The following is a 57671-nucleotide window of genomic DNA, read 5'->3' as shown; positions in this document are numbered from 1 at the left end:
CTTTAGTGCGGCGCTTAGCTTTATATGGTAGGTATAAATCTTCAAGTTCTGTTTTACTTTGTGCATTAGTTATATCGGCACTTAGCTCTGGCGTTAGTTTATTTTGCGATTCGATTGTCGATAAAATAAAACTACGGCGCTCTTCTAGTTCACGTAAATACGATAAACGCTGCTCTAAAAGGCGTAATTGGGTGTCGTCTAGGCCGCCTGTAACTTCTTTTCTGTAGCGGGCAATAAAAGGAACAGTTGCGCCTTCATCAAGTAACTTTGTTGCAGCAACAACCTGTTGCTGCTGTGCGTTTAACTCACCGGCTAAACGTGCAGAGATATCGCTCATGCAAAAACCTTTTTATACAATAAAATAAGACCAGAAGCGTGTTACTGGCGCTGTTAATTGCTTGAATAATATCACAGGAGGTAGTAATGAAAAGCTCTTAAAGCAAGCTATTTTACTTGCTTTAAGATGGTTGGGTCGGGAGCAAATCAATTCAACTAAAAGAGCGCCCTAGTGAGGGTGCTCAATGTTTTCTAATACCTCACTGAAAGAGTGAGCAATAGGTGAGATATGTACAGGAATATGTAATGTTTTAGCTATTTGGCGAGCTGAAATTAAACCACAAATTTCGTTACTCGCTGTTGTAACTAATAAAAACATTGTGCCCTGATGCTCCATCGTTTGCAGCGCATCACCAATGCATGCGTAGCTTAAGCTTTGCATACTTACACCTGTAAGGCGGCTAACTGGTGTCATAATGTCACGTAAGCTTACTTCGCTTCGTTGCATATTTAAGCGCTCTGCAATAATAGTAATTTTAGAGCTTTGTAAATCGGCGCTAGAAACTAGGCCAATTAATTTTTGGTGTTCGTCTGTTACTAAAACAAAGTCAGATTGTTGTGCACTTACTTGTTTAAGCGCATCTGTAATCGTTGTTCCATGCTCTGCACGAATAGGTGTTTTTTGAGTAAAGTTATTCACCATTTTTAGCGCTGGAGAAGATAAATCGATTAATGGTTGATCATCTGCAAATGTGCTAGCAATAACGCCATGAGAAATATTTTGGGTACGTAATTCTTTAAAGTTAGACATAGTAGTCACCTTAGTAGTTATAAAATTTAATTAAGTTGTAAAATTAATGAATTAAATTAAATAGCTAGGTGGTCCGCGTTGGTATGCAGTGCTAAAAGGTCTGTTTAGATTAGTGCTCTTATAAAAAGAATCTACGACATTAGGAAGTGGTTGAGGCGACCTATAGGTAATAGTGTTAACGTGAGAGTCCACGTCAAAATCGAGGTTTGCTTGGTCAGGAATATCACAAGTAATAAAGTGATTAGATAGTTTAGCGTTATCAAGGTTTACGTCAGTGTTGCTGGCATGCAGGGTCAAACTTACACTCATTAAAAGTGCAAACAATACGGCATTACTAAATATGCGCTGTACTATGTTTGACATAATCACGACCTTAATTAACTGCTTTCAAATTAAACAAATCAACTTGAATAATTCAGTTATAGCTTATTGCTTTAATTTACACAATCAAAAGTTAACATGATCTGAATCAAAACTTTTTATTTCTTTTTTTGGTAATAGATACTGTTTACATACCACTGCTTTTTTCCCTGAGGAGTGGTCACTTCAAATTCGTCGTCCACTTGTTTTTTAATCAACGCACGCGCCATAGGTGAGTCTATTGATATGTAATCTTTACGGTCGTAAATTTCATCAGGACCTACAATTCTGAACTTTTTAACTTCACCTTCTTCGTTTTCAATTTCAACCCATGCACCAAAAAATACTTTTCCATCTTGCACGGGAGAGTAGTCAATAATTTTTAAATCAGGTATGCGCTTGCGTAAGTAGCGTACCCGGCGGTCAATTTGGCGCAGTAAACGCTTATTATACTGATATTATAACCCCACCCAAATATATACTAAAATCACTACTTTAATACTTGTTAGATGATAGAAAAGAGTTAGTATTAAGGAAAAGTAAATATACTATATAATAAAAAGTATGGCATACATCCAAAAAATAAACGTAAAGTATCATGATAAAGAGGCTGGTAGTATTTGTGAGTTACCAGCTCTTTATACAGAGAAAGGTGTCGTGATATCACATATAAGATATCTTGCTTGGTACAGCTCTAAAAGTGAGTCATGGAAAGAGCGCTCTATATTTTCTTTAAAGCTCCTACTCACATATATTGATGTCGTACCAAACTTTGAAAACTCAACTTTATTATTAAAAGGTTTTACTAAAGCACTATTAGTAGGAACAATCGATTACGATAAAATGGATGACGAACTTGGATTGTATTGGAAGGCAAGAAAGCCTAGAGATGCAAATAATATATTATTTCATATAACGCATTACTCTGATTTTTTAGCTTTACAGGAAGGGTTTGACTCATCAAGGATAAACCCCTTCAGAAAAGCAACCAGTTATGAAGAGAGATTAAATTGGTGTGCATATTATCATAAGCACGCAAATGTGTTCCTAAATCATTTATCTAATCAAAATGACGCTGCCTTTAATGCGAAGAGAGTAAGATTCATTGATCGGTTATTAGAGCCTAAAATAAATAATGAAAAAGCGATGAAATTCCCCGATGAGCACTTTGAAAAGCTTCTTTATATTGGAATGGTAAAAGGCTCAACACCAGACTATAAATCTCAAGCTATGACCATGTTATTAAATTATGGTGGATTACGTAAAAGTGAGCTATTTCACCTTTATGTTTCAGATATAACTTTACACCCAATATATCGAGATGAAGCATTAGTTAGGGTCTATCATCCAGAAATAGGCCGCTCACCTGACAGTAGTTTTGCAAATAGGCGAGAATACTTACTCGAAAGCACTTTCTATAAACCAAGAAATACATACCGATTATCAGAAAGACTATATGCGGGTTGGAAGTCACCTTTACTCACAAATAAAGACGGCTATTTTGAAGTGATATTTAACCCGCCTGAAAAAGCAAAAGAATTTTTAATATCTTGGGTTAACTATCTTAAATATCAACGGGTAGAGCCGGCAAAAACAGACACTCACCCATTTGCATTTACCAACTCCACAGGAGCGCCTGAAACGATAAAAAACTTTCAGCGAATTCATAAAAGAGCAGTAAAAAAAATTGGGTTGGAAGTTCAAAAAGAGCTTGGAACTACAGAGCATGGACACAGGCATGCATATGGTTATCGCGCACGACAACTTGGTTTAAGCCAAGTTGAAATTCAAAAAGCAATGCATCATAAGAGCTCTCTATCCTGCTTGGTATATATACAACCAACCTCAGAAGATATTCGTAGTAAGATGAGAGAGATTAAATGAGCAAACTTAAAGGTGACTCGAGCCTTCCATTAAATATACCTGTATCAATAAAAACATTGGGTGAATACAAAGCAATATGCAAAAAAAACGGTATTACTAACTCAAGATTACATTTAGAAAATTACAAAAGCATACCAGGCCTAATTGCACATCCAGAGAGGGTTTTTAAGGATGAGTGGGTGAGCTATAAAGATACATTTGATGTCCCTGATTTTTATTCCTATAAAAAGTTAAAGAGTATTATTAAGCCATTAGCTCTCAAATCACAAAAGGAATACAGGGCATTTGTTAAAAAGCAAGATGACCCTCAAATACCAAATGACCCACAGGGGGTATGGGAAAGTGAATGGGAAAATTGGTTTAAATTTTTAGGTAAAAAAGAGCCTTACAATTTAAAATTTATTGCAAAACCATATATAGCTTGGGCTGTAAAAATAGAAGAATTTATGACCCAAGCATTAGGCGGAGGTTCTAAAAACTCTTTGCTTTGTCGATTCGTTCGAATTTATATAGAAAAACACGATAAAAGCTTAACTCCAGAAGCATTTCTTACAAAGCAAAAGGTTAATATTAGACCCTTAAAGCAAGAATTAGAAAAGTTGAATACCGATAATATGCGGCGTAACTTGATAATTGCAGTGAATGAATTTTTAGACTTTGTAATTACCAACGATCTAACTAGTGAAGATGAGGAGACTGGAGAGATCATTCGTGTAATGGATGCTAGAAATCCTTTATCGCTGCTATCAAATTCAGCAAGTGTGATGTCTCCGCAACGCGCTGAGTCAACTAAACCTTGCTTGCAGTATTACTTTGTTAAAAAGGCCCAAGAGTGGATAATTCCAGCTAATGCAAAAACTTTTAAAGACCTAAAGCATTTGCAAAAATTTGATGCTGATTGGCTGAAAGTATCATCGAAGGAAGTAGATCGAAGTGACCCTGATTGCGTGATAAAAAAGATTGGAGATCAGCTTTATATGTGGTCTCCAATAAATTGGTTGCATACGTTCACTTTAACAAAAGTTCCATTGCGGGGTCGTCAGATTGCATATAATGATTCAGGTGAAGCAGATGATGTAATAGCTAATGTTGATCAAAATGGAAAAATAATTTGGGAAAAAAATAAATCTATTTTTTCGGGGTTAACAAAAAACCAAGCGTTTATTAAAAGAATGCCTGACGAAAACGCAGGGATGTTTATCACTACAAACAAAACAAGTAATAATGGTCAAGGTTATTCAATACCTTGGATACCTGAAGACCTTATTTATTGGTTAGTAAAACTTCGTAAGTGGCAGCAAAAATATAATCCTATAGATAACCCTACGAACTGGTCTAGTTGTAAAAGAACAAATTTAAATGAGTTGCAACTTAAGGCTAAAGGAATAAATTGTTTTTTATTTAGGGCGTATCAGGATATTGAGCCACAAAGTGTTGGTAATTCCCTAACACCAAGGTTAGCTGCCGCACTTTATAATGTTCAACCATCAAATTTAGAGCTTGCAACGCTATCAGGGAAGGAAGCAACGTTAAATCAGTATAAGTCTAAGTATACCCCTCACTCAATGCGTGTGAGCCTTATAACGGCTTATATAATGGAAATGGGGATGCCTATTGAAATAGTTATGAAAGTTGTGGGGCACTCATCAATTGTAATGTCTATTTATTACTGCAAAATTACGCAAGGCGATATTAGAAAGCGATTAGAGCAGGGCGAGAAAGAAGCATTAAAAACGAGGGTTGACGCTACTCAGAGTTTAATTGAACAAAATAAAATAGAGAAAGTAAAAAATGAATTGGTATCAAATAATGAAGAGTTACTAAATTCATTAACAAACTCTATTCCAGCAGGGAACTTCATTTTCAGGGATTATGGTATCTGCCCATATGCCGCAACTCGCTGTGAAGATGGCGGAGAACTTAATGGTAGTGGTACATCATTACGTGTACCGGCTCCATCTGGTTATCTAGGGACGCAAAATTGTCTTCGCTGTCGTCATTTTATTACAGGCCCCGCATTTATTGGTGGGTTGCTATCCATCACTAACGAAATATTATTTCACTCTAACACCCAGTCATCTCAATGCACAAAGTTACAAAGTAAAATTACTATGCTTGAGAAAAGTTTAGACGAATTAGATCGCCGAGAATACGTAGCTAATTTAAAAAATGAAAAAATTGACTTATCAGAGCGTAAAATTCTTGAGTTAAAAATAAGAAAAACTGAGTCAGAATATGAAAGTGCAGCAAAAAAAATGGATATGCTCTTATGTGACTTACAGTCGTCCTACAAGCTAATTAAAATGACACAATCAATAGCTAATCAAAAAGACAGCTTGTCCCTCGTTAAAATGAGTGATTCAGAAATAGAAATATCTTTAGAAGAGACATCTTCATTTGAGCAACTTCAAGAGGTTTGTGAGAATGCAACGATTTATGAGTCGGCCAATGCATCGCATGCCATAATTCCAAGATCTCAACAGTTGGATAAAATGGCTGTATTCAATGAAATATCTCCCGGCTTATTCTTACTCACAGAAGAGCAACAATTGCACGCTGGAAATCAATTAGCGCGCCTTTTAAAGTCTCGTTTAAAAACATGGTCAAAAGTTAGTCGTGTAATTAATTGTGATATTAAGCTCTCCGACCTTCTTGGTGATGAACAGATTTCAAAGTCTGAAATCGAATTTATTAATAAAAATAATACGTTAATTAATAGTGAGTTATGAGTATGTCACCTGAAGATCTACTAACTGAATTACAAAAAGGTTGCTCTACTAAGATTAGTGAAACCCTCGAAGCAATCTATAGGGTTTGTATGGAGCAAAGAAAAAGAGGTGTTGATGACTATTCTATTTCTACAATATCAAAGTTAGGCACTCAACGAGGGGTTCCAAAAGCACAAAGTATTCGTAATAAATCGGGTGAAAAGTATAGAGCACTTATTGCATCATTTGCAGAGAACAGCCCAGTAAAAGATCTTGGTAAGCAAAAGCATCAAGGGTTAGACTGGATAGATGAAATAAACAATCCAAAGCATCGATTACTAGCAAAAATTCAAGCTTCCGAGCTAATTGCGACTCGAAAAAAGCTACAAGAAATTATTCCACCAAACCTTCAAATTGATATTTATGACTACAAGTCTACTGGGCTTGGTTCTGAGCATAAACTATCGAATCAAGAGCGCAGAGCATTAGAATATTTATTATCAAATAGCTTTCAAAGCAAATGGAAATTAACGCCAACGGATTATGGGGAGCTTATTGATGAAAATAAGCATGCTGTTTTTAAAGCGGCTACCCTTGACGCTATAAAAAAAGCTTTAGATTTTTTATAGCCGTAATATCTATAACACACGCTAAAATTTAATTTGCTGTCTGGTTATTATAATCTTTGTAGTTTCAATAAAGGAAAGCTTCATTTGGATAGAAAAATTAAAAGACCCTATAGTTAGGCTTCAAGATAACATTTTCTACTCTCAAGCATTAGCAGCTGAAAAACTAGCAAAGGAGATATAGTACCGATTGGTCCAGTCATAGAATTTTATGAAGGTGGGTAGTCTTCGTCACCAAACTCAAAATAGACTGACTTAGAAGTAGAAGATCTTGAATACCTCATATCTAAAGAGTTTATGCGCCGAGCAGGTTTGGAAGTGGGGCCAAACGGTAGTATATTATCAAGTAATGATAAAGATAACTTTCTCCCGGTTGCAACTTTAGATGCTGTTAAAAAAGCATTGCAGTATTTGTAATATTGGGATGGGGCAAACTAATTGTATACCAATCTAATAACGCGTGAAGGATTAGACAAGCTAAATAAAGAGCTTAATTACCTTTGGCGCGACTACAGACCTGAAATAACAAAAAAAGTAGCTTGGGCTGCTAGCCTTGGCGATCGTTCAGATAATGCCGATTATAAAGAAAATAAAAGATTACTTAGACAGATAGATTCTCGAATTAGGTTCCTTAGAAAGCGCATCGAAGCAGTCAAAGTTATTGACTACTCTCCTCAACAAGTCGGCAAGGTTTTCTTTGGGGCATGGGTAGAGGTTGAAAATGATAATGGTGAAACAAAAGCTTTTCGCATAGTTGGCCCTGATGAGATCTATGGTCGTAACGATTACATTTCTATTGACTCTCCTATGGCCAGAGCGATGCTAAAAAAGGAAGTTGATGATGATTTTCAAGTTAAAACGCCAGTAGGGATAAAAGAGTGGTTTATTAACAAAATTGAGTATAAGTAAAGAGCTAGTACAGCTTATGCAACAACTAACTTGAAAAACTCCGAAAGAGAGTATTTATATTTCAGCCTTCTGAGCTTTAGTCATCAAAATCTCTTTTGGTATAAAGACGGTTAGTCTGCTTAGAGCGAGAAGCAGACGGTTGAACAAACTCATTTTTGGACAAAAATGTTTTTAAGTCGTCGCCTATACCAGGTGAATTTCGCATAAAAATTATACACCATCAACGCCTCAAACAGCGACTTGGTACCCACTTACTAATTTATTTACTTGATATAAAGCTAAGGTACTTTTTAAATAAGTGATTTCGGTGTCTTCAAGTCCCTTTATTATGAATTTATTTAGTCACCCCTTAGTAGCCAAATGATATTAGCCCATGAGGGTGACTATTATAGCTGGTTGGATTGAATTTATTTATAACTCAAAGTTCTTTTGTAATGAACTGAGCTTGGCCTTTACCAAATGACCAGTCACTATCTCCATTTTCAATAATTGATACAATCAGATCTTCCGAGTTTAAGTTACAGTCATTTTTTAAGTTTTTAGCTAATAATTCGTAAAATTTCACTTTCTGTATTTGTGTTCTTTGACGTGATACCACAGTGAGTAAAACAACATCTTTAGTTCTATTGTAATTTAACCCAGTATCTTCAAGTATTAGCTCTTCTTCAGAGTGTTGTGTAACGCTTTGATATCTGTCAGTGGTTGGGACATTAAAAGCTTCAGCCATAGCTCTATGCGCAGAGTCAAGTAAAGTTTTAACTTCATCTTTTGTTCTTCCTTTAATCAAATCAAATTTCAATAATGGCATTTTTTTCCTTAATTATAAGAGGTTGGTTTTTTACTTTGTTTGCACAACATTGCAGCAAACAAAAGAGAAAATGTAGCAACATAGAGAGATATTGATAAACTATGATTCACATTGTAGAGGTAATTCGCAATAATAGGCCCTATGATTTGGCCAACACCATGAGCAAATGTCATATGTACAACCAGATTTTTCTTTATACGATTCCCTGTATGGTAAGCTGCTGACATAGCAATTGTTACAGTACCCATGAAGCTTCCACCTACTATAAAAGCACTAAGAATATAAATAGGTATATTTTGAGAGAATACAGGTAGAAGTACGCCTATTGCTTGAACAAACAAGTTTAATGTTAGCGATAAATTATGCCCAAATCGGTCTTGTATTAGGTGCCAAAAATAACAAGAGGGTACAGCCCCCAAACCAAAAACAGCCCATAACTGAACAGTGTTAAAATTAGGAAAGTTGAATTTTAAAATAGCTGGTAAATAGGTTGCTGTGATGATGTACCCGAACCCTGAAAGTCCATAAATTAAAATTAATGAGTTAACTTTAAATACATCAACATTATTATGGCTCTGTGTATGATCAATATTTGTAGGTAAGCTTGACTTTATTGAAGTCCTTTTCAAACCAAGGACACAGAAAGCGCCAATGAGAAAAGTGACACATCCAAGTGAAAACCACATGCTTTGGCTATCGAAGTCATAGTTAATAATTAGAGCTAATATCTCAGATGAGAAAAAAATTCCAATACCAACGCCGGAGTATAAAACAGGTACCTTTCTAGAGTGAGATAACACACTAAATAACCACAATGCAGAGTACACCATCGAAAGAGCGCTGAATACCCCAGCAAAAAACCTAATGTTATATATCAGATAAACATTTTCTACGGCTGACAATAAAAACAAACAAGCAGTCGTTCCAAGTATGGAAATAACACATATTTGTTGTGATTTTTTTTTGCTTAGAACACCACACAACAAAGCTCCGAGTAAATAACCAGTGTAATTTATTGAAGCTGCTATGCTGCCCTGTTTGACGGTTAATATTCCATCAATAAGCATATAGGGGTATATTGCTGTATAGGCAAATCTTCCGATTCCCATTCCTATAAAAAGCACACTTCCAGCGATAATGGCGGAAAATAGCTCTTCATAACTAGAGTTATTTTTAAAGATAAAATATGGCATATTATCGTTTGGTTAGTAATTTAAGAAAGTTCTTGAAAGCTGGCACATCAAATTCTTTCCGCCAAATTATCAAGGTTTTAGATTCTTTAATTCTTAAGTATGATATTGATGCTGGTAAATCCATTAAATCAAGCACACTTTTAGGTAATACAGTGACAGACATTCCGGAAGCAACGTAAGCAGCCATCGCATGATATGAAGACATTTCGTGAATCTTCCAATCAATTGAGGAGTTAACATTTAAAATGTTTTCAGCTATTTCACGATAAGTACAACCTTTATGGAATGAAACAAGGTTCCTAACTTTAATATCTTTAAAGTTACTCGTTTTCTTCTCGGAAATTGGTACTAACAGCAATAGTTCTTCTGACCAAACTTCTTGTGTATTTATACCAAGCTCAACTAAAGCTTTATCATTATCAAATACATCAGGTAAAGCTAAAAATGCACAATCCAATTCACCATTCGAGACTTTCTCAAGTAACTGCATAGATGTTCCTGTAGTTAGAGAAATATTTGTGGTGGGATAGGCGATATTATATTCAGAGAGTACGCTTGGCAGCCTGCTCGCTGCTGTACTTTCCATGCTCCCTATAATTAATTGCCCTCCTATACTTTCACCCATAATGGCTTGCCTTGCCTCATTTTCCAAAGCTAATAGTTGCTGGGCATATTCGTAAAATTTACGTCCTGATGACGCAAGTTTCATTTTTTTTCCAGTCCTTATAAAAAGCTCGACACCTAAATCTGATTCAAGCTGCTTTATTTTTGTTGTTACATTGGAAGGTGCCCTCCTTAACTGGATTGCAGCTTGGGTTACACTTTCATAATCGGCTACGGTACAAAAAATGCGAAGAGATCCACTATTCATTTAATTCTCATTTTGATAGTATTTAGTTGATTACATTCTCGAAATGAGAATATAATATATTCTTCACTTTGTAAATAGAGGTTCTAACATGCCATGTAAATCTTTACTTTCCTTGTTAGGTGTTAAATTACCTATAATTCAAGCTCCAATGGCTGGTGTATCAACACCATCATTGGCTGCTAAAGTCACTAACGCTGGAGGAGTTGGCTCTATTGGGATTGGTGCAATGTCTAATGAAGATGCTGAAAAAGCAATTTCTGATACAATGAAACTAACAGACAAGCCTTTTAATGTTAATGTGTTTTGTCATCAAACCCCCAGAAAAAATATTGAATTAGAAAGAAAGTGGATAAATCAATTTTTGCCAACTTTCAACTCATTTAAAACTCTACCTCCGAAAGAGTTAAAGGAGATTTATCAATCTTTTAATGACTCAAAGCAAATAGACATATTAATAAAACTTAAACCTAAAATTGTAAGCTTTCATTTTGGGCTGCCTTGCCCTGAATACTTAGAAGTTCTCAAAAATTTAGGGATTACAACCTTAGCGACTGCAACTAGTCTAGAAGAAGCACATTTAATTGAACAAGCAGGTATTGATATAGTTGTAGCGCAAGGAATTGAAGCCGGCGGTCATAGAGGTGTATTTGAGCTCACGAGGACAGATGAAAAACTTAGTACTATACATTTATTGAAGAAAATTATTTTACAGACTTCACTTCCAGTAGTTGCTGCTGGCGGCATCATGAACGGAAATGATATTTTTAATGCTTTAAATAATGGTGCGATGGCTGTGCAAATGGGCACTGCTTTTTTACTATGCCCTGAAGCAAATGTAGGAAAATATTACCACTCAAAGATCAAACAGTGCGAGAAAGGTATGACGACGATAACAAGTTGTATTTCAGGCCGTCCCGCTCGTGGTATTATTAACCAGATCATTAAAACAGGAAATGAATTCCCACTATCATCTATTCCTGATTATCCATATGCTTATGACTTAGCAAAACAACTCAACAATGCTGCTGTTAAGTCTAGTTCAAATGATTATAGCGCATTATGGGCTGGCACCGGAGTTACAAAAGCAAGAGAGATGACTGTGGAAAACTTAATTAAAACTCTAGAAAGAGAAATAAATGAGGCTAAGCAAACGTGAATTGCTGTTCATTATGGCAAGATCGTTTGGTAATGTTTAATTTTTAATAATCTAAATTTTTTGATAACCGTACTAAATCTATAAAGCCACGATAAACGAGGATTTATAGATCTATTAAGCTAGTTGGCTGGGTCCAATTACTTTGGTAATTCAGAGTTTAAGTAAGATACAGTTTCGTGCACATTATCCGTTAATGCGAATACTTTATAACCCCAACAAATGATAGAGGATTATTTTAAAATCAAAAGTTTGAACGGTCGCCATTCTTAAAGTAGGCTTTTAGAGTAATTTTTCCAACTCGTTTTGGGGCAGAAACGAGCTACGATTGAAGGTCCGCTGGCACAGAGCCGAACTTCGTCAAAGAGCGATTTGTTGTCATTGTTTTAGATTAAAATATGATGACTAAATTAGACGCTTAAGCAACTATTTTCTTATATATTCATTTAAATGATCAATGTGTTCATATTGTTCGCCCCAGCTTTTCTTGTAGGAGATAGAAAACTTAGTGATAGTAATGTCTTAGGTAATTTGCTAAAACTGTACAAAGTAGATAAGTGAGCGTGAGACAGGTAGAAATATGCGCGCTCGCGCATAGTTAGATTATTAAATGCTAGGAGGTTTAGTGCGCATGGAAGAGATATATCCAGCCGAAGAGTTACAAGACAAGTTTGAAGCCGAAGTCACCCTCGAATACTACTTCATGGAAGACGTAGACACTATTGCCAAACTTGAACCGAATTGCTTATGTGAAATCGGTGGTAACTCTTGGATGCATTATATTGAGTCAGGGGCTAAAGTTAACCCACGCAAGTTAAGCAAACACTTTGATAGCGGGAATCCATTTCTTTTCAAAGAAGTTGAGAAGGTTATGAAAAGAAAAGTTCTTCAAGACATAATGCTAGTGCATGCCAAGGTACAAGATCCTGAACTAGAAAATAACATTTGTGGTCAATTGCTTCTTGCTAGAGTTTATCCAAATAACTTACATATATCGGATGTTGAATTTAGCAACCCATATGAACCAGTACCAGAGAATGAGAAAAAGCATCATTTTCATGAATATCGTAGCCTTGGTCTGTTTGCCAAATTACTAGTAAATATTATTGCTTACGGTAAGAAAAATCGTATTTCGAACGTTACGCTTTCGGCCGCCTCAGATCACCAAATTAAATATTTTAAATCACACGGTTTTAGTATTGAGAACAACAATTTTGCAAAAGATGCTCTTGAACATGGTGTGAGTATACCAATGGTGCGTATATGCATATAACAAGCAAAAGCAGCAGGGCGGCTTCGCCACCGTTGGCACTTAGTCGAACTTCAACTATTCAGGGTCGCCGTTAGCCTAGTAATAATAAGAGGAAATATTTACCTTTTCCATATGTTAAAAAAGCTACGGCAAGTATAATATTTTTAGCTGGCAATAACTTACACTATTTGCTATCAGTATAAGTTCATAAAATAAGGACGTTTTCGCGTGAAAATAGGGAGAGTGTACTCTGATAAAGCTGTTAAACGATTCAAGAAATAAGGTGCATATGGATATATTCAGGCCAAGAATAACTGATCATCATGGAATACATAAATCACAACATGATTTAGACTTTGCTATTCAATTATTTGATGAAGACATTCCCCTATATGTGGACCCATTTCTCTTATGGAAGTCTCCATCTATGCAAGATCAGTCTTTGCATACAGCTATAACAAACTCTTTTAACCACCTAAATTTTCTAATAAAAAAAGGCAGGGAAACTGAGGCCATAGAAACTCTTATTAACTTGTCTGAATGTCCAGAAGTTGGGTTGGGTGTAGCAAAGAAACGCAGGGGGCAAAGGATAGGTAAAAAGCAAGCTATTGAGGTTCTTAATTTATTTAAAGATATACCTGAATATAGTCAATTTGGCTTCACCCATTTTGAGCTAATCCAACTATATGTTGGTGGTATATCAAAAGACAGAATTAGTGATATTGCTTGTAATTATATAAAATCTTTCCTCATTGATTATACGATTGAACAATGTGCTATTAATGGAATCCCAACAGAGGGTGTCATTCTTGATTCTGTATATAATTACCAAAAAAATTCTTTTGAGTTAAATCAAAAGGCATATCTTCCAGTTAACCCTAATACTAAAGAGCCTTTGATTTTTACACCAAAGCGTTGGCTTAGATTTAATCCCTGTATTAATTTCGAGGACTATTTTAAATCTCATTGTCCTAGAGATGAAATTTTTAACCCTAATGAGCCAGAAGAGCGAGTTAAAATATTAAACTTCAATAGAGATAATTATGGTGTCATCGAAGAATATATAAGATACAAGGAAAGAACTTCTCAAGATTGCCAAAACGACCCATTGTTTAGTCAGATTCCTGTCTTATCTGCGAAAAGAAAATTAAGCGACCTTTTAAAGCTTAACTCAGGAAAAGAAAACGGTGCAGATATAAAATATGAGGAATTATCAGCGGACTTATTAGCGACTCTATTCTATCCGCATTTGGACTTCGCACAAACACAGAGCCGAACAGAATCAGGCCGTCATATTCGTGATTTGATATTTTACAATAATCGAGATATTGATTTTCTCGATGAAATATTTACTGAATATGAGAATCGTCAACTTGTAATAGAGATGAAAAATGTAAAGAAAATTGAAAGGGACCACGTAAATCAGCTTAACCGCTATCTTCAACCAAATATTGGTAGGTTTGGGATATTTCTTACAAGAAATCCATTACCCAAAGCAATGTTTAGCAACACTATTGATTTATGGGCCTCACAAAGAAAGTGCATAATTGCAATTACTGATGATGATTTGAAGTTAATGGTCGATGTTTACGAAAGTAAACAGCGTGCGCCAATTGAAGTTTTAAAGAAAAAGTACATTGAATTTAGACGCTCTTGTCCCTCTTAAAGGAACTGTAATGAACAGAAATAACGTGGATACATTTGAAAAGCTATCAGGGCAATTATCGAGTACCTATGAAGAAATTTCCTTGCTGTCTAAGAAAAATCCAAATGACGCGGTTAACAAGTTCAAACTCAAGTTTGTTAATAAGCTGATATCACAAAGTAATGACTATTTGGCGGAAAAATACAAGCCATTCGATGACTTCGACAACTTCGATGAGGATGATATCCCACAAAATAGTGATGTTGTATTTATACTTTCGCAGTATTTACAGTGTTTTGAAAAGCAAAGAGCAGACAATGTTGTAATCAACCGTGGCGCTTGGTACTGGCGCGTTCAAGGAAATGATGAAGATAAACTAGATGAAGAGGGTATGGTGTTAATTCGTACCATTAAACCTAAGAAATTAAAGGACTGAAAAAGTGAGTATAGATAAATTATATACGTCTAATGACAAGGCAAAAACCCATGATAATATGATGCCTCTGCTAAATGCTATGTATTTAGAGTTTAAAGAATTATCTAAGAAAAAACCTGACTCTGCGGTTAGTAAGAGCAAGATTAAAATAGCCAATCGTTTATTAGATAAAGTTAGAACAGTTCTCAAAGATGAAGACTCTATCGACTTTTTAGACCTTCTTGAGGAAGACGACATCCCTCAGGTAAGTGATGTTACGTTGATACTATCTCAATATGTCGCTTCAATGAATGCTTTCCACAATAAGCATTATGGTTGGGATGGTTCGAAACAGACTTGGTACGTAAAGTAGTAAAATCGCTTAACAAATGACTATGTGCTGAATGCCCGCTTTTGGCACAAATGCGACTATCAGAGAAAATTGAGTCATTAATAAGCTCAAATCAACGTTTTAATCTCTAAAGTGATAGCTTCTTGTTAAGTTAAGAAAAGGATAGAACTTGGTTTCATGTTGGCAGTCTGTTGATCGTGCGCTTTACGTCCTAAGACACTTTACTCTTAGGCGTTATAGCCATATTTGAGCCTGTTTACGGTATTTTTAATTAATTCACGGCCAGCTATTGTATCTATAAATGTTAAAGGTTTTTTAGAGTCGAATTGGAGTGACGAGGTATTTAACCAAATATTAAAACGTTCTATATTTTCAAAGTAATCAAGACAAAAAGAGCAGACTTTTGCAATTTCAAATGCATTTTCACTTAAAGTGGTATTTAAGGGCTTTAATTCTTTTTTATAGCGTACATATGAGCTCTTGCTAGTTCTAATAGCTGAAGAAAATGCTCGTATATCCCAGCCTAACTCTATCCTTAGACGCTCAGCATTTTTGATATATACACCTTGATGTATAAAGTTAATTTGCTCTAGGTGACTTGAACTTTCACTGATCTTTCTATTGGTTAAAATCTCTATAAAGTCTATTTTTTTATGAATTTCAGAGAAGCTATACATAGCAACACCTTAAATTAAGTTATATTTCCTCGTGTAACTGAAATTGATGTTACCTGTAGAGGTCTACTTGAGGTAAATTCTAGCGTATTTACCGCAATTCACTTAACCCTAAAGCGATCGCTTCTTGTTGAAAACGGCCTGATATATTAATAATTCGCTCATAGGCACCGGTTAAAAAATGTTCCTCTGTCGCTTCAGGTCTATTGCTCATAACTGGCTGATCAAAAAAGTCAGCAAAGTTATCAAAATCAAACTGAGCTTTGGAGGTTTTTTTATTTTTCTTATTAAAGGTCATTTCACTTAAACCTTCATCTTCAGTAGGTTCTTCAGCAGTAGCTTTCATCTTTTCAAACTTAACTACATCAGCTTCAAATGGAACATCTTGATTAACTCTATACGCGTACTCTAAAAGCTTAGGTTCGGCAGGCATGTACATAATAGCTTCTTGGTTTTTAGAGTTTGTTACCCTCAGTATACGGCCCAATATTTGGCGATAATGCATTTCTGTTTTTATGTTTGTAAGGTGGCAGCAAACCTGCAAACGAGGGATATTTGTACCTTCGCTAATCATACCAACAGAAATAATCCACTTAGTTTGTGCATACCTAAACTGCTGAATAATACTTGTAGGTTCATTTTCTCGGTAGGTTACAACAGTGCTATCCTCGTCAAAGTGAGTTCGCATTAACATAGAGATTTGATGGGCATGCTCAACAGACGATGCAACAATCAACCCCGCTGCATCGGGGTTTTTCAATCTAAATGAGATAAGCTTTTTTTGAGCGGAAGAAATTATGTATTTTATTACCGCTTCATTTTCAATAATTTCTTGATAAGAAACGCCAGAGTAGTTTAATAACGCTTTAAAGCAGTTAAATGTTTTGGTTTCAACGTCATCTACAACTGTAATATGGCTATTATCAACAGCTACTATTTGTGGAACCCGACAAACATTATCTCCAATAGCCTCAGAAAGCCCGTAAACGTAGTCACACGCTATTTTATTGTTAGGTTGCTGATACGATGAAAGAACAATAGGAGCAGCGTCAGAACGCCAAGGGGTGCCTGTTAAGGCTAATGTATACTGTGCTTTATTTTGAATGTTAAGTATTATCTGCTCACCCCATGCATTTGCATTGGCAATATTAGAGCCAGCACAATGATGAATTTCATCAAATATTACAAAAACACGATATCGTTCAAATAACTGCCAAAAGTGCACATCTAAATACTGTAAGCTTTGATAGGTTAAAGCTCTACCTTTAGCGCCAATAAGCCCATCAAATCGTTCATTCGTTTTTAGCTGTAAGCTTTCCTTAAAGTCTTGAGAAACAATAGACGACGGTGAAAAACAAATAATCACATCGACCATATTATTTTTTAATAACTGGTTAGCTAATTCCGAAGCCATTAAGGTTTTACCCGCCCCAGGAGTTGCCAAGGCTAAAAAGTGGCTATTGCCGCTCTGGTATTGTGTAAGCGCTAAATTAATACACTCGGCTTGCCATAGTCTTAGTTTCATATTTTCTCTAATGCTTCGTTTTGCTTCATTAAGCCTTCAATCGCTCTAATCTTGCCAAGTATTCTTGTATTGTTGTCTCTCGCTTTGTTGTATTGTGGCTGAAGTTCATCTACTAATTCGGGTGACTCCAAATAAAGCTCTTTGTATGCCTCAGATTCCCCCATATTCAATAATAGCTCGGCTTTATAATGATTTAACTTACTAAGTAATAGCGCGTGCTTATCATCTGCCTTTTCTGTAGTTCCAATAGGTATTGCACTAGCTAGCTGAGTAATTACCTCAACGTTAAAGCTTTCTGTTTTATTGAATCGCGTAAATCCTTTTTTATTTGATACCATTTTTTTCAGCCAGCCTTTTTTAACAAGCTTGATCAATTCGGCATATATACTTCGCCTAACTGCTGTAGGTACCAAAGAAGAATCACTTTTTAATGCTAAGTACGCCGAGCGTACATCGCTTGTTGTAAAGTTATCAAAATTTGGTGCAACAATAATTTGAGCTACGAGAGGGTCAAATTTCAAAGTAAATCCTAATAAACTTCTTATAATAATGGGTATTATAGGGCGTGGTAGTTAAGCCCTCAACATGAAAATCTAATCATTTTGCCTTGAGGAAAACCAGGTGAGTGATTTAGTTAAACATTTTGGTGAAAAGCTACGAGAAAAACGCAAAGAAGCAGGCTACTCGCAAGAAGGTTTTGCCGCCTATGTCGGTATAGAGCGCGGTAATTACGGAAAAATGGAAAGAGGTAATGTTAATATTAAACTCGAAACCTTATATAAATTAGTAAACGCATTAAATTGCGAGTTCGAAGAGATACTACCGGCAAGGCAAAAGTATAAAATTGACCTAGATTAACCAAAAACTACTTGGTACTAATATATTATTAATTTTTTAATTAATTAGGGTATATTAATCACTATTACCTCAGGAATATAAATAAGCGAGTGAGTTGCTTTAAGCAAAAAAATCATCTCAAACTCACTGGCTAACAAGGACTTAATTTACATGTTTGAACAAACATTTAAAAATATCGACGACATTTTCCATAAAGACGCAGGCTGCTCTAGTGAGCTAGACTACACCGAGCAATCGTCGTGGATGCTATTTTTAAAATACCTTGATGACTTAGAGTTTACAAAGTCTCAAGAAGCCGAATTGATGGCAGAAGAATACCAATACATTATTGAAGAGAAGTACCGCTGGAGTTCGTGGGCTGCGCCTAAAACCGCTAATGATGAGTTTGATCACGATAACGCCTTAACCGGCAGCGACTTAATGGATTTTGTTGATGGCGAGCTTTTCCCCTATCTTAAAGGCTTTAAACTACGTGCCAAAGGCCCTGACACCATTGAATATAAAATTGGTGAAATCTTTAGCGAGATCAAAAATAAAATTCAAAGTGGCTACTCACTGCGTGATGCGCTCGAAAAAGTAGACGAATTACGCTTTCGCTCACAAGAAGAAAAGCATGAGCTTTCACACCTGTACGAAGTAAAAATTAAAAACATGGGCAACGCTGGCCGCAACGGGGGAGAATACTACACACCACGCCCATTAATTCGTGCGATGATCGATATATTACAGCCACAAATTGGCGAAACCATATACGACGGTGCAGCAGGTTCGGCAGGCTTCTTATGTGAAGCCTACGATTACCTTCGCCAAGGTGGTGTCAGCAAAAAGCAGCTTTCAACCAGCGATTTAAAAACCCTGCAACAAAGCACCTTTTACGCCAAAGAGAAAAAGTCTTTGGCTTACGTTATCGCCATTATGAACATGATTCTACATGGCATCGAAGCACCTAACGTTATTCATACCAATACCCTAGGCGAAAATCTACAAGACATTACCCCAAGCAACCAGCACGATATTGTATTAGCTAACCCGCCGTTTGGTGGTAAAGAGCGCAAAGAAGTTCAGCAAAACTTCCCAATCAAAACCGGTGAAACCGCCTTCTTGTTTTTGCAGCACTTTATCAAAATGCTCAAGCCTGGTGGCCGCGCTGCCATTGTGATTAAAAACACCTTTTTATCGAATACCGATAACGCCGCCATTGCCTTGCGTAAAGAGCTATTAGAAAACTGCAACTTACACACCGTACTCGATTGCCCAGCAAAAACCTTCTTAGGCGCTGGGGTTAAAACCGTGGTGTTGTTTTTCACTAAAGGCGAACCAACACAAAAAACATGGTTCTACCAGCTAGACCCTGGCCGCAGCTTGGGTAAAACCAATCCGCTAAACGACACCGACTTAAAAGAGTTTATCGAGTTACAAAAAGGCTTTGAAGACAGTGCTAAATCTTGGTCATTGGCTACAACTGAACTTGATGATGCAACATGGGATTTATCGGCTAAAAACCCGAATCAAGCGGAAGAAGTGCCACTGCGTGAGCCGCAAGCCATTATTGAAGAAATCATCGCGCTGGATAAAGAGAGTGAAGCGATTCTGGGTAAGATTCAGGAGTTGTTGTGATGGGGTGGTCCATATCTAAAATGAGTGAAGTCACTAATATTATAAGTGGTGGCACACCTAAAAGCGGTATTTCCGACTATTGGTTTGGTGATGTTAAGTGGATTACGCCGAAAGATATGGGGAAAATCACTGGTATTTATGTCTCTGAAACAGGTAGAAACATCACTCAACTAGGGCTAGATAAATCTTCAGCTAAGCTAATTCCTGAAAACTCGGTAATTCTCTCAACCCGAGCACCTATTGGCTACCTAGCTATTAATACAGTTCCTATGGCAACGAACCAAGGTTGTCGGGGTTTGGTACCTAAAAATACTTTAGACACTAAGTTTTTGTATTATTTTTTATTGAAGAGTGTCTCATTATTAAATGATTTAGGAAGTGGAACTACTTTTAAAGAGCTATCTAAAACTGCTTTAGAGAGAGTAGAAATACCGCACCCTGAGATTACCGAACAAAAACACATCGTGGCTATTCTCGAGCAAGCCTTTGCCGATATAGAACAAGCCCGCGCCAAGACCGAGCAAAACCTCAAAAATGCCCGTGAGCTGTTTGAAAGCTACTTGCAGCAAGTATTTAGCGAGCGTGGTGAAGGGTGGAGAGCATCAAAATTAAAAGAGATAACGTCAAAAATAGGTAGTGGATCTACACCACGCGGAGGGAGGGCTTCTTATAAAAGCGAAGGTATTTCTTTGATTCGTAGTATGAATGTCCATGACCGACGCTTTAAAAATAAAGACCTTGCGTTTATTGATGACCAACAAGCAGACAAGCTTAGTAATGTTGTTGTAGAAAATAATGATGTTTTGCTAAACATTACTGGAGCTTCCGTCGCAAGGTGTTGTTTAGCTCCAGAAGAATATTTGCCTGCGCGTGTTAATCAGCATGTATCTATTATACGTGCCGATAGAACGGTTATTAGCCCGGCTTTTTTAAATTTTGTGTTAACTTCAAAATATTATAAAGACCAACTTCTAGGTATTGGTGAAGCAGGCTCAACTCGTCAAGCTATAACTAAAACCCAGATAGAAGAATTTGAGGTAAGTTATCCTGAAAACCTTGAAGATCAGCAAAATCTGCTGAGTAGCCTTTATTCTCTTGAAGAGAAAACAAATGATATTCAGAGAATATACAGAAAAAAACTATTGGATTTAGACGAACTCAAAAAATCTATCCTACAAAAAGCCTTTTCAGGTGAGTTAACGAAAACGCTTGAGGTTGATACAAACAAAGGAGCAATGGCCTAATGTCACAAGCAAGGACGCGTAACGAAGCCGACACTAGAGCGGATTTAATTGATCCTAAGTTAGTTGCTGCGGGTTGGGGTGAGGTTGATAACAGCTTTATTCGCCGCGAGCTTATTTGCCCAGGCCAAATTATGGCGGGTGGCAAACGCGCTAACAAAGTGCCGTGCGATTATGTGTTGGTATATAGAGGCCGTAAGCTTGCCGCAGTAGAAGCAAAAAAAGAAAGCCTTACTTATAGCGAAGGTGTGCGCCAAGCGAAAGACTATGCACAACGCCTGCAATGCCGTATTGCTTATGCCACTAACGGCCATGATATTTACCAGATTGATATGCTTACAGGCATTGAGACGCTGGTAGATGAATACCTGTCTCCGCAAGCGCTATGGGATTTAACCTTTGAGCAAAAAGGCGATACGCCAGAAGCGGATTATACGACAGCTTGGCGTGATGCGTTCTCTACTATTCCCTTTGAGGCCAAAGGCGATTGGGCACCCCGTTATTATCAAGAGAATGCCATTCATAATGCTCTTGAAGCCATTGCCCAAGGTAAAAATCGCATACTGCTTACATTGGCTACCGGTACAGGTAAAACGTGTATTGGTTTTCAAACAGCTTGGAAGTTATTTCAAACCCGCTGGAGTTTAACCGCGCAAAAAGATATTAGCCTTGCTAAAAAACGCCCCCGTATTTTATTTTTGGCCGACCGTAATATTTTAGCCAATCAAGCGTTTAATGATTTTGGCTCATTTGGTGAAGACGCCATTGTGCGCATTACCCCTGACGATATTCGTAAAAGAGGCGGCGTTCCTAAAAACGCTAGTGTGTTTTTTACAATTTTTCATACTCTTATGTGTGGGCCTAAAACCGAATTAAAAGAAACTACAACAGAAGAAGATGATAATACGCCAATAAAAAAGGCAGAAAATCCGTATTACGAGCAATACCCAGCTGACTTTTTTGATTTAATTATTATTGATGAATGTCACCGTGGTGGCGCAAATGATGAAAGTGCTTGGCGTGATATTCTTAATTACTTTGCCCCTGCTGTGCAACTGGGTTTAACCGCAACACCCAAACGCACCGATAATGCCGACACCTATGGTTACTTTGGCGAGCCTGTTTACAGCTATACTCTAAAAGAAGGCATTAACGATGGCTTTTTAACGCCATTTAAAGTGTTACCAATCGTTGGCACTATGGATGAGTACAAGTATATAGAGGGGGATGGTGTTGTTGTAAAAGGCGATCCTGAGCCCGGTAAACTGTATAAAGAAGGTGACTTTAACCGCATTATTACCATACCTCAGCGCGAAGAGCGCCGTGTACACTATTGGATGGATCGCTTTAATCCTAAAGAAAAAACCATCGTGTTTTGTGCAACACAAGTTCATGCCGGTATGGTGCGCGATTTTATTAATCAGTATGCAGTTAAAAAGGGCTGGACTACCAACACTAACTATTGTGTTCGTGTTACCGCTAACGATGGCGTAGCGGGTGAAAACGACTTAAAAACCTTTTGTGATAACGAAAAAACCATTCCGACAATTTTAACCACATCACGCAAACTCTCTACCGGCGTTGATGCGCGTAACGTACGTAACATTGTGCTCATGCGCCTTTGTAACAATATGATTGAGTTTAAACAGATTATAGGCCGAGGAACCCGCACATACGATGGCAAAGACTATTTTACCATTTACGACTTTGTAAAAGCGCACCATAACTTTGCTGATCCTGCTTGGGATGGTGAGCCAATACCCAGCGAAGTATGCCCTGAGTGCGGCACAACGCCGTGCCAATGTGAAGACACTGGCGGCGATGGAGCCGGTGAGAAGAAACCGTGTAAAGTGTGTGAACAAAAGCCATGTGTTTGTGAAAAGCCAGAGCCTGAAGGCTGTGAAAAATGCGGTGAAAGACCATGTGTATGCGAAAAGCTCGAAATAAAGCTCTCAGACGGCCGTACACGGCAAATTAAGCATATTTCCTCAGCAATGTACTGGAGCGCTGAAGGGAGGCCCATTACAGCTAAAGAGTTTGTTGAACGTATGTTTGACGACTTACCACGCTTTTTTGAAAATGAAGACCAACTACGCGAAATCTGGAGTGATCCAACCACTCGCGAAAAGCTATTAGAAGATTTAACCGAAGCGGGCTACGATAGCGAAAAACTCGATAGTATGAAAGCCGTAATTGATGCACAAGACAGCGATGTATACGATGTTTTATCCTACGTAGCGTATGCCTCAGAGGCACAAACACGCACTGAACGAGCTCAACAAGCAAAACCTAAAATAAACTCTGCTTTTAGCGATTATAAACAACAAGAGTTTATAAACTTTATATTAAGTAAATACATTGAAGATGGCGTGCAAGAACTCGCACCTAAAAAAATGCGCAGTTTAGTAGAGCTTAAATACAACACCATTAACGACGCCGCCATTGAGTTTGGATCACCGACAGCGATACGCGATACGTTTATTGGTTTTCAGAAGTATTTGTATGCAAGGTAGTTAAATTATATAACTATCTGTAAGCGGAGGAACAACGAATTAACTTTCTCAAGTTGATGTCTCTGAGCTACTACATATAACAGGTTCAAATAAATACTGCTTTAATAGCGTTTACTCATACATTGATACTCAGAATATTATACTGTAGCCAACGCGTTTGAGCATAAGTTTCAAATTTTCCTCAGGAATTTTTTAAATTCATTTAGCTATGCACTTACGTTATTTTGTTTATCGAATTTCTAATGACTAATTAAACATTTTCGTTTAAATCCAGACACATCATGATACCCATATCATTCTCTACTTAATTTGCTGTAATAGGGAATACTGTTGCACCCAGCCATAGCATAAAAGCAAGTTATAGATGTAATAGTTCAGTCTTAGTTTATAAAAATGAAAGTAAAAATGTATATTGTTAACTTTGTTTGAATTTAGGTGTTTTACATTTAGAATAGTAATAAATTACTAATAAACTAATTGAAGCCAATTCTTTAGGCTTTCTTTGTCTGGAAAAAAATGAAAAATTACGCTTATATTTGTTATGAACAAGCGGTTAGTGAAGCTGAAGTTGAACTAATAAATCAATTTTGGGAATTAGAGAAAGGTGAGAATATTAAATTTGCAAATAATGCTCAAAATGTATTTAAAGAATTTAAAAGCAAACTAGATAAGCCTTTGTCAATAATAAAAAGTAAAAGTAGCTGTACCAATGTTCATTCAGCATTTAACTGCGATAGCTGCAATAAAAAAAAACTATTTTCTACTCGTAAAGAGTGCATTGAGCAGTTTGAGTCTGAGCGATATGTGTGTAAAAGTTGCCTTGTTGAGTGCTATTTAAAAGATGGAAAATTAACAATAGAAAAGTTAGGTGAGTATATTGAGCAGAGGCTAAAGTCTGAAAGTGCAATTTCTTGTTTAACATATATCGAAAAACTATATTTATTTCTTCTACTTACACGGTTTAATGATGGCAATAAGGCGCCGATTAAGCATCATTACGATGCTCATTCAGAAACTCTCGGTTGCGAAGAAGCAGAAAAAAGAATGATGAAAAGCTTAATTTCCAAAGGTTTTTTAGTCCGCATCACTGAGCATGACTTTAGGGAGGCTCAAGCTCAAGGTCGTGAATCTATAAGATCTTTTCTAGGCGCTTGTTTGCATCTATTTATTCGCAAAGATAATATTTTATCTGAATTGCCAACTTATTCGACTTCATTCATCAACTCCTTTGGATTGTACTTACGCTACTCTGAGGAATATAGCTCAGTTAGCGAATTAACTAAGAGGTTATATGATGATATTTGCGCTCGCAAAGTTAGTAAGAATGATGTAGAGGAGATTCAAGAATTATTGGAAAAAAATAGGATATACAACATCCTGTTGATTATAGAAGACGCTTGTTGTGACTTTAAAGTTACAGTGCAAAAATCACTCCGTTTTGGGAATCTTTTACAGTACCTTGCCAAAAATTATTCATTACCGATTATTAGCTATGTTGTATACAAAGAAGCAAGAAATTTAAGTGCATATTTATATAACAGAAATATCCCCAGTTACATATCTGATAAACTTTTAACAAAGAGAATAGAAGAGTATTTAGACTTAATAAAAAGAAAGAATTACTCTGCTGTTTACACTCGTAGATTGCCTGAAAATATTAGAGTATCAGAAATGGAGGCTTTTTTTTGTAGGGAATTTAATGAAGATTGCTTTAACTGGTTTCATTTAACAAATGAGGAGGTTTTGGACTCCTGGATATCAGGTGCAACAATTGAGTTTAATGTTCCATCTTTACTAAGTTGAAGAGTACATTAAAATAGTACTTGTACTATTTATAAGTTGTTGTTTTTAATGTGAACTTTGTATTCATAGTATGTTTTATGGGGTTATAAAAAGTTGTCTGCGTTCTCAGAGCGATCTCCGAGGCTGGCTGCCCAGCTAACTATTTTTGTTACTTCTGGGCGTTTTACGTTCCATAGTTGATCGTGTTCTTGTTGTAATTGCAAGTAACCTTCGCGGGTAACTAAATTTGTTTTCATGGCCAATTCTTTATTAACTCTAATGGTGTGCACGTTATTAAATTTGCCAAAATTTGTCGAGCGTAAAATTTAATAAAGTACGAGTAAGGAAGCTTTGAAATGTTCAGTAACAATCTAAGCAAGTAATTAGTTTTTGATTATTAAGTTTTTCATTTATATTAACTAGTAATTGGATATAAAAATAAGAAAGAGATTATGGGACACGAGACCACAAAAGTATTAGTTGTTGATGACGATATGCGCTTACGCAGTTTGCTTGAACGTTACTTAGTAGAGCAAGGCTTTATTGTTAGAACCGCAGGAAACTCGGAGCAAATGGATAGACTCCTAGAGCGTGAAAACTTTCACTTAATGGTTCTCGATTTAATGCTTCCAGGCGAGGATGGTTTATCTATTTGCCGCCGACTACGCCAAAAAGAAAATGAAATTCCTATTGTTATGCTTACTGCAAAGGGCGACGAAGTCGACCGTATTATTGGCCTTGAACTTGGCGCTGACGATTACATTCCAAAACCATTTAATCCACGTGAGCTACTTGCTCGCATAAAAGCAATTTTACGCCGCCGCGCAAAAGAAGTGCCAGGTGCTCCAGCTGCTGAAGAAAACTTAATCGCTTTTGGTAAATTTACGCTTAATTTAGCAACGCGCGAAATGAGTGAAGGGGATAAAACAATATCGCTTACCAGTGGTGAGTTTGCAGTGCTTAAAGCGCTTGTTTCGCATCCGCGTGAGCCACTTAGCCGCGATAAGCTAATGAACTTGGCGCGTGGACGTGATTACAGTGCGCTTGAGCGAAGTATTGATGTGCAAGTATCGCGACTTCGCCGCATGATTGAAGTAGATGCTGCTAATCCTCGATATATTCAAACCGTTTGGGGTTTGGGGTATGTGTTTGTTCCCGACGGTGAAAAGTAATATTTATGGGCATGTTTCCGCGCAGTGCTTTTGGGCAAACTGTTTTTTTAGTGGCGGCTTTGCTGCTAATAAATCAAATAGTGTCTTATGTTACGGTTAGTTTTTATGTTGTAAAACCAACCATTGAGCAAGTTAACTTGATGCTTGCTAAGCAAATTAAAACGGTATTTATAGACTGGGAAGATGGCGTTGAAATAAACGACGAAGTATCTGCGAAGTTTTTTGAAATTACCGGCATTGAAGTGATGACGCAGCGCGAAGCAATGCGTCAAGGACTTGGGCAAAGCCGCGAATATTCTATGCTATCGCGTAGCATGACTGAGCAACTTGGTGGTTATTCTCGTGTACGTATTAGCCAAACTGATCCATTGATTTATTGGGTTGAAGCACCGCAAGCGCCAGGTTATTGGGTAAAAGTACCGCTTAAAGGCTTTAAAGAGAATAACTTAGAGTTTTTAACTTTTTACTTATCAAGTATTGGCTTTTTAAGTGTGCTGGGTGGGTGGTTGTTTGCAAGGCACCTTAATAGGCCATTAAAAGCACTGCAACAAGCTGCAGTGAAAGTAGGTAAAGGCGATTTTTCTACCAAATTAGAAGAAGAAGGCTCAACAGAAGTAATAGAAGTAACGCGTGCGTTTAATCAAATGTCGCGCGGAATTGCCGCACTTGAAAACGACCGCCGTTTACTAATGGCTGGTGTATCGCATGATTTACGTACGCCGCTTACGCGTATCCGTTTAGCCACCGAAATGATGGTTGATGAAGACGACTATCTTCGTGAAGGTATTATTTACGATATAGAAGATATGAACGGGATTATCGATCAGTTTATTGAGTATTTACGCCACCATAAAACAGATGAGCTAAGCTGCGAAGATATAAATGCTTTAGTTGCCGAGGTTGTAAATTCTGAGCTTCAGCATCAACGTACTATTACGTTTAAAAGTAATCCAAATATAGGCAATATACCCTTAAGCTCTGTGGCTATTAAACGTGTAATTACCAATATGATTGGTAATGCGCTGCGTTATTCTGAGGGCGATATTGAAGTACTTAGCTATTTTAATTCAAACAAAAAATACGTGGTTATTGCTGTAAACGACAGTGGCCCCGGCATTCCTGAAAACGAACTAGAGTCTGTGTTTGAGCCCTTTAAACAAGGCGATGCAGCGCGTGGCAGTGAAGGTAGTGGCTTAGGCCTTGCCATTATTAAACGCATTGTTGATATGCACGACGGTAAAGTAAAACTAGAAAACCGCCCAGAAGGCGGTTTAAGTGCACAAGTATATTTGCCAATCAAGGTATTAACCCCTGCACAATAAATACAGGGGTTTTATTGTATTAAAGTGCTTTAAAACGAATAGCTGTACCGCCACTAGTGGCTAATTTAAGCGTTAGTTTATCGCTTGCAGTTACAACACGTTTTTCGATAGCTAGATCGTACGGATTGTTTTTCCACTCTGCGCTTTTACCATCTTTATAAATTTGTGCTTCAAATTTTTTGCCTTGCTCTAAAAAGTCGAGTTTTACCTCAACAGATCTGGCTTTTTCGTCAGTAACAGCACCTAAGTACCAATCATTTCCTGAGTATTTAGTGCTTTTACGTTCTTTACGAGCGAATACAATAAAGTCGCCTACTTCACCATCAATAGCAATACTTTGCTGCCAATCTGTTGGTACGTCTTGAATAAATTGAAATGCGTCGGGCTTAGCCAAATAGTTTTTAGGTAAGTCGGCAGCCATTTGAATTGGGCTATACAAAACAACATAAAGTGCGAGTTGTTTGGCAAGTGTGGTTTGTGGGCGGTTTGTATCGCCTCCTAAACTATTAAAGCTCATATCAAAAATACCTGGCGTAAAGTCCATTGGTCCTGCAAGCATGCGGGTAAAAGCAAGCATTGGTACATGCTCTGGTGGGTTAGGTGGTGAACCCCATGCATTATACTCTTGTCCGCGTGCGCCTTCGCGCGCGATCCAGTTTGGGTAAGTACGGCGCAGGCCTGTATCTTTAATTGGCTCGTGAGTATTAATGCTAATTTTATGTTTAGCTGCAAGCTTTACGTTATAAAGGTATTCGTTAACCATAAATTGGCCGTCATGCCATTCATGGCGCGCAATACCGTTTTTGTCTATACGTTTTATATTTCCGCCATCGGCTACATAACCTGTTTTTACTTGGCTGACGTTTGATTTTTCGTAAAGTGTAAAGGCATCTTCCATTTGGTCTCGGTAGTTGCTTACATTGCCTGATGTTTCGTGATGGCCAATGAGCTGTACGCCTTTTTCTTTGCCGTATTGAGTCAGTGCTGCTATATCAAAATCATCGTACGGTTTGGTAAAGTTAAATACATCGCCATTAAAGTACCAATCGCCATCCCAGCCAATATTCCAGCCTTCAACGAGTACGCCATCAAAACCATACTGCGCTGCAAAATCCATATAGTATTTTGTGGTTTGCGTAGTGGCGCCGTGTTTTTTACCGCTACCCCAAGTTTGCGTGTTTATATGCATACCCCACCAAATACCGACGTATTTGCCAGGTTTAACCCACGACACGTCACCGAGTTTATTAGGCTCGTTTAGGTTTAGTATTATATCTGAATTAACTAAGCCAACAGCGCTGTCGGCTATTTGAATGGTGCGCCATGGTGTTTTAAAAGCGCCTTGCTTTTTAACGGCAATACCATCTGACCAAGGGGTTAAGTCGGCTGTAAATGTGCCTGGACGGCGCTGATTAAGCACCATACCCGCGTAATCAACAAGAGCGGCTTCATGAATACTAATATGAGTACCGTCACTTGTTTTAAACGTAAATGGTGTGTGGGCTAGTGGAGCTTCGTTAAGCGCGGTGGTGTTATAAACATATTCGTAGCGGTTCCAGCCACGAGCAGGTATCCACCATGCTGTTGCATCATGGCTATTGTTTATTGCAAATTCAGTTAACTCTTTAGTTATTTCTGTATGTTCGAAGCCGGTTTGTTGTGGCACTTCGTATCTAAAACCTACACCACTATCAAATGCTTTAAATCGAATAGTGTAGGTACCTTTATTTGGCTCGTTTTTTGTAAAGGTAACGGCTACTTCGTTATATTCGTCAACAACGTTTTGGCGTTCGCCCCAAGGTTGTTGCCACTGCGAGTTAACGCTTTGTTGTTCAATGCTTTTAATTTTAAAGCCATCGCTAAAAGCTGCTTGTGTTTTAAATTCAAACCCCAGTAAAGATTTGTTTATAACCGCTTTGTTTTTAAATTTTATGGCGTAGCTTGGCGTGTTGTTTTCGTCTGAGATGCTTACTGTTATTTGTGTGTCTGGCGATTTTAGCTCTACAGTTTGTCCGTAGCTATTACTAGCAAAGGCTAAAAGCACAAGTGCAGGGGTTCTCATGGTGTGTCCTTAGATGAGTCGGTGGTGACATTTAAGGATAATGACTGTTGATGATTAATACGACTGCCTACATACGTATTCAATGTTTTAAAAAATAGAAAGAATTTAGTGGTTTAATCGGTCTATAATGTAAACAAATTGATAATAGCGACAAGAAAATGATAAAAAGCTTACTTTGTGTATTTTTACTAAGTGTTAGTACTGGAGTTTTTGCAGCAAATATAACAATTAAAAATGCTAATAATGGCCCATTACCTAATGCTGTTGTGTGGCTAACTGCAGGAGATTCCTTTGGCGTTATTCCTCCAGAAGCACCTTATGCGATGACCCAGCAAAATCGAGAATTTAAGCCGCGTATTTTAGTTGTCCCACAAAATGCAAAGGTAGAGTTTCCGAATGCGGACTCAATCATGCATCATGTTTATTCATTTTCTAAAGCTAAAACATTTGAATTAAAGCTATATAAGGAGCACCCAAAAGCGCCCATTACTTTTGATCAAACAGGGGTTGTTGAGCTTGGCTGTAATATTCATGATTGGATGTTAGGTTATATTGTGGTGGTCGATAGTACTATTTTTTCAATCACTGATGAAAATGGTCATGTTGATTTAAATGCCAATGTAGGCGAATACACGTTAAGTGTTTGGCATTCTGGGTTTAGTGATATTAGTAAGGTTGAATCTCAAACTATTACTGTGGCTACTAACCCGATCACTTATAAAGTAAAGCAGGAAATTGCGGAGCAAATTGACTTTGCTACGGATGAATTTGATGACTATTAATCGCTTAATGAGGCTGGCATTTTTAGCCGGTGCTTTATGTTTTAGTAATGCATTGTATGCACAAGTAAAAGGCTTGATACAAATTAGAGCCGTGCAGGGGGACGATATACGTAGCTTCCAAGAGGGCGGCCTTGGGCTATATCGGCACGATACTAAAAGCGACGAACTTATTTTATCCCAAGGTATTTTAGATTTTAATGTTGATTTAGCATCTAGTTGGTCGGCTCATGGGGTGTTAAATGCGAATCAAGATCCTGACGTTGGCCTTGGTTTTACGCAAGCTTATATAAAGTATCAGCCGCTATCTAACAGCAACTATAAATGGCATGTGCGTGTAGGGGGCTTTTATCCACTTATGTCGCTTGAAAACCCTGATATAGGATGGACTTCTCCTTATAACTATACAAACTCAGCTATTAATAGCTGGATAGGCGAGGAAGTACGCACTGTTGGCGCAGAGGTAACTATTAAGCGCCCAGCAAAACGTTTTAACAGCGCTCATAGCTTTAGTTTTGTAGGTGCTACATTTAAAGGCAATGACCCTGCCGGTACTTTACTTGCTTGGCGTGGTTTTGCATTACACGATAGGCAAACTACATTTAACGAAAGTGTTAAATTTGCGCCTGTAGCGGCATTAAATGCATACGAATTACGCTGGCAAGCTAATCAGGTTTTACCGTTTGAAGAAGTAGACGGACGTTTTGGCTATTACGCTGGCGTACACTGGGATTACTTAAAAAAATCACAATTTCGAATTTATTATTACAACAATAACGGTGACCCAACCACACTTAATATTAGTACAGGGCAGTATGCTTGGGATACTCGCTTTACAAGCGCCGCTTGGCTTTATAAGTTTAATAATAAAACCCGCTTTATAGCACAGGTACTTAATGGTAAAACCGAAATGGGCGCTAATGCTTTAATAGATAATGCCTTTTACAGCCATTATTTAATGTTAAGCCATAAAGAAGGCAAGCATCGAGTTTCTGTACGCTACGATTACTTTAAAGTGACAGATAACGACACTACTGCGTTTGATCCTAATGCAAGCAATGGAGAAGGTTTAACCGCAACATGGCGCTACCAGCTCACTAATAAACTACAAATAGGGGTTGAAGGTTCTGCACTTAAAAGTGTTGCAAAAAATAGAGAGCCAATTGGATTTAATGAACGAATCTCGCAGCAGCAAATAATGCTAAACGCTCAATGGCGATTTTAGGTTTTATAAACTAGATTTATTATCAAAAAGGTAGGTATTAAATATGGTTTTTTTTGGAGTAATTAATGAATTTGAATAGTATCCGCGTCAAAGTCTCTTTTCCTATTGTTATTTTAGGTATTGCTATCTTGTCGTTAATTATTGGGTATTCATACTTAATTAACTTACAAAAAAATGCATTAGATGTGCAATCCGATAAATTTATTAAGGCTGTGTCTCTTGCTTTGAGTGCCGACAGGGATTTGTATCAAGCAAAGGTTGCTGAGTTAAATTTAGTCGCACATAACGACAATAAAGAAGCTTATTTGCAAAAGCATAAAGAAAATGCCGAGCAAGTAACACAAAGGTTAGAGCAGTACTTAACTTTGTTATCGGACTATCCAAAAGCTATAAATGGGCTTCGCGGTTTTGATGGTGCTTATAATACTTGGTTAAACGCTTCACTGGCCTATATGAATGATAAAACAAATCTAAAAAAACAGTCTCAATCAGAAAAAGCATTTGACGAATTAAGAGCTACGCTTGATCAAGCTGGTGAATTAGCAGAGCAAACATCGGTTGAAGAAGTTCAAAAACTATCAGACACAATTGCTTCAACTAAGTTAACTATGCTTATTTTTGTCATATTAATTTTATTAGTGGCGTGTTGGTTTAGTTACCTTATTCCTAAGCAATTAACACAGAAAATTAACTATGTAACTTCTCGTATTAACGATATAGCCTCTGGTGATGGCGATTTAACTGGCAGGATCGCTATAACGTCTAAAGATGAATTTTCTGAACTTGCAACGCAGTTCAATCGTTTTCTCGACAACTTACAGCAATTAATTCGCGATATTTTAGAGCAATCAAAAGAGCTAAGTGAATTAGGAGGTGAGTTAAGTCAGGTTGCAAATAAAAACAATGCTGTAAATCAAACGCTCAGCCAAGCCTCTGAGTCAATAGTAAGTGCAGTGCATGAAATGAGTGTAGCAAGTAGAGAAGTTGCAGGTGTTGCTCAGCAATCATCAACAGAAGCTGATAAATCGTTAAATTTAGCTCAGCAAGGACTAACAGCGGTTGCGCACTCTAGTTCTCGTATTATTTCTTTGTCGCAAAATATGGAGCAAGCTATGGCGCGCTCTACAGAACTACAACAAAGTTCTGATAACATTGCCAAAGTACTTGAGGTCATTCGTGCAATTGCAGAGCAAACAAATCTGCTGGCGCTTAATGCTGCTATTGAAGCCGCGCGAGCTGGTGAATATGGTAGAGGTTTTGCTGTGGTAGCAGATGAAGTAAGAACATTGGCTACACGCACGCAAGTAAGCACAAACGATATTCAAAAAATGATAGAGCAATTTGCAACGAGCGTAGAACAATCAATTAAAGCGATAGATGAAGGTAAGCAATTTGCAGATGATGCGGTTGGCTCGTTTAGTAAAACTAATGATGTGCTTAATGCAATGCAAAGCTCGTCTACTAAAGTAAATGATATGGCGATGCAAACAGCGCAAGCGACTGAAGAGCAGACAACGGTTGCAGATGAAATAAGTCAAAACCTATCATCATTAAACGATCAAACTTTAGAAGGGGGGGCGCTTGCTCGAACTACTGAAGATGTATCTAAAAACATGGAACAATTGACAGATGAGCTAAATCACTTAGTGCATCGATTTAAAGTTTAAATAAGCTGATTATCGGGTTAGATAACTCTTTAAGGTTTTGAAATATAATTGTACTTATATTATTTGCTAGCTAGAGTTCAGCTTGAATCGTCATTATAAAAATAAAAAGGGACTTTAAAAGTCCCTTTTTTAATGCAATTTTAACCCTGGAAAGTCAACAAAGCCTAAAGTGCATTAGTATTACTTTTTATCAAAAGCGCGTTTCATGTAGTTAGGTGTAGCTAGTGCACCATGGTGAATACCGCTGTTGTAGTATTCACTTTGCTCAGCTATTTGTGCTGCGCCGTCTTCTCTAAAACCGTCAAATGCTTGTGATTTACGCGCAAGTGTTACTGACCATAAGCCGCTTGGGTAAATTGGTTGCGGGAATGGCAGTGTTTGTAAATCGTTAAAGCCTACGCTTAGCATTGCTTCGCGCATTTCAACTAATAATGGCATATGCATAAGAGGTGATTCGCTTTGTTGTACTAAAATACCACCTGGGCGCAGTGCATCTAAACAGCTTGTGTAAAACGCATGATTAAATAAACCTTCACCTGGACCCACCGGATCGGTGCCATCAACAATAACCACGTCGATAGATTCGCCAGTGGCTTCGCGCATGTATTTAATACCGTCGTCAAACATAACCGTTGCACGGGCGTCGTTGTTAGATTCACAAAGCTCTGGGAAGTATTTTAACGACATTTGCGTTACTACTTCATCTATATCTATTTGCGTTACAGTTTCTACGCCTGGGTGTTTTAATACTTCGCGTAAAGTACCGCAGTCGCCGCCGCCAATGATAACGACGTTTTTAGGGTTTGGGTGCGCTAAAAGTGCAGGGTGGCTGATCATCTCATGATAAAAGAAGTTTTCGCGGGTTGTTACCATAGTACACCCGTCGATGATCATTAAATTACCAAAGTCTGTGGTTTCAAACATTTCTACCTTTTGAAAAGGAGACTGTTTTTCATCTAACTTTTTATTAATACGTAATGAAAATGCGCTGCCATCGCGGTCGCTAATTTCAGTAAACCACTTACTTTGATCTAAATTTGCCATAGTTACTATTACACTTTTTTAGGTTGAGTATGAAAAAGGGGCAATTCTGCCAGTGCTTGGCGTTTTGCTCAATGACATTTTAACTGATTTGACGAATAAAGTTAGTTAGGAGTGAGTGAAAGTTCAATTTTTGTTAGCCTAGTGGATAGTGACGTATTAAAATGCGCCTTTATACCTAATTGACTAAAGAAGAGTTGCCATGACCTGGGGTTTAGAAACAGCACGCGCCACTTATAACGTTGCTCATTGGAGTGATGGTTATTTTGATATTAACGCACAAGGCGAACTGGTGGCTTACCCAGATGGCGACCAAACAAAACCGGCCATTTCTTTAACGCAATTAACTGAGCAGTTTAAGCAACAAGGTTTAACGTTGCCGGTTTTAGTACGCTTTACTGATATTTTAAAAAATCGTGTAGACACACTTACTAACGCGTTTACGCAAGCGCGAGCAAATCGTGAATATAACGGAAAATACACCTGTGTTTACCCAATAAAAGTAAATCAGCAACGTTCTGTAGTAAGTAAGCTATTAGCGCATCCAAGCGGGCTTGTTGGCCTAGAAGCAGGCTCAAAGCCAGAACTTATGGCTATTTTGGGCGTAGCAAAAGAGCCAATCACAATAGTGTGTAACGGCTATAAAGACAGTGAGTTTTTACGCTTAGCATGTATTGGTCAAGCCATGGGTCACAGCGTAAAAATTGTGGTAGAGAAACTTTCAGAACTAACCACACTACTTGAAGAAATAGACAACCTAGGCATTGAACCTGCTATTGGTATTCGTATTCGCCTAAATTCAGTAGGCAAAGGCAAGTGGCAAAACACGGGCGGCGAAAAAGGCAAGTTTGGTTTAACGGCAGGCCAAGTACTAAGTGCTGTTGAAGTGCTGAAAAAGCATAATAAGCTGCACTTAATGCAAATGGTGCATTTTCATATTGGTTCTCAAATTGCCAACATTCGTGATATTCACCGTGCTTTGCGTGAATGTGCACGCCACTTTGCTGAACTTACGCAATTAAATGTACCGTTAAATACCGTTGATGTGGGTGGCGGATTAGGCGTTGATTACGAGGGCTCTGGCTCGCGCAGCGCGTGTTCAATGAATTACACCGTAGAAGAGTATGCGCGTAACGTAGTGAATGCATTTGCAGAAGTGTGCGATCAGCATAACCTTACGCATCCGGCCATTATCACCGAATCGGGGCGTGCTTTAACCGCTCACCATGCGGTATTAATTACCGATGTAATTGACGTAGAAAAAGCGCCAAATCATTTAAATCCAGAGCCACCGCTTGAAAATAGCGCGTTAGTGCTTGATGAAATGTGGCAGTGTTTACAGCGTTTAAACCCGCGTATGGCACTTGAGATTTATCATGACGCTATGCACTTATTTAGCGAAGCGCACGATCAGTACGTGCATGGCTTAGTAAGCATGCTAGAGTGGGCGAAAATAGAGCAGCTTTACTTTACTATTTTACATCGTGTACGTGCATCGCTTAGTAATAACGCGCGCGCGCACCGTGAAGTCCTCGACGATTTAAACGAAAAGCTTGCCGATAAACTCTTTGTTAACTTTTCATTATTTCAGTCATTGCCTGATGTATGGGGTATTCAGCAGTTGTTTCCGGTTATGCCAATCGAAAACTTAACTCAACCATTGACTCAGCGCGCGATTATTCAAGATATTACCTGTGACTCTGACGGTCAAATCCGCGAATACGTTGAAGGCGCTGGTATCGAAACCAGCCTACCAATACCAGAATATAAACACGGCGAGCAATACCACATTGCTATGTTTATGGTGGGTGCATATCAAGAAATTTTAGGCGATTTACATAACCTATTTGGTGACACTGATTCAGTGCACGTAGAGCTTAACGATGAAGGTTATGTGTTAACCAATGCTATAAAAGGTGATAGCGTTAAGGATGTATTAAAGTTTGTTGACTATGATAGCGCCATTTTAGCTGACAACTTTGCGTACCAAGTTAATAAACTTGATGTATCAGCGCAGTGTAAAGAAGGTTATTTAGCTGAGCTTAATGCAGGCCTTGAAGGCTATACCTATTTTGAAGATTAATTTGTAAGCAACTGAAAGCGCAGTATTAGTGGCTGCGCAATGTTTAAAGGAATGGAAGTAATGTCAGTTATTCGCGGTGTATTTAGTATTATTTTTTACACAATAAACACACTTTTTTGGTTTGTGCCTATTTTTATTTGTGGGCTTATAAAGCTTATACCTATTAAGCCTCTACAAAAGATTATGAGCTGGGCTGCAAAGCAATTTGCAACTATTTGGGTGACCTTTAATAGTTTAAATCAAAAGTTATTTACGCCAACTAAACTTAATGTAACTGGCCTTGAAGACCTTAAGCTAAAGGATTGGTACCTAGTAATTGCAAATCACCAAAGCTGGGTCGATATTTTAGTATTGCAGCGCGTGTTTAACCGTAAAATTCCATTTTTAAACTTCTTTTTGAAAAAAGAGCTTATTTACGTGCCTATTCTAGGTTTGTGTTGGTGGGCGCTTGATTTTCCGTTTATGACCCGCACGAGTAAAAGCCAATTAAAAAAGAATCCAAAGCTGCGTGGCAAAGACTTAGAAACCACGCGTAAAGCCTGCGAAAAATTTAAAGAGATGCCAGTAAGTGTGGTTAACTTTGTAGAAGGCACTCGTTTTACTACACAAAAGCACGCGCGCCAAAATAGCCCGTTTCCACATTTATTAAAACCAAAAGCGGGCGGTATTGCTTTTGTAATGCAAGCGATGGGCGAGCAAATTACTAAAGTGGTTAACGTTACAATTCATTACCCAGATGGCATTCCTACATTCATGGATTTTGCAGGTGGTAAGGTAAAAAATATCAACGTACACGTGGATGTAAGGCCTGTAAGCGAAGAGCTTATTGGTGACTACACCGGCGATTCTGAATTTAGAGTACGCTTTCAAAGCGAGCTAAATCGTTTATGGGAAAATAAAGAGCAAACATTACAATCGCTCGAAAAACACCCCAAATAAAAGGCAAAAATATGAGCTTACAGTTATGCTAAAAAAGTGGTTACCAAATTGGCTTAACGGCTTAATTGTGGGCTGCGTATTGTTTTCTAATGTAATGCTTTTTGGCTCACTAGTATTTGTACTAGGGCTTATTAAGTTATTACTGCCTTTGTCTGTTGTTAACTCTTTATTGCACAGCGCTTATCGAGGGTGGTGTAATGGCAATCGGTTTGGCTTGTGGCTAGGTTGTCCTAATATTGTGGTTGATATAAGTGGCGATTTAAATTCAAAAAGTTGGTATTTACTTATATGTAATCACACGAGTTGGTTAGATATAACCGTGCTTAGCTCATTACATGCATTGCCAGCCCCTAAGTTTTTTTTAAAAGATGAATTAAAATACGTGCCTTTTATTGGTACTGGTGCGTGGGCTATGGGTATGCCGTTTATGAAACGGGTAAGCAAAGCACAGCTTGCTAAAAACCCAAAGTTGAAAGGGTTGGATGTAGAGCGCACAAAGCACAGCTGTCGCAATTTTCGTCACTATCCTACTACCATCGTTAATTTTGTTGAAGGCACACGCTTTACGCCAGCTAAGCATAATCTGCAGCAAAGTCCTTTTAAGCACTTATTAAAACCCAAAGCGGGTGGCATTGCTTTTGCGCTTGAAGTGCTAGCCAACCAATTTGATGCCATGCTAAATACAAGTTTAGTGTATAGCGGTAAAACAGATCACGTTTGTCGGAACTTACTCAAAGGCGAGCTAGATTCTATTTATGTTTCAATAGACGTAACGCCCATTAATGACAATATGCAGGGCAGCTATCAAACCGATGACGTATTTAAAGCTAATTTTCAACATTATGTGAATGAGCTATGGGTTGCAAAAGATCAGCAGCTTGCCGATATTTATGCTCAACAAGATTTACCTGAACCACAAATCAGTAAGGAAATTGAAACACTATGACCAACACCCACCTACAGGAGTTAATAGCTCCTTGGTTTGAAAAAGTACCCGATGCGAATTTTCTTAGTTCTATTACCGCAGTTTCAATAGGGATTTTTTCTTTATTAATTGTTTACTTATTTACTCGTAGGTTAATGTTACCAGGCATTCAAAAAGTGGTAACTAAGCTTTCGCCTCAACGTATTGGTTCGTTGTCGCCTATGCTTAATAAACTTAATAGACGTATTGCAGGTATGCTTTGCTGCGTATTATTTTTGGCGACCTTTGACAGTGTTTATCCGGTTAATGAGCTGACCGCTGAAATTTTGAAAACGGTTGGCCAAGCTATACTAATTATTCATGTAGGTTTTATTTTTAGCAGTATTGTAAGTATTGCGGGTTCTATTTATAACCAATTGGAGTTTGCACGCGAAGTCCCTATTCAGGGCTTAATTCAGGTTGTTAAGCTAATCACCTTTATTGTGTGTGCTATTTTAATTGTAAGTATTTTCCTTGAGAAATCTCCCACTTATATTCTCTCTGGCTTTGGTGCTATTGCAGCTGTTACGTTATTAGTATTTAAAGACACTATTTTAGGCTTTGTAGCGAGTATTCAAATAGCAGCAAATCGCCTAGTAACTTATGGTGATTGGATTCAAGTAGAAAACTACGGCGCCGATGGCGAAGTAATTGATTTGGGTTTAAACACTGTAAAGGTACGTAACTGGGATAACACCATTACAACTATTCCAACTTATATGCTAGTTGCGGGTTCGTTTAAAAACTGGCGTGGTATGCAAGAGTCGGGCGGTAGACGTATTAAACGTTCACTTAATATAGATATGCACAGTATTTGTTTAGTAAGTGATGAATTTAGAAAGCAAATAGATGCGGCTATTCCGCTTCATGACTATATCCGAGTGACGACATTACCCGCTCAAGTTTCTAATTTAGGGCTGTTTCGTCGTTATGCTGAGGGCTATTTAAAGCAGCACAGTAAAATTAATACGTCGCTTACGTTAATGGTACGAGAGTTACAACCAATGAACCACGGGTTACCGATTGAGTTTTATTGCTTTAGTGAAGACAAGCGCTGGATTTCGTACGAGCATCTACAAGCCGAAATAATGGACCATTTACTTGCAGTATTGCCAGTGTTTGGGCTTAGGGCATATCAAAGTGTTAGTGGGCAATTAAGCCCTTCTAACGAGCAACAAACAGATAAGCCAACATTTAGAGTGATGGCAAATAGTGCTGCAAAAGACCCACAGCAATAAATAAAGCTAAGAGCCACCAAATAGGTGGCTTTTTAAATCGCAGCCATGCAAATGTAATTATTATTAACGCAACCTGCCAAAGGTTATGCACAGCCGATGTCCAAATTGGTGAATACAATGCGGCCGCTAAAAAACCGACTACCGCTGCATTAAGCGCCGCTATTGAACTTGCAAAACGTGGCTTACTTGCCAAATTAATCCAACTCTTCTGAAACGCCAGTATAAGTAAAAAACCAGGCATAAATATAAGCAGTGTAGCTATAAGGGCACCCACTAAAGGCTGCTCAGTAGTAAGTTGTGCGCCTAAGTAAGTAGCAATAGTAAACATTGGCCCTGGCACTGCCTGTGCACTTGCGTAAGCACTTAAAAACTGATCATCACTCAATGCTGGTACGCCAGCTTGAAGTACCGGCAGTACTACGTGTCCGCCGCCAAACACCATTGCACCCGCTTGGTAAAAAGGGGTAAACAAAGCAAACTCATGCCCTAGTGGAATAAAGCTAACCCCAAGTAAGAGCGCAAATAACCCCAGTGCAATCCAATTAATATTACTGTTTTTACTGCTAATATCTTCTGCTACTGTGCCAAGTTTTAATAAAGGCCATATAGCACCTACTGTTGCAGCAGTGATTAAAATCGCTATTTGAGTTCCCATCATTGGAAATAACACCAAGGCAAGTGTACTCATTATCGCAAGTAACTTAAGCGCAGCACTTGTACAAAAGCTTTTAGCCATACTAAGTGTTGCATCAGCGACTATAACAACGGCAAATAACTTTAAGCCTGCAATAATTGCAAAGTAAACAGCGTCAAACTGATGGGCACTAACCGCAAGCAGCACCATTATTAAAAACGAAGGCAAGGTAAAGCCTACAAAAGCAGCTATACCACCCAGTACTCCTGCACGCTCAACACCAATAGCAAAACTAACTTGGCTAGAGCCTGGCCCTGGTAATGCTTGGCTTAAACTAATAAGTTGTGCGTAACGGGTGTTAGTTAGCCAATTTAACGAGTCTACAAAGTGGCGCTTAAAATAGCCTAAATGCGCAGCGGGGCCACCAAAACTCATGCACCCTAGTAAAAAAAATTGTCTAAAAATAGCAATTAACATTGCGCCAATATCCTTTGTAAAATTCATTAAATTGTCACAGCGTAGTATGACATTTTTATTAAAACGGCACATTAGTTTGAGGTCTGTTTAACAATCAAGCAAGATGCGCTGCTTTTAACACTCTCTTCATAGTTTGTTCATACATGTATTTGCATACTCTTGCTAAATTCTTAATGAATAGGGTATCACCATGACTTTAACTAAATCACTTTTAAGCGTAACCGTAGTAGCTGTATTACTTTCTGGTTGTGAAATGAATAACACCGGCAAAGGTGCGGCTATTGGCGCAGCAGCGGGTGGCGTATTAGGTAAAGCAACAAGTAACCATAAAGATAAGCGTATTTTTATAGGCGCTGCTATCGGCGCACTAGCTGGCGCTGCAGTTGGTAACTACATGGATAAGCAAGAAGAAGCATTTCGTGATGAACTTGCAGGCTCTGGTGTTGAAGTTGTACGTGAAGGCGATAACTTGCGTTTAGTTATGCCATCTAATATTACGTTTGCGACCGACCAATCTTATATTTCGTCTGGCTTTAACGATACCTTAGATGCTATTGCTAAAGTGATGAACAAATACGAAAAAACGTACCTAAGTATTGAAGGCCATACAGATAGCACAGGTAAAGACAGCTACAACATGAACCTATCGCGTGAACGTGCTCAAAGCGTTAAAAACTACTTAGTGAACCAGCAAATCATGGCTGAGCGTGTAAGTACTATGGGTTATGGCGAAACACGTCCAATTGCGACTAACGATAGTGCAAATGGCCGTGCTCAAAACCGCCGTGTAGAAATTCAAATAGTACCAAACACTGAAGAATAATTAGTCTTTATTAAACTGTAATTCACACAGTTTTTGATACAACGGGTTACTTGCTACTAATTCTTGGTGGGTACCCGTTGCTATAATCTCTCCATTTTCCATTACCACAATCACATCGGCATGTTTAACCGTTGCTAGTCTATGGGCAATAATAAGCGTGGTGCGGTTTTGCATTAAATGCTCAAGCGCTGCTTGTACATGGTGCTCACTTTGCGCATCGAGTGCGCTGGTGGCTTCATCTAAAAGCAGTATTTCAGGGTCTTTTAGTATGGCACGCGCAAGCACAATACGTTGCTTTTGCCCCCCCGATAACCGCACACCTTGCTCACCTAAAAAACTGTTATAACCTTGCGGTAATTGTTTAATAAATTCATCTGCATGAGCATGTTTGGCAGCGGCATATACTTGCTCGTCACTTGCTTTTGGGTTGCCGTAGCGAATGTTATGCATTACATCGGAGCTAAACAAGATAGGGTTTTGCGCGACCATACCCATTTTACCTCTGAGGGTATTAAGCGATAATTCTTTAATGTTTATATCTTTAAATTTAATGGCTCCGCTTGCCGGATCGTAAAAGCGCTGTAGTAATTCAAATAAGGTTGTTTTACCTGCGCCAGAAGGGCCAACAATAGCCACAGTTTGGCCTTGAAGTATATTTAAACTTATTTTATTAAGTGCGCTTACGTCTGGGCGAGAAGGGTAGTTAAAGCTTATATTCTCAAGCGTAATAGCAGGGCTGTTACTATTTTTTAGTAAGTTACTATCTTGTGGATTTAGTGGGTTTTCTATCTCACTTTTAACAGCAAGTAACTCAAGTAATCTTGCAGCTGCGCCTGCTGCGCGTTGTAGTTCGCCATATACTTCAGCAACGGTTGCCACCGACATTGCCACCATAATAGCGTAAAACACAAAGGCTCCTAGCTCACCGCCAGTCATGGTACCTGCTAATACGTCGCTGCCGCCGACCCACAGCATTGCGCTAATAGCACTAAAAGTTAAAAATATTACCGCTGCAATTAAAAACGAGCGTTGTTTAATGCGGCTTTTAGCCACATTAAAGGCTTTTTCGGTTTCAAGTGCAAAAGCGTGCTGCTCTTGCTCTTCGTGGCTATAGCTTTGCACAACTTTAATATTTTGAATGATCTCGCCGGCATAGGTGCTTATATCGGCTATGGCATCTTGGCTGGAGCTTGCAAGTTTGCGCACCTTTTTACCAAATATCATCATAGGAACAAGTACCAACGGCACACAAGCAACAACCACTAAAGTAAGTTTTAAATTAGTAAACAACAGCATAGCAAGTCCACCAACCAGCATAAGTACACTGCGAAGCGCCATAGAAAATGATGAACCAATAATTGATTGCAGTAAGGTTGTGTCGGTTGTTAAACGCGACATAAGCTCGCCACTGCGGTTTTCTTCAAAGTAGCTTGGGTGCAAAGTAACAATGCGATTAAACACGGCTTTGCGAATATCGTTACTGACTCGTTCGCCAATCCACGACATTAAATAAAAGCGGCTAAAGGTGCCCACGGCCAATAAACTAATTAAACCAATAAGCACTAATACAGCTTGTTGTAGCTGATCTTTAGAGCCAGCAATAAAGCCATGATCTATGACAAACTTAACCCCTTGCCCTAATGATAAGTTAACACCAGCGGTGACTAAAAGGGCAGCAAGCGCCGCCACTACCATCCATTTATACGGTTTAATAAACGCAAAAATAGGTAATAAACTACTAAAAGCGGCTTTTTCGGGCTTAGGGCTTGTTTTTGACATAGTGGATTCTTTTTAAAGGTTAAGGTATAGATATGGCACTAAGATAATAAAAATCAATACTTTTAAACATTAGCATCAATAAGGAAACGTTATGACTACTGCAACCGTAAGTGGAGAATTTAATGTAAATCTGGCCCCTATAGAAGGCTACGCAAGCGGCCAAAACGGCGTTAATTTAGGGCGTATGTCGATAGATAAAACATTTAAAGGTAGCTTAAATGCCACCAGCCAAGGCGAAATGCTAAGCGCCATGACTCCTACACAAGGCAGTGCCGGTTATGTTGCCATAGAGCAAGTAATAGGCGAGCTTGAAGGTAAAAAAGGCAGCTTTGTACTGCAGCATTTTGGCACTATGGATAAAGGCCAAGACAGCCTAATTTTAAATGTAATTCCCGATTCAGGCACTCATGAGCTAGAAGGGTTAACGGGCAGTATGAAAATACGTATTGAGCAAGGGATTCACTACTACGATTTTGAATACACGTTATAAGATACTCAAGGATTAAAATGCAAAAAGTAATCGAATTTAGAAAGACCCGTTTTTTGGGTGGGGTAGATATAGTCGCACTGAATGACCGCATACAGGAATTAAACCAAGATGGCTGGAAAGTAATAAACGCAGTGCCCTTGGCAGGTTTTTATGGGCAAGTGCACGGTTATACATTACTTATTGAAACTGACGAGCTTTAAATGACATTTACAGTATGGTTAAGCCTAGCGGCTATTTGCATGATGGGCGCAATGTCGCCAGGACCAAGTTTAGCGGTGGTTTTAAAGCACTCACTTAACGGCAGTATGAAAAACGGTATGCTTGCCGCGCTCAGTCATGGTACTGGCGTTGGCTTGTATGCTGGTGCATCGTTATTAGGGTTAGGCGCTTTAATGATGCAGTTTCCAACTGTTTATCAAATACTCGTTTACTTAGGTGCGGCCTATTTGGCGTATTTAGGTATAAAAATATTGCTAGCAAAACCCAGCAATAACGAACTTGAAGTACAAAAAAGTGCGGTAAGTGCAGCTAAAGCATTACAAGATGGTTTTGCCATTGCTTTTTTGAACCCCAAGCTCGCTATTTTCTTTTTAGCCTTGTTCTCACAGTTTATTGACCCTCAGCTACTTACTTTAAGTGTGGGCATAATTATGTGTTTAACCGTGTTTGTAATTGATACCGGTTGGTACTTGCTGGTGGCGTTACTGACTGAGGTTTCAAAAAACCGCTTTGGATTTACCAAGCAAAACCCGTGGCTTGATAAAATACTGGGAGTCGTATTTATTGCTCTTGCGATAAAAGTGGTGCTTAGCCTTTAAATAGCGTTCCAAATGCAGGTGTCTGTACGCGCATACACCTGCAGCCTAACCCTCATGCCCTGCATACGTATTCATCACATTAATTTTACCTTTTAGTTACAATTTGTTGGTTGTGTTTTGAACAACACAGCAACACCTGACAACAATAACTCAAAGGTTCACACACATGGACAAGTTTAAACTAAGTGCACTTATGCTGGCTTTATTTGCCGCAAATAGTGCATTGGCTGCAAACGAAGGCTCAACAAATCAATCACCCAGCACACAAGCTGAAGATTTAGAAATTATTGAAGTGCGAGGCTTTAGTCGCAGTTTAATCCAATCTTTAAATCAAAAGCGTTTTAGCGATACGGTGTCAGAACAAATTTCTGCCGATGATTTAGGGGCATTGCCTGATATTTCAATGGCCGATGCGCTTACACGATTACCAGGTATTTCAGCAGTAAGAACGGGCGGCCAAGCGGCGCAAATTAATATACGCGGGCTTTCGGGCGGGTTTGTATTTTCAACACTTAATGGCCGCGAGCAAGTATCTACAAGTGGCAGCCGCAGTATTGAGTTTGACCAATACCCGTCAGAATTAATTAGCTCTGCGGCGGTATACAAATCGCCAAAGGCATCGCTTATTGAAGGCGGCGTGGCCGGTACGGTAGAGCTTGAAACCGCCAGCCCACTCAATAACGACCAAACACATAAATTTGTAGCTAATGTGCGCGGTATGTATAACGACCGCGCCTCAGAGGTATCGGATGCCACTGAATTTGGCGACCGAATTAGTTTTTCGTATCAAGGCAAATACCTAGACGACACATTGGGCGTGGCGCTGGGTTATGCGCGCTTGTTTCAGCCAAGTGTAGCAACGCAGTTTATTGGCCTTGCTTACAACGACACAAAAGATGTAGATGGCGCAGCTAACGACACCAATGGCCCTTTAGCTAATCCAGCAAACGAATACATAAGTGAAGGCTTTGAGCTACAGCATTTAGGTGGCGAAGAAACCCGTAATGGCTATTTAGCAGCCATAGAGTGGGCACCGGCAGATAACTTTAAATTAAAAGGTGATGCGTTTTTATCGCGCTTTGATAAAGAGTCGTTTGCCCGTGGCCTGAGGGTTAAATTAGGCGGGCCAACAGCTGCATATGCAAACGCTCAGCTTGATGGTAATGCCGTAATAGGCGCAGCGGTTAACCGTACTTCGCAAAGCTATACCCGCGTTGAAATAGTTAACGACGACAACCAAGACTTTGACGAAGTAGACAGCTTTGGCGTGAATGCCGATTGGCAGGTAACCGATAGACTAAACGTAAATGCCGATGTGTCGCTTTCTCGCGCAAAAAGTAATTTTAGAAATGGCTTACTGTGGAGCTTAGTAGCAGAAGATGCCAATGCAGAAACGCCAGTATTTGATAACAACGTAGCAATTAACTATCAATTAAACGGCTTAAATTTACCTGACGTTGGGTTTAATCAGGCGGCCGCCTTTAGTGATATAGACCGTGTAATGGTCAGTAAATACGGTATTTACCCAGATCAAACAGAAGATGAAGTAACCGCATTTAGGCTCGACTTTAAATACGAGCTAGAAAGCGACATATTTAGCTCAGTAGAGTTTGGTGCGCGCTACTCAGATAGAGAATACAGCCGTAAACGCTCGGTATTTGAGTACGGTAATGACGGGGCGTTTTCAGCAATGCAACCCCCTTTGCGTTTAACCGACGATATGGCCTCTGTGGTTGACTGGCAGGGCGAGTTTAGTTATTTCCCATCGTATTTAGCCATTGATTTAGACAAAGCACTTAACGCATGGTTTCCAGATGGCACGCCAGAGCCTGTTCAAACATGGGGCAACGCTGATGGCGTAGACGACGCGCAAGGTTACACAAGTAACTATTCGTGGACAGTGCTACAAAGCGGCTCGGTGTTTGAAGATGTGCTAGCTGCGTACGTTATGGTAAACATTAACACGCAAATAGGGGGGCTCGACCTATCGGGTAATGTGGGTGTGCGCCGCGTTGAAACCGACCAATCAGCAACGGTACTAGAGAACGTCGCAGGCGATGCGCGCTTAGGTGCGCAAAATATTGTTGATGAGAACGGCATTGTAAATGATTTATACGCGCCTAATGTATTAGGCACTAAATACACCGACTACTTACCATCATTAAATTTAAATCTGCAACTTAACGATAATTCACTTGTGCGCTTTGCTGCGGCTAAAGTAATGTCGCGTGCGCCAATTAACCGCTTAGCGGGCGATGCCAGTGCAAACGTAAGCGATGATGGTGTTATTAATGGTTCAAGTACTAATAACCCATTTTTAAAACCCTTTTATGCCGACCAATACGACTTATCTTACGAATATTATTTTGAAGAAGGTAACGGCACTATCGCAGCAGCGTTATTTTATAAAAATATAGACTCGTTTGTTGAAACCTTATCAATCGAAAACTTCGATTTTAAAGGTAATGGCTTTAACGTACCTGACTCAATAGAAGATCCAGTCAGTGGCGAGCAAGTTGCAACGACCAACGGTATTTATACCACGGCAGTTAATAATGGCGAGGGTGGCTACATTAGAGGGCTAGAGCTTGCTTATACGCAAGTGTTTACCTTTTTACCTGAACCATTTAATGGTTTGGGCGCTAACGCAAGCTACTCATACACCGAAAGTGAAATTGAATCGATCACCAGTTTAGGGGGCGATACTCTCGTTCAATCTTTACCTGGGTTGTCTAATAATGTGCTAAATGCCACGTTATTTTATGCCTTAGACGATTTTGAAACGCGCCTTAATGTGCGTTACCGCGATGAGTTTGTATCAGAACAGGTTGCCATTAATGAACAAGTGGTCAATTTTGATGCTGAAACCGTCATTGATTTTCAAACGTCTTATCGCTTTAGCGATTCACTCACCATGCTTTTGCAAGTTAATAACTTAACCGATGAACCAACCCAAAGTTACTTTGGGTCGCAGCAACGAACAGGGACTACTCAGTACTTTGGTCGTCAGTTTTATCTTGGTTTTACATACAGTCATTAATTAGCAAACGGAGCGTTTAAAAATGAAAATTATAACAATGTCTAAATATTTGCTAATAGCCTTAGGGTTAATGATATTAGCAGGATGTGGTGGGACAGATGAGGTTGAGTCGGGGCAGCAGCTTTTAACCTGTAATGTGCCACAAGTACCAAACGAAGCAGGTTCGCAATGTGTGGACCCTGAGCCTATAACGTGTGCAGCACCGACTGTACCGGATGAAAAAAACGAAAGCTGTGTTGTGGGCGCCGACCCAACATTGCCTGATCCCATTGTATTTGCTGGTGAAGGTGAGGCGGTTTTATTTTATAACCGTTTAGCCGACGATAACTACGAAGGTTACCGATTACATTCGTGGAATAATGATGTGTGTGATGCTTATGCACCTCCGTTTGACACGAGCGATTGGGCTAACGGCCATGAATACGATGGCATTGACCCAAATTACGGTGCCTACTGGATAATTAACCTCAAAGAAGGTTATAACGAGTGTGCTAACTTTATTGTGCACATTGGTACTGAAGGATCGGGTAAAGCGTTTGGTGATGTTGATTTAACCATGCCGCTTATGCAAGACGATGAAAAGTTTCAGCGTATGAACTTTACCATTCATGGTGAGCCTTCGGTGTTTGAATACCCTATTTTAAGCTTGGGCGAACGTCCGGTAGCGATAGATGGTGCATCAGCACATTGGATTGATTTAAATACAGTCTTGTACAAGCCAAGTAATGAGCTTACACAAATCATTAAGTTGCATTCTTCAGCAGCCGCTGACTTAGTCGTTGATTTAGACACTGGGCTAAATGGTGAAACCGTTGAGCTGACTGCAACTGAGTTAAGTGATGAGCAAGCTGTAAAAGTACCGCATTTAACGGATTGGACTGCTTATCAGGGGAATTGGGATGCAGATGCTGCAAAGCAGCTTATAAAGCAACAGCTTGTTGTTGCAGGCTACGACGCCGATGGTAAGCTACTAGAAGCAACTTTTGTACAATCAGCAAAAGCATTAGACGCACTTTACACTCAAGGTGAAGACGATGCTAACGAGGCATCGCTTGGCGTAAATTATGGCAATAACGCGATTGATGTCACAGTGTGGGCACCCACAGCTAATAACATGACGCTAAACGTGTTTGATGGCGCAAAAACACAAGTGCACTCTACGCCAATGACATTAAATACGCAGACAGGTATTTGGCAAGCAAGTTTAGATATGCAATATGACCGCCATTACTTCCGTTTTGCATTCGATGTTTATCACCCAACCACTAAAGCAATTGAAAGCTTATGGAGCACCGACCCATACTCACTCAATGTATCGAGTAATGGCCTTTATTCGCAACTAATCAACTTGAGCGATGACGACACTAAACCAGAAGGCTGGGATGAGCGCATCGTGCCTACTATTACTAACCCGGAAGATGCGGTTATTTATGAAGGCCATGTACGTGATTTTAGTATTCGTGATCAGTCAGTAAGCGAAGCAAACCGTGGTAAATACCTCGCATTCACTGAGCTTGAAAGCGTGCCAATGCAGCACCTTAAGCAATTAGCTGATAAAGGTTTAACACACTTTCATTTACTGCCAGTGACTGATATTGGCACCATTGAAGAAGATGCCTCACAACGTGTGGAAATTACAGACACCTTAGGTAAATTATGTGAGCGCATTAACGATGAAGCGGATGCATGTAAAATCGAAGATAAAAACAGCACCATTGTCGATATTATGCAAAGTTACTTGCCTGGCTCAGATGATGCACAAGCATTAGCCAGTGCGATGCGTGATTTAGACGGCTTTAACTGGGGTTATGATCCTCATCATTTTATTGCGCCTGAGGGGTCATATGCATCAAGCAGCGATGGCATTGCTCGCGTAGTTGAGACTCGCGCTATGGTACAATCACTGCAAGAAGTAGGACTTCGTGTTGTACTTGATGTGGTTTATAACCATACAACGTCGTCGGGTATCTGGGAAAAATCAGTGTTTGATAAGTTGGTACCGGGTTATTACCACCGTTATAACGAAGTAAGTGGTGAAATAGAGCGCTCAACCTGTTGTGAAAACACAGCAACTGAACATGTGATGATGGATAAGTTTGTTGCAGATTCAATGGTTATTCTTGCTCGTGACTTTGGTTATGACAGCTTTCGTTTTGATGTAATGGGGCATATGCCTAAATCATCAATATTAGCTGCGCGTGAAGCAGTGCAAGCAGTCGACCCTGATAACTATTTTTACGGTGAAGGCTGGGATTTTGGTGAAGTAGCTAACAATCGTTTATTCACACAAGCTAAACAGGCTGATATGGCAGGCTCAGAAGTCGGTACATTTAACGACCGTATTCGTGAAGCTGTGCGTGGTGGTGCAATGTTTAGTAATAACCCGACAGATGGCAACCTAGCCGAACAAGATACGTTACGGTTATCGCTGGCGGGCAACTTACAAAATTACATTCTTAAAGACTTTAAAGGTAATTCATCTAAAGGAAATAGCTTTACTTGGAATACTCAACCAACAGCGTATGCATTAGACCCAGCAGATAGCATTAACTACGTGTCTAAGCATGATAACGAAACACTATGGGATCAGCTGCAATATAAACACAGCGCTAACATGAGTATTGAGCAGCGCGTTCGTGCTCATAATATGGCGTTAGCACTCCCTCTTATGAGCCAAGGTATTCCATTTATGCAAATGGGCGCCGACTTGCTACGTTCAAAATCGATGGATCGTAACAGCTACGACTCGGGCGACTGGTTTAACTTTGTTGATTTTACCCAAGATACCAATAACTGGAATATTGGCTTGCCACCCGCACAAGACAACGAAGTGAAATGGCAAGAAATTATGCCTATTTCTGCTAATACCCAAGCGGCTGCACAGCCACAAGATATTACCTTTGCACATGATGTATTTAATGAATTTTTACAAATACGTAGTAGCAGCCCACTATTTAGATTAACCACAGAGCAAGATGTTATTGAGCGAGTGGGTTTTCATAACGTAGGTAAAGCGCAGCAACATGGCTTAATAGTAATGAGCATTGATGATGGCGAAGGGCTAACAGACTTAGACCCTGCATTTGACGCGCTTGTTGTCGTGATTAACGCAACCGAGCAAACCCTTAGCCATACTATTGCCACCGCAGCGGATTTTGAATTACACAATGTATTAAAAAACAGTGTTGATGCAAGTATGGCTAGCGCCAATTTTGCCGCAGGCGATAACGAAGGCACATTTACTGTACCGCCTTACACATTAGCTGTTTTTACTAAAAACCAAGGTGAGAGCCAAGGTGCTGGTTTAAGTGCAAATGCAACCGTAGGGGCACCTGATGTAGTACCTTATGGTAGCACCGCTGTGTTTGTGCGCGGTAGTTTAAACGACTGGGGCACACGCGATGCATTTGAATATATTGGCGATGGTGAATACCGTATAGCAATTGCACTGAGCGCTGGCGATTACGAATTTAAAATTGCCTCTGAAGATTGGTCTACGGTTGATTTTGGTGCGCTTACTGACGCTGATAAAGATGTAGTTGAAAACCAAAGCGAGCCATTAACGCGCTCAGGTGCAAACATGACATTTAGCGCTGCTATTGATGCAACCTATGTATTTTCGCTTGATGCTTCAAACCCTGAAAATCCAACGCTTACTTTATACAACGAAGAGCCATTTGTAGGCACTGCTATTTATGTGCGCGGTACGCTTAATGATTGGGGAGTAACCGATGAGCTAAGTTATAAAGGTAAAGGCATTTACACCTTTACTAAAACACTGAGCGCTGCAAGCTATGAATTTAAAGTAGCGTCAGAAGATTGGAGCACGGTTGATTATGGCTCGGCTGAGGGAGATGCCAGTGTTATGGTTGGCACTGCAGAGCAGTTGTCGGTTGCGGGCGCGAATATGACCATCGACATTGCAGAAGAAGGTGAATACCAGTTTATATTTGACGCCAGTGATTTAAATAACGTATCGCTAAAAGTACTCAACGCTGAAATGTTTGCACAAACAACGGTATTTATTCGTGGCAGCTTAAATGACTGGAGTACTGATAACCCACTGATGTACGAGGGTGATGCAATTTACTCTACATCAATAGAGTTAGAAGCAGGTGACTACGAATTTAAAGTAGCGTCTGAAGATTGGAGTACCGTTGATTACGGTGGAGCAGGCGATACGCCGGTAGTGGCAATTGATGAACTAACACCACTTGAAGCCGTAGGTGCCAATATAGCACTAAATATTACCGAACAAGGTACTTACACGTTTAATGTAATAGGCCCAGATAGAGAAAATGTAAGCATACTTATTAATAAGTAGTAGCAGTTTATTTTCCCAGACCTAAGCCGAGCATAGCCCTGTATGCTCGGCTTTTTTGTATGTACATAAGTGTGTGAAAGTATATTTGAATGCTAATTATAAATGTTTGGACTAAATTGCATTCAATATTAGATTGGCGTACTTTTATAAATCCCCAACCATACAAAAGAAAGCTAATGAGTAACTTAACCTTAAAAAGTGCTAATTTTGATCCTAAAGTAAAACAATACTGGATGGTTACTGCCTCGCTATTTGCAATGTTGGCTCTTGTTACTATACCGCTTATACCTATCATTTTACTTATTGTATGGCTGGTGGGCGGACGAATACTCGCAGCTATGTCGGCTGACTTATTACCACAAAAATTGGTAGTTAAACGTGGCATATTATTTAAAGAAGAAAAATCTATTCCGCTTGAAAAAATAACAGATGTAGGTTTAAGCCAAGGGCCGCTCATGCGAATTTTTGGATTATATCGTTTAAGCTTTGAAACAGCAGGGCAGTCAGGAAATGGTGCTTTAGTGTCTTTGCTTGGTGTGGTTAATGCGAGTGAGTTTAGAGAGGCGATACTTGAGCAAAAAGATGTATTGGCTAATCAAGGTAAAACGTCGCAGCAGGCAACAGAGCAAAGTGAAAAAGAGCTACTGAGAGCACTTACTTATAGCGTTAAAAATATTGAGCAGATGCTACTTGTTTTACTTGATGAAAGGCAGCAAAAGTAACTTGTTTGAACTTGTAATGCTTATAAGGATATTTTTATGAATACGGAAATAGAAAATATATTTAATAATTATCCTGAGATAGTAAAAAGTAAGCTTATAAAATTACGAGAGTTAATTTATACCGTAGCACAAGAGCAAAACTTAGGAGCTGTTGAAGAGTCTTTAAAGTGGGGAGAGCCAAGTTATAACACAATAAATGGCAGCCCCATTCGCGTAGGCTTTAAGGGCTCCTCGTGTTATTTGTTTTTTCATTGCCAATCAAAGCTAGTAAGCACATTTAGAGAGTTGTATTCCCACACTCTCACCTTTGAAGGTAACCGGGCAATTATATTTAATAGTGAAAAGCCATTACCAGAGTACCCAGTTAAAGAGTGTATTAAATTAGCACTGACTTATCACAAAGTTAAACACCTACCTTTACTAGGCGCATCATTATAAGTATTCAGTTGATGTTTAAAACACACTACATATTTGGTTTGCGTCACAGGTAATAACGGTTACGTTTTCATAACCCACACGCGTTAACGCTTCTGCTCCCAAAGTTGCGCGCGCACCACTTGCGCAGTGCACGTAAATAGGGCGAGCTGCGTCTTTTTCTATTTCCATCAGTTTCATCTCGAGTAATCCACGCGGAATATTTATAGCGCCGGCAGCCGATTTTGTCGCGTGCTCTGCAGGTTCTCGCACATCAATAAGTAAACCTTTATTTTGTTCAAGCTCGAGTTTTGCTTGCGCTGCGTCAATACGGCGTTGGTTAGGTGTGATAATTTTTAGTAAGTCAGGGATTGATGTAAGCATTAGTTTGTAAATCCTCTTTTTCTTAAAAAAGACATTAATAGGTGCTACTTGGTATAAGTAGGTTGAATTGAGTTAATACTTATAAATAACGTTAAAAACTGAAAGTTACTTTATATAAAGTAACTTAATAGTGCGGATACTGCTACAGCACTTCCGCCGATTAATAAAATGGCATCGCTAGTTTCATGGCCATCTTAACATTAGTAAAACCTAATGTTAATTACATTAGAACTTACTAATGTAAAAGTCTATACTTAAAAAGGTATTAAAAAAGAGAAATAATAAAAATGAATATTGAACAACTAGCTGTCAACGCAGAGCAAGCCGAACAGTTTTTAAAATTAATGGCTAACAAAAATCGCTTAATGATTTTATGTAGTTTATTACAAGGTGAGCAAAGTGTAGGTGAGCTAAATAAAAATGTACCTTTAGCACAGTCAGCGTTATCTCAGCATTTAGCAAGTTTACGCAAGGCAGATATGGTTGCTACTCGCAGAGAAGGGCACACTATTTATTACTCGTTGACCGACCCAAAAGTTGAGTCGATCATCGCTTTGCTATATGAGTGGTTTTGCCGAGCAGAAAATACTAAATAAACGTAGCTATTTCATCGAGTGATTTTTTATCCAGTGCATGAGCAGGTATTGTTGCATCATCACTTGGGTAGCCTGTAATAAGTAGCATGTATGGGCGTTCGTTATCTTTATCGCGATTACATATGTCGGTCAAAAAACTCATTGGCTTTGGAGTATGAGTAAGGGTTGCCAAACCACTGCGGTGCAAAGCTTGAATTAAAAAGCCGGTAGCTAAGCCAACAGACTCATGCACATAATAATTCGTATTTTTATCATCGGTGCTTACGCCGCCCTTTTTTTGACTAAATACAGCTATAAGCCAAGGTGCATGCTCTAAATAAGGTTTGTTGGCGTCGGTACCTAACGGTTTTAGCGCATCTAACCATTCTTCACCTGCTCTGCCTTCGTAAAAAGAACGCTCTAATTTTTCTGCGGCTTCTCTTATTTTTTTTTTACATCGCTACTGTTTATAGCCACAAAATGCCAAGGCTGATGATTCGCTCCACTTGGTGCTGTGCCAGCTGCTTTTATACATGCTTCAATAATATTTTTTGGTACTGGGCGATCGCTAAAGCTGCGAATGCTATGGCGGCGTTGGCTGGTTTGTAAAAACTCGTTAGCACGATTTAGCATTTCTTCATGTGGATATTCTATAAAGTCATTTAACGGCTGGCTTTGGTGATCTTGCATGGCTTTTCGCTTCTTATAAAAAGTATATGTGGTTTTTATACCGAGTGAATACAGTACAGGCAAGTGTTATGAGTTTAAAATATGTTTATTTGTTGTTACAAATTTAACCAGCAAGTAACTTATGTTCCTATTTTCCTTGTGGTATAAAACATTATAAAAATAATTACTCATATTCAAGGAAGTAAAAATGCTATCAATTACAGGGTTATCTAAAACCTACGATAACGGCGTACATGCACTACAAGGTGTTGATTTATCTATCGGTAAAGGGATGTTTGGATTGCTTGGGCCAAATGGCGCAGGTAAATCGTCACTTATGCGCACTATTTCCACGTTGCAATCTGCCGATTCGGGTTCAATCACTTTTGATAGTATTGATGTTTTTAAAGACCCACAGGCACTGCGCCAACGTTTGGGTTATCTACCACAAGATTTTGGTGTGTACCCGCGTGTTAGTGCTTACGACTTACTGGACCATATGGCTGTTTTAAAGGGTATTCATAATAAAGCAGAGCGTGTAAAGAGTCGGTTGAAGGATTACTTGCGCACACTAATTTATATCAACATCGCTCAAAAGCGGTCAGTGGCTTTTCGGGCGGTATGCGCCAGCGTTTTGGTATTGCACAAGCCTTACTAGGTGACCCCGACTTACTTATCGTTGATGAGCCAACAGCGGGGCTAGACCCAGAGGAACGTAATCGTTTCCATAACTTATTAGTAAGCTTAGGCGAGCAAAAAGTAGTTATATTATCGACCCATATCGTTGAAGATGTTGCAGAGCTTTGCCCAAATATGGCGGTGTTGGCTGGCGGTAAGATTTTACTAGAAGGTAACCCAATAGCGCTTACCGATAAACTCCAAGGCCAAATTTGGCGCAAAGCCATGAGCCAAGAAGAAGCGCTAGAGCTTGAACCGCAGCTGCCTGTTATTTCAAAACGCTTATTTGCTGGGCAAACCATATTACATGTATTAGCCAATGAAGCCCCTGAAGGTTTTGAGCTCAGCAGTGCAAACCTAGAAGATGTGTATTTTTCTACGTTGCTTAATCATCGTAACAGCCAAGTAGCATAAGGGGGCGCTATGTTTTTTAATATGCTCGCGTTTGAGCTGCGCTATTTTATGCGTCAGCCTTCGTTTTATGTGACCTCATTAATATTCTTTTTTATGGCGTTTTTTATAAGCTCCAGTAGTAAGTTTCCGTTAGGTGGGGCTAATGTTCATATGAACTCGCCTTATACCATTATGGTTTTAACGGTTACCTTTTGTACGCTTGCTATGTTTTTAGTGGTTAACTTTGTTGCAAGCTCAGCGATTCGCAACAGCGAGACCAAAATGGATGAGCTGGTGTTTAGTAAGCCCGTTAACCCGCTTGCTTATCAATCAGGGCGTTTTTTTGGTTCTTACTTAGTTGTACTTATTGTGTTTTTAAGCGTGCCACTAGGCGTATTTTTGGGATCTCACTTTGGCTTGTTGGTTGGCTGGCTCGATAGCGAGCTAGTAGGCCCCAATAAGTTTATATATTACGCAGCGCCTTTTTTATATTTAGCAGTGCCAAGCTTATTGGTCCTCAGTGCTATTTTTAATAGTGTGGCGGTCTATTTTAAAACCATGATGGCGGTATATGTAACGGCCGTGGTGGTTTATATAACCTACCAATTGGCGAGTATCTATTTTGACGATTTAGCGTTTAGAAATATTGTTGTTTACGCAGACCCATTTGGCACAGGGTCGTTAATTGACTTAACCCGTTACTGGACTGTAAGTGATAAAAATACTGAAGTGTTAACGCTTTCGGGCGATTTTTTAATTAACCGTATTTTATGGGTAGCAATAAGTTTAGCGATGTTTTTTGGCCTCGGAAAGTTAGGTAATCGCGTAGTCACTAAAAAACAGAAAAAGCAATTTGCTGTCTCTACGTTTGTAAAAAATAAACAAGCAGCACTTATTAGCAGCGCTAAAAATTATAAGTCAAAAGGGGTAAATACGAAATCGCAATTAGTAATGCGCAGCTTATTTGAACTTAAGCAAGTTATATTAAGTGCCCCTTTTATGATTTTAGCGGGTGTCAGTATTACTATGTTACTCGCACCACTTTTTGCACCTATTGGCGCATATGGCACAACGGATTGGCCGCTCACACAAAACATGGTGGGCATAATTCAAAACTCCTCCGCTTTGTTTATGTTTATCATTATTGCTTATTACAGCGCAGAGCTGGTTTGGCGAGAACGCCAAAGTGGTATGGGTGATATTGTTGACAGTTTCCCGGTGCATAACAGTGTGTTTTGGGTATCTAAAATTATTGCGTTAATCACTGCAGTTTGTGGTCTTTATTTAGTAGGCATGATGTTTACCATTGCAGTGCAACTGTTTAAGGGGCAATTTAACCTAGAGCTTGGCCAGTACTTATTTAGATACCATCTCTTCTAATCAGCCTCAAGCTTTCTTTAAATTGCTTGGGGCTGATATTCAGTTTGATTCTTCACAACACCAAAACAGATATGTGTCAGCTTTCTCATTGCAGCACCAATTGCCT

The 57671-nt window shown here is 39.0% G+C and carries 48 protein-coding genes and 4 pseudogenes (1 of these 52 running past the window's edge); 34 read left to right on the top strand and 18 right to left on the bottom strand.

Annotated features, from left to right (window positions below; genetic code table 11):
- The 4 genes and pseudogenes from H5115_RS11470 to H5115_RS11455 form a co-directional block, all read right to left on the bottom strand.
- Positions 1-337, bottom strand: the 5' portion of a protein-coding gene (locus tag H5115_RS11470; protein ID WP_154904138.1) for a Tex family protein. 1991 nt of this gene lie to the left of the window's left edge; 337 of the gene's 2328 nt are visible here — the first part of the coding sequence; its start codon is at positions 335-337; its stop codon lies off the left edge, out of view.
- Positions 338-505: 168 nt separating this feature from the next.
- Entirely contained in the window at positions 506-1087 is a 582-nt protein-coding gene (locus H5115_RS11465) for a CBS domain-containing protein (RefSeq protein ID WP_024595749.1), read from the bottom strand.
- Positions 1088-1138: 51 nt separating this feature from the next.
- Complete coding sequence (locus H5115_RS11460) at positions 1139-1450, bottom strand: hypothetical protein (RefSeq protein WP_024595748.1); 312 nt, start codon at positions 1448-1450, stop codon at positions 1139-1141.
- 116 nt (positions 1451-1566) lie between these two features.
- Positions 1567-1905 (bottom strand): annotated as a pseudogene (locus tag H5115_RS11455) (GreA/GreB family elongation factor); the annotation flags it as partial.
- A gap of 106 nt (positions 1906-2011) precedes the next feature.
- Between H5115_RS11455 and gmtY the strand changes: the two are divergent.
- The 4 genes from gmtY to greB all read left to right on the top strand — a co-directional run bounded on the left by gmtY (position 2012) and on the right by greB (position 7574).
- Positions 2012-3331, top strand: coding sequence for a gamma-mobile-trio recombinase GmtY (gene gmtY / locus H5115_RS11450; RefSeq protein ID WP_039489106.1), 1320 nt, complete (start codon positions 2012-2014; stop codon positions 3329-3331).
- On the top strand, positions 3328-6060 hold the full coding sequence (locus H5115_RS11445) for a VPA1269 family protein (RefSeq protein WP_039489104.1): 2733 nt from the start codon (positions 3328-3330) through the stop codon (positions 6058-6060). The genes gmtY and H5115_RS11445 overlap by 4 nt, the downstream gene beginning before the upstream one ends.
- Positions 6057-6668, top strand: a complete 612-nt coding sequence (gene gmtX / locus H5115_RS11440; RefSeq protein ID WP_290294884.1) for a gamma-mobile-trio protein GmtX — start codon at positions 6057-6059, stop codon at positions 6666-6668. Before H5115_RS11445 ends, gmtX begins: the two co-directional genes overlap by 4 nt.
- Positions 6669-7103: 435 nt before the next feature.
- The gene (gene greB / locus H5115_RS11435) at positions 7104-7574 is read left to right on the top strand and encodes a transcription elongation factor GreB (protein WP_039489102.1); all 471 of its coding nucleotides are present in this window, start codon (positions 7104-7106) and stop codon (positions 7572-7574) included.
- Between the two features lie 76 nt (positions 7575-7650).
- On the opposite strand, the gene H5115_RS20220 is transcribed toward greB, so the two are convergent.
- The 4 genes from H5115_RS20220 to H5115_RS11420 form a co-directional block, all read right to left on the bottom strand.
- Positions 7651-7779 (bottom strand): hypothetical protein, encoded by a 129-nt coding sequence (locus H5115_RS20220; protein ID WP_259396385.1) that lies wholly within the window; start codon positions 7777-7779, stop codon positions 7651-7653.
- 213 nt (positions 7780-7992) lie between these two features.
- On the bottom strand, positions 7993-8382 hold the full coding sequence (locus tag H5115_RS11430) for a tautomerase family protein (RefSeq protein ID WP_182755366.1): 390 nt from the start codon (positions 8380-8382) through the stop codon (positions 7993-7995).
- Positions 8383-8390: 8 nt separating this feature from the next.
- Positions 8391-9575 (bottom strand): YbfB/YjiJ family MFS transporter, encoded by a 1185-nt coding sequence (locus H5115_RS11425; protein ID WP_182755364.1) that lies wholly within the window; start codon positions 9573-9575, stop codon positions 8391-8393.
- A gap of 1 nt (position 9576) precedes the next feature.
- Positions 9577-10446, bottom strand: coding sequence for a LysR family transcriptional regulator (locus H5115_RS11420; RefSeq protein ID WP_024604644.1), 870 nt, complete (start codon positions 10444-10446; stop codon positions 9577-9579).
- 88 nt (positions 10447-10534) lie between these two features.
- On the opposite strand from H5115_RS11420, the gene H5115_RS11415 reads away from it, so the two are divergent.
- The 5 genes from H5115_RS11415 (at position 10535) to H5115_RS11395 (ending at position 15284) form a co-directional block, all read left to right on the top strand.
- Positions 10535-11602, top strand: coding sequence for a nitronate monooxygenase family protein (locus H5115_RS11415; RefSeq protein ID WP_024604645.1), 1068 nt, complete (start codon positions 10535-10537; stop codon positions 11600-11602).
- 628 nt (positions 11603-12230) lie between these two features.
- A complete protein-coding gene (locus H5115_RS11410; RefSeq protein ID WP_154904073.1) occupies positions 12231-12872 on the top strand; it encodes a hypothetical protein in 642 nt (213 codons plus the stop codon).
- Positions 12873-13140: 268 nt separating this feature from the next.
- Entirely contained in the window at positions 13141-14517 is a 1377-nt protein-coding gene (locus H5115_RS11405; RefSeq protein WP_154904072.1) for a hypothetical protein, read from the top strand.
- Positions 14518-14527: 10 nt separating this feature from the next.
- Positions 14528-14932: a hypothetical protein gene (locus H5115_RS11400; protein WP_154904071.1), complete on the top strand. Its 405-nt coding sequence runs from the start codon at positions 14528-14530 to the stop codon at positions 14930-14932.
- A gap of 4 nt (positions 14933-14936) precedes the next feature.
- Positions 14937-15284: a hypothetical protein gene (locus H5115_RS11395; protein ID WP_206016195.1), complete on the top strand. Its 348-nt coding sequence runs from the start codon at positions 14937-14939 to the stop codon at positions 15282-15284.
- Between the two features lie 206 nt (positions 15285-15490).
- Here the strand turns inward: H5115_RS11395 and H5115_RS11390 are convergent, their stop codons facing one another.
- The 3 genes from H5115_RS11390 to H5115_RS11380 all read right to left on the bottom strand — a co-directional run bounded on the left by H5115_RS11390 (position 15491) and on the right by H5115_RS11380 (position 17983).
- A complete protein-coding gene (locus H5115_RS11390; RefSeq protein WP_182196133.1) occupies positions 15491-15940 on the bottom strand; it encodes an antitoxin Xre/MbcA/ParS toxin-binding domain-containing protein in 450 nt (149 codons plus the stop codon).
- A gap of 88 nt (positions 15941-16028) precedes the next feature.
- The gene (locus tag H5115_RS11385; RefSeq protein WP_182755362.1) at positions 16029-17462 is read right to left on the bottom strand and encodes a DEAD/DEAH box helicase; all 1434 of its coding nucleotides are present in this window, start codon (positions 17460-17462) and stop codon (positions 16029-16031) included.
- Positions 17459-17983, bottom strand: coding sequence for a hypothetical protein (locus tag H5115_RS11380; protein WP_039490532.1), 525 nt, complete (start codon positions 17981-17983; stop codon positions 17459-17461). Before H5115_RS11380 ends, H5115_RS11385 begins: the two co-directional genes overlap by 4 nt.
- A 100-nt stretch (positions 17984-18083) precedes the next feature.
- Here H5115_RS11380 and H5115_RS11375 point away from each other — a divergent pair, with 100 nt between their 5' ends.
- The 5 genes from H5115_RS11375 to H5115_RS11355 all read left to right on the top strand — a co-directional run bounded on the left by H5115_RS11375 (position 18084) and on the right by H5115_RS11355 (position 25494).
- On the top strand, positions 18084-18320 hold the full coding sequence (locus tag H5115_RS11375) for a helix-turn-helix domain-containing protein (protein WP_004588153.1): 237 nt from the start codon (positions 18084-18086) through the stop codon (positions 18318-18320).
- Between the two features lie 150 nt (positions 18321-18470).
- Entirely contained in the window at positions 18471-19937 is a 1467-nt protein-coding gene (locus H5115_RS11370) for an N-6 DNA methylase (protein WP_182755360.1), read from the top strand.
- Positions 19937-21181 carry a restriction endonuclease subunit S gene (locus H5115_RS11365; RefSeq protein ID WP_259396386.1) on the top strand — a complete coding sequence of 415 codons (1245 nt, stop codon included), beginning with the start codon at positions 19937-19939 and terminating at the stop codon, positions 21179-21181. Before H5115_RS11370 ends, H5115_RS11365 begins: the two co-directional genes overlap by 1 nt.
- Positions 21181-23691 carry an EcoAI/FtnUII family type I restriction enzme subunit R gene (gene hsdR / locus H5115_RS11360; RefSeq protein WP_182755356.1) on the top strand — a complete coding sequence of 837 codons (2511 nt, stop codon included), beginning with the start codon at positions 21181-21183 and terminating at the stop codon, positions 23689-23691. The genes H5115_RS11365 and hsdR overlap by 1 nt, the downstream gene beginning before the upstream one ends.
- A gap of 516 nt (positions 23692-24207) precedes the next feature.
- Positions 24208-25494, top strand: a complete 1287-nt coding sequence (locus H5115_RS11355; RefSeq protein WP_039490525.1) for a hypothetical protein — start codon at positions 24208-24210, stop codon at positions 25492-25494.
- A 95-nt stretch (positions 25495-25589) separates the two neighbouring features.
- On the opposite strand, the pseudogene H5115_RS11350 reads toward H5115_RS11355, so the two are convergent.
- Positions 25590-25730, bottom strand: a pseudogene (locus H5115_RS11350) (transcription elongation factor GreB); the annotation flags it as partial.
- A 195-nt stretch (positions 25731-25925) separates the two neighbouring features.
- On the opposite strand from H5115_RS11350, the gene ompR reads away from it, so the two are divergent.
- Complete coding sequence (gene ompR / locus H5115_RS11345; protein WP_002959552.1) at positions 25926-26645, top strand: two-component system response regulator OmpR; 720 nt, start codon at positions 25926-25928, stop codon at positions 26643-26645.
- Between the two features lie 5 nt (positions 26646-26650).
- On the top strand, positions 26651-27967 hold the full coding sequence (envZ, locus tag H5115_RS11340; RefSeq protein ID WP_182755354.1) for a two-component system sensor histidine kinase EnvZ: 1317 nt from the start codon (positions 26651-26653) through the stop codon (positions 27965-27967).
- 19 nt (positions 27968-27986) lie between these two features.
- Here the strand turns inward: envZ and H5115_RS11335 are convergent, their stop codons facing one another.
- Positions 27987-30029, bottom strand: coding sequence for a glycoside hydrolase family 97 protein (locus tag H5115_RS11335; protein WP_182755347.1), 2043 nt, complete (start codon positions 30027-30029; stop codon positions 27987-27989).
- 158 nt (positions 30030-30187) lie between these two features.
- Between H5115_RS11335 and H5115_RS11330 the strand changes: the two genes are divergently transcribed.
- The 3 genes from H5115_RS11330 (at position 30188) to H5115_RS11320 (ending at position 33700) form a co-directional block, all read left to right on the top strand.
- Positions 30188-30811 (top strand): methylamine utilization protein, encoded by a 624-nt coding sequence (locus H5115_RS11330; protein ID WP_182755345.1) that lies wholly within the window; start codon positions 30188-30190, stop codon positions 30809-30811.
- Positions 30801-32033, top strand: coding sequence for a hypothetical protein (locus H5115_RS11325; protein WP_182755343.1), 1233 nt, complete (start codon positions 30801-30803; stop codon positions 32031-32033). The genes H5115_RS11330 and H5115_RS11325 overlap by 11 nt, the downstream gene beginning before the upstream one ends.
- 65 nt (positions 32034-32098) lie before the next feature.
- Positions 32099-33700: a methyl-accepting chemotaxis protein gene (locus H5115_RS11320; protein WP_182755341.1), complete on the top strand. Its 1602-nt coding sequence runs from the start codon at positions 32099-32101 to the stop codon at positions 33698-33700.
- Between the two features lie 180 nt (positions 33701-33880).
- Here H5115_RS11320 and speE read toward each other — a convergent pair whose 3' ends face one another.
- A complete protein-coding gene (gene speE / locus H5115_RS11315) occupies positions 33881-34744 on the bottom strand; it encodes a polyamine aminopropyltransferase (RefSeq protein ID WP_182672577.1) in 864 nt (287 codons plus the stop codon).
- Positions 34745-34943: 199 nt separating this feature from the next.
- On the opposite strand from speE, the gene speA reads away from it, so the two are divergent.
- From speA to H5115_RS11295, 4 genes are read left to right on the top strand one after another with little or no spacing between them, the layout of a single operon-like run.
- The gene (gene speA, locus H5115_RS11310; protein WP_002959544.1) at positions 34944-36824 is read left to right on the top strand and encodes a biosynthetic arginine decarboxylase; all 1881 of its coding nucleotides are present in this window, start codon (positions 34944-34946) and stop codon (positions 36822-36824) included.
- Positions 36825-36884: 60 nt separating this feature from the next.
- On the top strand, positions 36885-37763 hold the full coding sequence (locus H5115_RS11305; RefSeq protein WP_182682750.1) for an acyltransferase: 879 nt from the start codon (positions 36885-36887) through the stop codon (positions 37761-37763).
- Positions 37764-37788: 25 nt separating this feature from the next.
- A complete protein-coding gene (locus tag H5115_RS11300; protein ID WP_002959541.1) occupies positions 37789-38709 on the top strand; it encodes an acetyltransferase in 921 nt (306 codons plus the stop codon).
- Entirely contained in the window at positions 38706-39965 is a 1260-nt protein-coding gene (locus H5115_RS11295; protein WP_182755340.1) for a mechanosensitive ion channel family protein, read from the top strand. The genes H5115_RS11300 and H5115_RS11295 overlap by 4 nt, the downstream gene beginning before the upstream one ends.
- Here the strand turns inward: H5115_RS11295 and chrA are convergent.
- Positions 39922-41076 carry a chromate efflux transporter gene (chrA, locus tag H5115_RS11290; protein ID WP_182755411.1) on the bottom strand — a complete coding sequence of 385 codons (1155 nt, stop codon included), beginning with the start codon at positions 41074-41076 and terminating at the stop codon, positions 39922-39924. The genes H5115_RS11295 and chrA overlap by 44 nt on opposite strands.
- Positions 41077-41266: 190 nt before the next feature.
- On the opposite strand from chrA, the gene H5115_RS11285 reads away from it, so the two are divergent.
- On the top strand, positions 41267-41899 hold the full coding sequence (locus H5115_RS11285) for an OmpA family protein (protein ID WP_002959537.1): 633 nt from the start codon (positions 41267-41269) through the stop codon (positions 41897-41899).
- Here H5115_RS11285 and H5115_RS11280 read toward each other — a convergent pair whose 3' ends face one another.
- Positions 41900-43678 carry an ABC transporter transmembrane domain-containing protein gene (locus H5115_RS11280; protein WP_182755338.1) on the bottom strand — a complete coding sequence of 593 codons (1779 nt, stop codon included), beginning with the start codon at positions 43676-43678 and terminating at the stop codon, positions 41900-41902.
- A 91-nt stretch (positions 43679-43769) separates the two neighbouring features.
- Between H5115_RS11280 and H5115_RS11275 the strand changes: the two genes are divergently transcribed.
- From H5115_RS11275 to H5115_RS11245, 7 genes are all read left to right on the top strand, one after another.
- A complete protein-coding gene (locus H5115_RS11275) occupies positions 43770-44168 on the top strand; it encodes a DUF3224 domain-containing protein (protein ID WP_004587550.1) in 399 nt (132 codons plus the stop codon).
- Between the two features lie 17 nt (positions 44169-44185).
- Positions 44186-44368 (top strand): hypothetical protein, encoded by a 183-nt coding sequence (locus H5115_RS11270; protein ID WP_024604488.1) that lies wholly within the window; start codon positions 44186-44188, stop codon positions 44366-44368.
- Positions 44369-44986, top strand: coding sequence for a LysE family translocator (locus H5115_RS11265; RefSeq protein WP_182755336.1), 618 nt, complete (start codon positions 44369-44371; stop codon positions 44984-44986). It begins immediately after the preceding gene.
- A 166-nt stretch (positions 44987-45152) separates the two neighbouring features.
- Positions 45153-48026 carry a TonB-dependent receptor gene (locus H5115_RS11260; RefSeq protein ID WP_182755335.1) on the top strand — a complete coding sequence of 958 codons (2874 nt, stop codon included), beginning with the start codon at positions 45153-45155 and terminating at the stop codon, positions 48024-48026.
- A 22-nt stretch (positions 48027-48048) separates the two neighbouring features.
- Complete coding sequence (locus H5115_RS11255; protein WP_182755333.1) at positions 48049-52350, top strand: alpha-1,6-glucosidase domain-containing protein; 4302 nt, start codon at positions 48049-48051, stop codon at positions 52348-52350.
- Between the two features lie 176 nt (positions 52351-52526).
- Positions 52527-53072: a PH domain-containing protein gene (locus H5115_RS11250; protein ID WP_154904064.1), complete on the top strand. Its 546-nt coding sequence runs from the start codon at positions 52527-52529 to the stop codon at positions 53070-53072.
- A 36-nt stretch (positions 53073-53108) separates the two neighbouring features.
- Positions 53109-53510 (top strand): DUF1801 domain-containing protein, encoded by a 402-nt coding sequence (locus tag H5115_RS11245; RefSeq protein WP_182755331.1) that lies wholly within the window; start codon positions 53109-53111, stop codon positions 53508-53510.
- Positions 53511-53525: 15 nt separating this feature from the next.
- On the opposite strand, the gene H5115_RS11240 is transcribed toward H5115_RS11245, so the two are convergent.
- Positions 53526-53870: a rhodanese-like domain-containing protein gene (locus tag H5115_RS11240; protein WP_024591370.1), complete on the bottom strand. Its 345-nt coding sequence runs from the start codon at positions 53868-53870 to the stop codon at positions 53526-53528.
- A gap of 287 nt (positions 53871-54157) precedes the next feature.
- Between H5115_RS11240 and H5115_RS11235 the strand changes: the two genes are divergently transcribed.
- Entirely contained in the window at positions 54158-54466 is a 309-nt protein-coding gene (locus H5115_RS11235) for a helix-turn-helix transcriptional regulator (protein ID WP_024594836.1), read from the top strand.
- Here H5115_RS11235 and H5115_RS11230 read toward each other — a convergent pair.
- Positions 54459-55135, bottom strand: a pseudogene (locus tag H5115_RS11230) (nitroreductase family protein). The gene H5115_RS11235 and the pseudogene H5115_RS11230 sit on opposite strands and share 8 nt — an antisense overlap.
- A gap of 187 nt (positions 55136-55322) precedes the next feature.
- On the opposite strand from H5115_RS11230, the pseudogene H5115_RS11225 reads away from it, so the two are divergent.
- Positions 55323-56206 (top strand): annotated as a pseudogene (locus H5115_RS11225) (ABC transporter ATP-binding protein).
- A gap of 9 nt (positions 56207-56215) precedes the next feature.
- Positions 56216-57565 carry an ABC transporter permease gene (locus H5115_RS11220; protein ID WP_259396384.1) on the top strand — a complete coding sequence of 450 codons (1350 nt, stop codon included), beginning with the start codon at positions 56216-56218 and terminating at the stop codon, positions 57563-57565.
- Positions 57566-57671 lie beyond the last annotated feature (106 nt).

This window comes from Pseudoalteromonas sp. SR44-2 (assembly GCF_014163745.1).
Classification (GTDB): Bacteria; Pseudomonadota; Gammaproteobacteria; order Enterobacterales; family Alteromonadaceae; genus Pseudoalteromonas; species Pseudoalteromonas distincta.
Note: the sequence above shows the minus strand (reverse complement) of the source record. Positions and strands in the feature narration are given on the sequence as shown.

Bases quoted from the DNA above. Each gene is read 5' to 3' on its own strand.
- H5115_RS11240 (WP_024591370.1), bottom strand. From the start codon at position 53,870: ATGCTTACATCAATCCCTGACTTACTAAAAATTATCACACCTAACCAA.
- H5115_RS11320 (WP_182755341.1), top strand. From the start codon at position 32,099: ATGAATTTGAATAGTATCCGCGTCAAAGTCTCTTTTCCTATTGTTATT.
- gmtX (WP_290294884.1), top strand. From the start codon at position 6,057: ATGAGTATGTCACCTGAAGATCTACTAACTGAATTACAAAAAGGTTGC.
- H5115_RS11295 (WP_182755340.1), top strand. From the start codon at position 38,706: ATGACCAACACCCACCTACAGGAGTTAATAGCTCCTTGGTTTGAAAAA.
- H5115_RS11465 (WP_024595749.1), bottom strand. From the start codon at position 1,087: ATGTCTAACTTTAAAGAATTACGTACCCAAAATATTTCTCATGGCGTT.
- chrA (WP_182755411.1), bottom strand. From the start codon at position 41,076: ATGTTAATTGCTATTTTTAGACAATTTTTTTTACTAGGGTGCATGAGT.
- H5115_RS11415 (WP_024604645.1), top strand. From the start codon at position 10,535: ATGCCATGTAAATCTTTACTTTCCTTGTTAGGTGTTAAATTACCTATA.
- hsdR (WP_182755356.1), top strand. From the start codon at position 21,181: ATGTCACAAGCAAGGACGCGTAACGAAGCCGACACTAGAGCGGATTTA.
- H5115_RS11355 (WP_039490525.1), top strand. From the start codon at position 24,208: ATGAAAAATTACGCTTATATTTGTTATGAACAAGCGGTTAGTGAAGCT.
- H5115_RS11405 (WP_154904072.1), top strand. From the start codon at position 13,141: ATGGATATATTCAGGCCAAGAATAACTGATCATCATGGAATACATAAA.
- H5115_RS11265 (WP_182755336.1), top strand. From the start codon at position 44,369: ATGACATTTACAGTATGGTTAAGCCTAGCGGCTATTTGCATGATGGGC.
- H5115_RS11270 (WP_024604488.1), top strand. From the start codon at position 44,186: ATGCAAAAAGTAATCGAATTTAGAAAGACCCGTTTTTTGGGTGGGGTA.
- H5115_RS11300 (WP_002959541.1), top strand. From the start codon at position 37,789: ATGCTAAAAAAGTGGTTACCAAATTGGCTTAACGGCTTAATTGTGGGC.
- H5115_RS11400 (WP_154904071.1), top strand. From the start codon at position 14,528: ATGAACAGAAATAACGTGGATACATTTGAAAAGCTATCAGGGCAATTA.
- H5115_RS11305 (WP_182682750.1), top strand. From the start codon at position 36,885: ATGTCAGTTATTCGCGGTGTATTTAGTATTATTTTTTACACAATAAAC.
- H5115_RS11220 (WP_259396384.1), top strand. From the start codon at position 56,216: ATGTTTTTTAATATGCTCGCGTTTGAGCTGCGCTATTTTATGCGTCAG.
- H5115_RS11370 (WP_182755360.1), top strand. From the start codon at position 18,471: ATGTTTGAACAAACATTTAAAAATATCGACGACATTTTCCATAAAGAC.
- speE (WP_182672577.1), bottom strand. From the start codon at position 34,744: ATGGCAAATTTAGATCAAAGTAAGTGGTTTACTGAAATTAGCGACCGC.
- H5115_RS11285 (WP_002959537.1), top strand. From the start codon at position 41,267: ATGACTTTAACTAAATCACTTTTAAGCGTAACCGTAGTAGCTGTATTA.
- H5115_RS11425 (WP_182755364.1), bottom strand. From the start codon at position 9,575: ATGCCATATTTTATCTTTAAAAATAACTCTAGTTATGAAGAGCTATTT.
- H5115_RS11460 (WP_024595748.1), bottom strand. From the start codon at position 1,450: ATGTCAAACATAGTACAGCGCATATTTAGTAATGCCGTATTGTTTGCA.
- H5115_RS11420 (WP_024604644.1), bottom strand. From the start codon at position 10,446: ATGAATAGTGGATCTCTTCGCATTTTTTGTACCGTAGCCGATTATGAA.
- ompR (WP_002959552.1), top strand. From the start codon at position 25,926: ATGGGACACGAGACCACAAAAGTATTAGTTGTTGATGACGATATGCGC.
- H5115_RS11245 (WP_182755331.1), top strand. From the start codon at position 53,109: ATGAATACGGAAATAGAAAATATATTTAATAATTATCCTGAGATAGTA.
- H5115_RS11445 (WP_039489104.1), top strand. From the start codon at position 3,328: ATGAGCAAACTTAAAGGTGACTCGAGCCTTCCATTAAATATACCTGTA.
- H5115_RS11335 (WP_182755347.1), bottom strand. From the start codon at position 30,029: ATGAGAACCCCTGCACTTGTGCTTTTAGCCTTTGCTAGTAATAGCTAC.
- gmtY (WP_039489106.1), top strand. From the start codon at position 2,012: ATGGCATACATCCAAAAAATAAACGTAAAGTATCATGATAAAGAGGCT.
- H5115_RS11260 (WP_182755335.1), top strand. From the start codon at position 45,153: ATGGACAAGTTTAAACTAAGTGCACTTATGCTGGCTTTATTTGCCGCA.
- H5115_RS11250 (WP_154904064.1), top strand. From the start codon at position 52,527: ATGAGTAACTTAACCTTAAAAAGTGCTAATTTTGATCCTAAAGTAAAA.
- H5115_RS11275 (WP_004587550.1), top strand. From the start codon at position 43,770: ATGACTACTGCAACCGTAAGTGGAGAATTTAATGTAAATCTGGCCCCT.
- H5115_RS11330 (WP_182755345.1), top strand. From the start codon at position 30,188: ATGATAAAAAGCTTACTTTGTGTATTTTTACTAAGTGTTAGTACTGGA.
- H5115_RS11325 (WP_182755343.1), top strand. From the start codon at position 30,801: ATGACTATTAATCGCTTAATGAGGCTGGCATTTTTAGCCGGTGCTTTA.
- H5115_RS20220 (WP_259396385.1), bottom strand. From the start codon at position 7,779: ATGCGAAATTCACCTGGTATAGGCGACGACTTAAAAACATTTTTGTCC.
- H5115_RS11280 (WP_182755338.1), bottom strand. From the start codon at position 43,678: ATGTCAAAAACAAGCCCTAAGCCCGAAAAAGCCGCTTTTAGTAGTTTA.
- H5115_RS11385 (WP_182755362.1), bottom strand. From the start codon at position 17,462: ATGAAACTAAGACTATGGCAAGCCGAGTGTATTAATTTAGCGCTTACA.
- H5115_RS11255 (WP_182755333.1), top strand. From the start codon at position 48,049: ATGAAAATTATAACAATGTCTAAATATTTGCTAATAGCCTTAGGGTTA.
- H5115_RS11410 (WP_154904073.1), top strand. From the start codon at position 12,231: ATGGAAGAGATATATCCAGCCGAAGAGTTACAAGACAAGTTTGAAGCC.
- H5115_RS11365 (WP_259396386.1), top strand. From the start codon at position 19,937: ATGGGGTGGTCCATATCTAAAATGAGTGAAGTCACTAATATTATAAGT.
- envZ (WP_182755354.1), top strand. From the start codon at position 26,651: ATGGGCATGTTTCCGCGCAGTGCTTTTGGGCAAACTGTTTTTTTAGTG.
- speA (WP_002959544.1), top strand. From the start codon at position 34,944: ATGACCTGGGGTTTAGAAACAGCACGCGCCACTTATAACGTTGCTCAT.
- H5115_RS11235 (WP_024594836.1), top strand. From the start codon at position 54,158: ATGAATATTGAACAACTAGCTGTCAACGCAGAGCAAGCCGAACAGTTT.
- H5115_RS11430 (WP_182755366.1), bottom strand. From the start codon at position 8,382: ATGCCATTATTGAAATTTGATTTGATTAAAGGAAGAACAAAAGATGAA.
- H5115_RS11390 (WP_182196133.1), bottom strand. From the start codon at position 15,940: ATGTATAGCTTCTCTGAAATTCATAAAAAAATAGACTTTATAGAGATT.